Source organism: Mycetocola tolaasinivorans (assembly GCF_003667565.1).
Classification (GTDB): domain Bacteria; phylum Actinomycetota; class Actinomycetes; order Actinomycetales; family Microbacteriaceae; genus Mycetocola; species Mycetocola tolaasinivorans.
Window position 1 is genome coordinate 57,672 of record NZ_RCUX01000011.1, and the last position, 55,812, is coordinate 113,483.

Below are 55,812 nucleotides of genomic sequence, written 5' to 3' on the forward strand. Positions count from 1 at the left end.
GCGGAACTCCTCAATCGTGCCGAATTCCGGCAGGATACTGCGGTAGTCGGCCACATCGTAGCCGCCATCGCGCAGCGGGGAGGTGAAAAACGGCGGCAGCCAGAGCGCATCAATGCCGAGCCACTGAAGGTAGTCCAGCTTACTGATGAGGCCCTTCATATCGCCGGTGCCATCGGCGTTACTATCAACAAACGAGCGGACCATAACTTCATAAAACACGGCACGGCGATACCAGAGCGGTTCGCGTGCAAGGCCGGGAAGCTGGATGGGCGCAGTAAAGGTCACACTGTTCCAATCTGTGGGGCACGGTCACGACCCGAGGTACAGGTCGTACGGTCTTCCGATCGAGTCTAGGCGCACCGGGCCCAATTGTCGTGTGTGTCAGCCCCTAAACTGATGAGTGTGAGTGCACCAGTTTCGCCCTACCAGGCCAGCCTTGACCAGATTGAGACGCATGCCCGCGAGGTGACGCTGGAGGGCGCGCGCACCGCCTACTGGGAGTACGGCCCACGTGATGCCGCCGCCACCATCGTTTTTGTGCACGGTTTCCGCGGGGATCACCACGGCCTCGAACCGATCGTCGCCCAGTTCCCCGACGCCCGCATCTTCGCCCCGGATCTGCCCGGGTTTGGTGAATCCGCCGCGTTTGTCAGCGGCCGCCACGACATCGACGGCTATGTGCGCTGGCTGCGCGGCTTCATCGACTCGCTGGGGCTGCCCACGCCGCCGGTGATCCTCGGTCACTCATTCGGTTCGATCGTGGTGTCCGCCGCGGTGGCCGCCGGTCAGCCGGTGTCGACCCTGATCCTGGTCAACCCGATCGCGGCCCCCGCGCTCTCGGGCCCCCGCGGTATCCTCACCCGCCTCGCGGTCTTCTACTACTGGGCGGGCAAGACCCTGCCCGAAAAGCTCGGCTTCGCGCTGCTGCGCTCCCGGCTGATCACCCGCGTCACGAGCATCGCGATGGCCAAGACGAAGGAGCCGCAGCGTCGGGCCTGGATTCACGATCAGCACGACCGCTACTTCAGCGCGTTTGCCGACCGCGCGAGCGTGATGGACGCCTTCGACACCTCGGTGCGCTACGACGTCAGCCAGTACGCCGGCGATATTTATGCCCGTACGCTCATGATCGCCGCCGAACACGACGACATCACCTCGGTGCCCAGGCAGCGCGAGCTCGCCGAGAAGCTCTCCGATGCGCGCCTCGAGGTGATCCCCGAGGTGGGGCACCTGATCCACTACGAGACCCCGGAGCAGGCCGCCGCGATCATTCGCGACGAGCTGGGACTCGAGGGCCCGAAGGCCGAGACCTCGGCCTAGCCCAGGCGCTCGCCGAGTCCGGCCAGGGCCGGTGCCACGGACCCCTCGATCACGAGCGCGGCGCGTGAGGCACCACCGGTGACGCCGCGGTTGATCGTGATGATGGGGGAGCCGTCTCGGCGCGCCTGATCGAGCAGTCGAATGCCGGTGTTGACGGTGAGCGAGGAGCCGAGCACGAGCAGGGCGTCGGCGCGGTGCACGATCGAACGGGCCCGGGCAAAGCGTGCGGTGGGGACGGTTTCACCGAAAAAGACCACGTCGGGCTTCAGGACGCCACCGCATACGGTACAGACCGGCACCACGAAGCCGTCGAGCTCGGGCACCTCGGCATCGCCATCGGGGTTCAGGCGGTCCGAGTCTTCCGGGCCGAGCTGCGCGAGCCACGGGTTTTCCCGGGCGATCTGATCGGTAATCGCCTGCCGGGCAAAGCCCTGCTCGCAGTCGAGACACACCACGCGGTCGAGCCCGCCGTGAAGCTCCACGAGCTTGCGGGTACCGGCCTGGCGGTGCAGCCCGTCTACGTTCTGGGTCGCAATACCGAGCAGTATGCCCGAGCGCTCCCAGCCGGCCAGGAGATCGTGGGAGGCGTTGGGACGCGCGGCCCCCATCAGCCGGCCGCCGAGAAACGCGCCGGCCCAGTAGCGGCGGCGCGATTCGGCCGAGGCACGAAACTGTGGCCCGGTCATGGGCTTGCGCACCGGGGCACCGGGTCCGCGATAGTCGGGAATGCCCGAGTCGGTGGACACCCCTGCACCGGTGAGCACGGCGAAACGTCGGCCGCGCAGGAGGTCGGCGGCGCGATCGAGTTCTGCGGGATCCGGGGTGGGCATGTGCGCCTCCAGGTGCTGAGGGTGGAATGATGAGTGTGAGGGCATCGGCTGGATTTCCTCGGTGTTGAGACAAACGGTGGTGTTACATAACCACCGTAGTGAGTACAGGAGTTTTTGGGTGCGCGTTATTCCCCTGGGGCCGGATGGCCTCGACGAACTGACCGATTATGCACGGCTGACGGACGTCGCCCTGCGAAAGGTCAGCGAGCCCGCCGGTGGTCTCTACATCGCCGAATCCAGCAAGGTCATCGCCCGCGCCATCGCCGCCGGCCACGTGCCGCGCTCGGTTCTGCTGTCGGAGAAGTGGCTGCCCGATGTCGAGCCGCTGCTGGCCGACTTCCCGGATGTCCCGGTCTATGTGGGGGACTCCGACACCCTGGAGGCCCTGACTGGCTTCCAGATGCACCGCGGCGCGCTCGCCGCAATGCACCGCCCCGAACTCCCGGACATGGCGGACCTGATTCGCGGTGCGCGCCGCATCGTCATCCTCGAAGACATCGTGGACCACACAAACGTCGGCGCGATCTTCCGCGCCGTGGCCGGTCTCGGCGCCGAGGCCGTGCTGATCTCCCCGCGCTGCGCCGACCCGCTGTATCGCCGGAGCGTGCGGGTGAGCATGGGAACCGTGCTGCAGGTGCCGTGGACCCGGATGCCCGAGTGGGACGACGCGCGCGAGATTCTTTCCGCCGAGGGATTCCACGTGGCCGCCCTGGCCCTCGATGAGAACGCCGTGACCCTGGATGAGTTTTCCGCGAGCGTGCCCGAGCGGGTCGCGATCATGCTCGGCAGCGAGGGCGATGGGCTGAGCCGTAGCGCCCTGCACCACGCCGACAGCACCGTCATCATTCCAATGCTGCACGGGGTGGACTCGCTGAACGTGGCGGCGGCCAGCGCCGTTGCCCTATGGGAGCTGCGCGCGCGATAGTTCCGCTTTGTCCGTGTTTCGGGGAGCTTCGGATTGAGTGTGCGGCACCCGGGAACTCACTGGGCGATGTTACGGCCTGGCACAAACGCTGGCGGCCCGGAACGTAAACTAGCGGGGTGACTGATTTCCCCCTCCGTCGAGACCGCCGCGCGCGTGCTCGTCGCCGTTCGCTGCTGCGAGCGCCGCTAGCCATCACAATCGTAATTGCCGTTCTGGCCGTCTGCTACGGCGGCTACGCGCTGCTGCGCCCGCTGCCGGCCTCGGCCGCGACTCCAAGCCCTGCCCTCGCCACTCCGGCGCTCGCCTCGGCCCCGCTGGAGTGGCCGGCGGACGGCGTGGCCGCGATCGGTGAGGTGGGGCACTCGGGTGTTCTGGCGAGCCGGGGCTCGCAGGAGCGCACCTCGATCGCGAGCATGACCAAGACGGTCACCGCACTCGTAGTGCTCGATAAGAAACCCCTCGCCAAGGGCGAGAGCGGCCCGACCTACACGTTCACCGCCGAGGATCAGCAGATCTACGAGAACACCGTGGCCGAGGGCGGCTCGCGAGCTCCCGTCGTGGTGGGGGCCCAGGTCACCGAGCGCCAGCTGCTTGAGGGACTCATGCTCCCGAGCGGTAACAACTACGCGGTCACCCTCGCCAACTGGGCCTACGGGTCGATGGACGAGTTCCTCAAGGCGGCGCGCATCTGGCTTGACAAGCACGGCCTGACCGACACCGTCCTCGCCGATGCGAGCGGCATCAATCCGGGCAGCCAGGCCTCACCGCCGAACCTCGTGGAGATCGCCAAGCTCGTGCTCGCCCACCCCGTGCTGAGCACCGTTGTGGCCGAACCCACCGCCACCATCGCCTCGCTGGGCGATCGCGGCGTGCTCAAGAACACCAATGCACTGCTGGGCACCGGCGGCGTGATCGGCCTGAAGACCGGCACCACGATCGTGGCCGGCGCCTGCCTGATGTTTGCCGCCGAGCGCGAGATCGCGGGCACCAAGATTACCGTGGTGGGCGTGGTTATCGGCGCACCGTCACACGAGGCACTGTTTGCCTCGGTGAGTAAGCTCCTGGACAGCGCGTATGCCGGATTTACCGATACCGCCGTGATCAAGAAGGGTGACCCGGTCGGGTTCATCCAGACCGCCTCGGGTTCGCACGCGAACGTTGTTGCCGCGAAGGACTACTCCGCGGTGATCTGGAAGGACTCCGCCGTCACCCGCGACCTCAAGATCGACCCGCTCGAGTCGGGTCGGCAGGGCGATGCGGCCGGCACCCTGACCGTGACCGAAAACGGCACCACGACGGAGATTCCGCTGGTTCTGGCCGATGATCTGGCGGGAACCTCCGCCTGGTGGCGGCTGGTCAACCCTGTCTAGTCGCGAACCGGCCCCATTGCGAAAGCGCAGCCCGGCAGTGCCGGGCTGCGCTTTTTCATTTCTCCCTAGTCGCGAAAGAGCGGCGCGGCCTCGGGGCGCTTTGCGGTGACGTTGTCTCCAGAGCTTTCGTGCCGCAGACGCCGGATCACCCAGGGCACGAGGTGTTCGCGCGCCCAGGCGAGATCCTCGGAGCGAGCCTGTCGCCAGGAGGACTCGGGCACCGCCTCGGGACGGAGGGGCTTCAGATCGTTCGGGACGTTGAGGGCGTCCAGCACCATCCGCGCCACCGTGTGGTGGCCGAGCGGGTTGAGGTGCAGGCGATCCGGGGCCCACATGCCGGGATCCTGAATCTCGGAGAGCGCCCACTGATCGGCGACGATGCAGTCGTAGCGCTGCGCCACCGCGCGCAGGTTCTCGTTGTAGATCGCGACCTTGCCGCGCAGCGCGCGCATCACGGGAGAGAAGCCGGTGTCAACGCCGGTGAACAGCACGATGGTGGCACCGTCGCGGGAGAGCGTGCGGACGGCACCGTCGAGCCGCTCGGCAATTTCGTCCGGATCGGTGCCGGGGCGGATGACGTCGTTGCCTCCCGCGCAGAGCGTGATCAGGTCGGGATGCAGCGCGAGGGCCGGTTCGAGCTGATCGTTGATGATCTGCCCGATGAGCTTGCCGCGCACGGCGAGGTTTGCGTAGGCGAAGTCCTCGCAGTCCTGGGAGAGTACCTCGGCGACGCGATCGGCCCAGCCGCGGTTCCCACCGGGAAGGCTTGGCTCGGGGTCGCCGATGCCCTCGGTGAACGAGTCGCCGATCGAGACCATGCGACGCCACGGGTGCTGCGGTGCGGGAGTTTCGGTTTCAGGGGTGGACACGGGGCTCCTTCCGATTGCAAAACAGGTGCCCATCTAACCTACTCGCCTCGCCCGAGATTTTTCGAGGGCGGGCTGAATACCCGCCGCCCCTCGGCACTGTCGGAGGGTATCCGGTACAGTCTTGTTCAGTGAGCGAAGAGTTGATGATCCCGGAAAACAGTTCCGGCCCCCGCATCGGAACCTCCGCCGCCGAGCACCTGTCACCCTCCTTCCCGGAGCGTGCGGCGTGGGGTACGGTCAGCAAGCTGCGGGCCTGGCAGGCCGAGGCGATCGAGAAGTACTTTGAAACCGAGCCGCGCGATTTTCTCGCCGCGGCTACCCCGGGCGCGGGTAAAACCACCTTCGCCCTGCGGCTGGCTGCCGAGTTGCTCGCGCGGCGCACGGTCGAGCGTGTCACCGTGGTGGCCCCCACCGAGCACCTCAAGAAGCAGTGGGCGGATGCCGCCTCGCGCGCGGGCATCCGGCTCGATCCGAACTTCAGTAACGCCGAGCGTCGCTATGCCTCGCACTATCACGGTGCCGCGGTGACCTACGCGCAGGTGGCCACCCGGGCGTCACTGCACCGTGAGATCACCGAGTCTCGACGCACCCTGGTGATCCTCGACGAGGTACACCACGGCGGTGACGCCCTGAGCTGGGGTGACGCGATCCGCGAGGCGTTCGAGCCCGCCACGCGCCGCCTGTCGCTTACCGGAACCCCGTTCCGCTCGGATACCTCGCCCATTCCGTTTGTGCTCTACGCGCCGGACAATAAGGGCATTCGTACCTCGATCACCGACTACAACTACGGCTACGGCCGCGCGCTGCAGGACGGCGTCGTGCGCCCGGTGATGTTCATGGTGTACGCCGGGCACATGCGCTGGCGCACCAAGGCCGGCGATGAGATGGAGGCGCGTCTCGGGGAGGGCAATACCAAGGACATCACCTCCCAGGCCTGGCGTACCGCGCTGGATCCCAAGGGGGAGTGGGTGCCCCAGGTGCTCGACTCCGCCAATAAGCGCCTCACCGAGGTGCGGCACGCCATCCCGGATGCCGGCGGGCTGGTGATCGCAACCGATCACTACTCCGCCCGCGCCTACGCGGCTCTGCTGAAGGAGATCACCGGCGAGGAGGTCACGGTGGTGCTCTCCGATGATGCCGGGGCCTCGGATCGCATCGACGAGTTTTCGAAGGGCACGAGCCGCTGGATGGTGGCCGTGCGCATGGTATCCGAGGGCGTGGACGTGCCGCGACTCTCGGTGGGCGTCTACGCGACCTCCTCCTCGACCCCGCTGTTCTTCGCACAGGCCATCGGCCGCTTCGTGCGGGCACGCCGCCGCGGCGAGACCGCCTCGGTGTTCCTGCCCAACGTGCCGCCGCTGATGAACCTCGCGGCCGCACTGGAACTGGAGCGCGACCACGCCCTGGACCGCCCCTCAAACGAGGAGGGCGACTTCTATAACCCCGAAGACGCCATGGTTGCGGCCGCCAACAAGGAGGATCGCGCCTCCGAGGAGCTTGGGCAGGAACTCTTCACGTTTGAGCCGATGGGCTCCTCGGCCAACTTTGACCGGGTGGTCTTTGACGGCCAGGAGTTCGGCGGATACGCCGAGCCGGGCACCGATGAGGAACTCGACTTCATCGGGCTTCCCGGCATTCTTGAGCCCGAGCAGGTGCACGAACTGCTGACCCAGCGTCAGCAGCGTCAGCAGCGCCGTCAGGACGACCGCGAGGCCGCCGGCATCGCCCCGCCCGAAAGCACGCCGGAGCCGCTGTATCGCACGCTCAAGGAGCAGCGCACCCTGCTGAACTCCCTGGTGGGGCTCTACGCGAAGCAGAGTAGCCAGCCGCACGGGCTCGTGCACGCCGAGCTACGCCGCGTGTGTGGCGGGCCGGCGGTGCCGCAGGCCAGTGTGACTCAGCTACAGTCACGCATCCAGTATCTGCGTCGTCAGCTCGGCAGTCTGCGCTAGGCTCTGCGCGGCCGCGGCCGCGGCCGCGGCTGAGCGGCGCGCACCGCGCCGCTCAGCCGGACCCTTCGTCGTGTCACCCCTCGTCGTTAGCGCGCGACGATCATCGGGGTGCCGGAGTGCGGGTCGGTGATGACCGTGCAGGGCAGCCCGAAGACGCGTTCCACGTTGTCCGCGGTGACGACATCGGCGGGGGCACCGGTGGCAACGACCTCGCCGTCGCGCATCATCACGATGGTGTCGGCGAAGCGGGCTGCCTGATTGAGGTCGTGCAGGACGGCGACGATCGTGCGCCCCTCGGCATTCAGGCGGGCGAACAGCTTGAGCAGGTCGTACTGATGCGCGATGTCGAGGAACGTGGTGGGTTCGTCGAGCAGCATGGTGGGGCTCTCCTGCGCGAGCAGCATCGCGACCCATACGCGCTGGCGCTGACCGCCGGAGAGCTCGTCGACGAAGCGGTTGCGCAGCGTGTCGGTACCGGTGAGCTCCAGGGCGCTGTCCACAGCGGCGCGATCCTCGCGTGACCACTGTCGCAGCATGCTCTGGTGCGGGTGCCGGCCGCGCGCGACCAGATCGATCACGCGGATGCCATCGGGGGCGATCGATGTCTGCGGCAGCAGCCCGAGTTTGCGGGCGACCTCCTTCGGCGACTGCTGGGCTATCGCCTTGCCGTCGAGCAGGATCTGCCCGGCCGCCGGTTTCAGCAGGCGCGCCATGGCACGCAGCAGCGTCGACTTGCCGCAGGCGTTGGGGCCGACGATCACGGTGAACGAGCCCGGGGTGATCTCCACGTCCAGGCGTTCGGCGATCACCCGCTGGTCGTACGCGAGGCGCACGCCGTGTGCCGCGAGTCGTGCGGGCACTCGCCCGTCTGCCCCGGAATCCCGGGTGGTCGGGAGGGTCTGTGCGGTCATCGTCGTCTCCTAGCTTCGTGGATCAGCAACCACACCAGGTATCCGCCGCCGAGCACGACGGTGACCAGGCCTACGGGGAGCTGGGTGGGTGCGAACAGGCGCTGTGCGATGAGGTCACTCGTCGCGAGCAGTAGCGCGCCAAACGCGGCGGCACCGGATAGCGTCACACCGGCGCTTCGGGCCACGCGCCGGGCGATCTGGGGGGCGGCGAGCGCGATGAAGGCGATCGGGCCCGCCAGGGTGATCACGACGGCGCTGAATCCGACGCCGGCGACCAGGAGCAGTGCCCGCACGCGTCCGGTGCGGACGCCGAGCGCGGCGGCGGTGTCATCGCCCATCTCAAGCAGGTGCATGCGATCCGCCATCACCGCGCACAGGACGCCGAGCGGGACGAGGCACGCGACGGCGGGGACGATCCGGTCCCAGCCGGCACCGTTTAGCGTTCCCATGCCCCAGGACGCCGCCATCATCGAGACGCGCAGCTCCGAGTTCAGGATCAGCCACGACGTCACCGAGGCGAGCATCGAGCCCACCGCGATGCCAACGATGATCAGTCGGAACCCCTGGAAACCGCGCCGGAAGGCGAGCAGGTAGACGGCGAGGGCTGCGACCAGGCCACCGCCGAACGCGCCGAGCGCGATGGTGAGGTACCCGAACGTTCCCGACGTGATGACGATGAGAGCGCCGGTGTATGCGCCGGCGTCGAAGCCGATGATGTCGGGGCTGCCGAGTGGGTTGCGCGTCATTGACTGGAAGATCGCACCGGCGGCACCGAGCGCCGCCCCGAGCATGAGGGCGAGCAGTGCCCGCGGGAGACGCCACTCGACGACGACCAGCGTCTGCTTCGGCGTCCCCATACCGAACAGCGTCGCGATGACGTCTCCGGGTGAGATGACGAAGTCTCCGAGACTGAGCGCGAGGATTGAGACGAGCAGCGCCGCGGTGAGCGCGAGAATCACGGCGAGTGCGCCGCGCAGACTGATGCGTCGGGTGAGGGGGCCGCGTTCGATCTCGAGCATCCGCGGCGGGCGGGTATCGAGGGCGCTCACAGGCTACTCGCCTTCCGCGCACGCACCAGCACGATGAGAACGGGCGCGCCGATGAACGCCGTGACCAGCGCGACCGGCAGCTCGCCCGACGGCAGGATCAGGCGTCCGACGACGTCCGACACCAGCAGGAGCAGGGGTGCGGCGAGCACGGTGCCGGCCATGATCCACACCTGGTGCGGGCCGACGAGCCAGCGCACGGCGTGCGGCACCATGAGGCCGATGAAGCCGATCGGGCCGGCGGCGGCCGTTGCGGCACCGCACAGCAGCGCCACGGCGACGATCGACAGTACGCGCGTGAGTGCCACCCGGGTGCCGAGAGCCGTGGCGAGGTCGTCGCCCAGCGCGAGGGCGTTCATCGACGGTGCGAGCCAGAGGGCGATGATCAGCCCGATGGCGAGGAAGGGCAGCACGCCGAAGACGTCGCTGGTGAGCGACTGGAGGGAACCGACGGTCCAGGTGCGGATCGTGTCAAACACGTCGGAGCGCAGCAGCGCGATGCCGCCGGTGATCCCCGAGAGCACCGCGCCGAGCGCGACGCCGGCGAGGGTCATGCGCAGCGGGTCCGCGTCTCCGCGCCCCGCGGCACCGATGAGGAAGACGAGCAGTGTCGCCGCGATCGCGCCGGCGAACGCGAACCAGATGTACTGGAAGACGCCGCTCGCACCGAGGAACGCGACCGCGAAGACGACGCCGGCCGATGCGCCGGCGTTGACGCCGAGGATGCCGGGGTCCGCCAGCGGGTTGCGGCTGAACGCCTGTATCAGCGCGCCCGCGACACCGAGTGCTACGCCGACGGCGAGGGCGATCACGGTGCGCGGAATCCGCATCTCGCGGACGATCACGCCGGCCTCGGTGTCGGCACCGAGCAGCCCGTGCCACACATCGGCGAGCGGGAGTGGCTGGGAGCCGAGCACGATGCTCGCGATGATGGCGATGACGAGGCCGCCCGCGAGCAGCGCGAGACCGACGACGCGTCGCACGGGTGGCGCGGCCTCGGCGACGGGTGGAGTGGGGGTGGTGCTCATTGGATCACAGGCCGAGCTTCTCGAGTTCCGCCTCGTAGGCGTCGGTGATGGTCTCCGTATCGGTCCCCTCCTCGACGTCCCAGAGTGCGGATAGGCGCGTGCGATCCTCATCCGACAGCGCGTCGAAACGGTCGCGCCACTCCTCGGCACCCTCGGTCCAGTAGCCGATCACCTTGTAGGCGGATGCGGGCAGGCCGAGCGTGTGGCGCAGATGCTTGCGCACCCCGCGGGTGGCGCGCGTCTCGCCGGCCACCCAGACGTATCCGGGGCCGTCCGGAAGCTCGGCGGACGCCACGATCTCAGTGAGACGGGTCGGTCCGTGCCCGTTGCCGCCGTGCACCCAGTGCAGCTCGACGCCGGCGGGCAGCGTGAGGTGCTGCTCATCCTCCGCCGAGGCGACCTCGAGGACGATGCGCGTGCGCACGCCCGCCGGGGCGGTCTCGGCGAGGCGTGCGGCCGCGGGAAGCCCGGTCGCATCGGCCACGAGAAGCTGCCATCGGATGTCGGCGGGCGGCGCATACAGCCCGCGCGGGGTGTTGACGCCGACCACGTCGCCCGGCTGAGCATCCAGCGCCCATGCCGCGGCGACGCCGCCATCGTGAACGACGAAGTCGATCGTCAGCTCGCGGGCAGCCTCGTCCCAGCCGCGCACCGTGTAAGTGCGCATCTCGGCCGGGGTGACGCCCTCGGGATAGTCCCAGTAGCCGTCATCGGTGGGGAAGGGGAGCGCCGGCTCGTCGCGCTGCGAGGCGGGAAAAAATACGCGCAGGTATTCGTCGCCGATGCCGGAGGAGACGAAACCGTCCAGCCCCACGCCGCCGAACACCACGCGGACCATGCCGGTCGTCAGGCGTTGCACGCGCTGCACCACGATGCGGTGAATCAGGTTCACCGTTTTTTCGGGTGCCGTGTCCTCCGATGCGGTGGTTTCGGCGGCCGAGGTCTCAGCTGCGGCGCTCATCCGAGGAGAGCCTTCTCGACGACCTCGAGGAACGCGGTCTGGCCGCTGGGCGAGCCATAGGCCATCTCATAGTTGTATCCGTAGACGGTGTTGTTCGTGACGAAGGGCAGACGGTTCCAGATCGCGTTGCCCTTCAGCACCTCGTCGGTGGTGAGCAGGCCGGAGCCGTCCTCGTTCGTTCCGGCGAAGACGGCGTCGATGCCCTCGAGACCACCGAGCTGCTCGAGGCTGAACGCGGTCGAGTCTCCCACGGGCAGACCCTTCGCGTCGGCGTTGGCGAGCGGGGTGATGGTCAGGCCGAGGTCGCCGAACACGAGGCAGGGCACGCCATAGCAGCCCACGCTCACCTGCCCGTCGCGGAACGCCATGTCGGCGACGACCGGGTGGATGCCGCGCTCGTCCAGACGCTTGCGGATGTCGGCGACCTTCGCCTGGTAGTCCGCGGTCCACGCATCATGCTGGGCGGTACGGCCGAGGTCGGTGGCGAGCTGCTGGAACGGCTCGCGCCAGTCGATGCCGGCGAACGCATTGTACGTATACGTCGGGGCGATCTTCTGCAGCTTCGGGTCGAGGTCGGTGTTGCTGCCGATGCCGTTGAGGATGAAGTCGGGGTTGACCGCAAGCACACCTTCGAAGTTGTACTCCGGGAAGTTTACGAAGGTTTTCAGGCCCTTTAGCGGTTCCTGCGGGAAGTACGCGGGGAAGGTCTTGAAGTCCTCGCGCACCGGTTGGGTGTCTGCGAGGTGGAAGCCCAGCGTCATCAGGATGTCGAGGTCGGTCGTGTAAAACCCGAGCGCGGCCTTCGGGTCCTTTGGCATCTCGATCGTCACGCCGGTGGGCGTCTTCAGCGTGGTGGTCTCAGCGGCGGCGGCATCGCCCGAGGCCTGCGATGCGCAGGAGGTGAGCGCGAGGGCGGCGACGGCGGATGCGGCGAGGAGGGCGAGGGCACGGGGGCGCATAGCGGGGTCCTTCGAATAGAAAGCGAGGGGAGATTTCAGGCAAGGCTTGCCTAACTAATCTAGTATTGCTCGCCATCATATCGGCTGACTGCCACATGCTGTTGCGCAGGTGCCGAACTCTACGGGGTGGCCGCTCGGGTCGTGCGTGCCCGTGCGCTCGCGAACGCTCCGGGCGTATGGCCGACCTCGCGGCGGAATGCCTGCACGAATGAGCTCGCGGAGGCGTAGCCGACCTTGGCCGCGGCGGCTGAGACGGAGTGGTCCGCCGCCAGCAGTTCGATCGCGCGCCGCATTCGGGCGCGCATTCGCCAGGTCGTGAAGGTCAGCCCCGTTTCCGCGACGAATAGGCGCGACAGGTTGCGCGCACTCGCGCCGACGGCGAAACCCCAGTCGACGAGCTCCCGATCATCAGCCGGGTCCGCCAGGATGGCCTGGGCAATCCGGAGCGTGCGGTCATCAATCGGCAGTGGCAGGTCGACGGTGGACACCTCCACGGGCTCCAGTAGCATCGGCACCAGCAGCTCTGCGTGCGTGCGCACCTCCTGCGACAGGTAGGGCGGCAGTTGCAGGCGAGAGAGCAGGGTAGAGACGGCCTCGGGGATCGCCACGGCGGTGACGTCGTCGGCGGGTGAACCGATGTGGGGCTCCAGGTGCGTGCATCGGAACGACGTGTGCGCGGCCGCGACGACGCGGTGTTCCACGCCGCTGGGTATCCACAACCCCACGGCATTCGGCACGGCGAACCAGCCGCGCTCGGTTTCCACGGTCAGGGTTCCGCGCGTCGCCCACAGCAGCTCGTTGAGGTTGTCGTGACGGTGCGTGCCCCACTCGATCCCCTCGGCGACCGTGAAGTCATCCGTGTCGATCGCCCACACGGGGTCGGCATCGATCTGGCCGTTCAGCGACATGAGGGGCATGGGTGTGGTGCGGTGGTCATCGTGAACGTGAGTCTAGGGGGCGGATGCGAGGCGTGCAATTCGGGCGCCGGGCGCACGGAAGTCGGCTGGCCCATATTCCTGACCGGGACCGGGCGCGCTGCACGCTAGGCTCGGATTATGTCCGCATCCTCCCCGTCTCATTCGGAGCGGGCACACCGTTCGTGGTGGCGTCGTCTGCTCTCTCAGCCGCTCATCTGGGCGGCACTGTGCCTGGCGCTCACACTTCCCTGGACGCTGAATGAGCGCGGTATGGATGTGGTGCCGTTCATTCTGACGCTCGTTGGCGGGTGGCTCATCGGCGTCGCGTTTGTGAACTGGACCCTGAGAATGCAGCCGGTGAGCCGTGGTGTGATCGTCCACGTCGGTGTGGCGGTGGTGGCCACCACCGCGATGATCGTGGGTGTGGAGGGTGGCGGTGCGTTCATTCGCGGTCTGCCCGAGGCGCTCCGCGGCCCCGTGGTCATGGGTCAGCTTGCGCTAATTCCGGCGATCTGCTGGACGCTCCTGGGGCTGGTGAGTCGGGTGACGGTCCTCGCCCGGAGGCCGGCCCGAAACCTTCGCACGGTGCCCGAGTGGGTTGAGGATCGCACCGGCGTGACCGTCGCCTTTCACGCCGTTCCGATGCGCCTACGCACGCTGTATGGGTGGGGTATTGCGCTCGCAGCGCTCGTGGCCGTGGTGATCTCGATTCCCATTGTGAACGATGCCGTGCCGCGCTGGGCCAACCAGTCGCCGATGATCTTTCTCGCCGCCGCGGCCATCACCGCACTTCCGCCCTACCTCGTTTTCCGTGCCGTGTGTGCCCGTCGGACGCGTTCCGTTGTGGTGCGATTCACCCCGCGGGGGCTCACCCTCACGGAGGATGGCGTGAGCGTGCAGATTCCGCTGAGCCGCGTCACCCGGCTGGTGTGGTCAGCGTCGGGGGAGACCTGCCGCGTCGAGCTCGAGGCACCGGCGGCGGACCGCTCGCTACTGCTGAGCGTCGCCCGGCACGATCGCGGGGTCTCGGCCGAGCTCCCACCCCTGCGCGCTCGGACGGTTTCCTGGCTCGCCGAGGCCGGGCTGATCCTGGTGGGGCCCACGGGATCTCGCGCGAAGCGCTCGCCCGCATGGGTATTCGAACACGCGTTCGATCAGCCGAAATCCTGAGCCTGCGTTTCCCACGTCATCCCTCTGCTTCGAGTAGTAACTATACAGGATGTCCTGTACAGTAATGCGTGGTCGTGAAGACTCACGCGCCACACACCGTCGAAAGGCTCCGCATGATTCCCCTCAGTAACCCCGCGTCAGATCAGCGCAAGATCACCAATCCGGACGGACTCTACAACCCGGTCAGCAGCGCATACAGCTTCGCCGTCTCGGCCCCCGGAGCGCTCGTCTTTTTGGCCGGGCACTGGGCGGGTGATATCGACGGAAACCTGATCGAGGGCGACTTCGCCGCGCAGGTTGATCGAACCCTGGAGAACATGGCGATCACCCTGGCCGCTGAGGGCCTGGGGTTTGAGCACGTCCTCAAACTCACGGCCTTCGTTGTTGATCACGACGCGGAGACCCTGAACGCGGTGGTGGCGGCCGAATCGCGAATCTGGGGCGATCGGCCGCCGGCTCACAGCCTGATTCCGGTTCCCGCGCTCGCCGGCCCCGGGCTGCGATTTGAGCTCGAGGCGGTTGCCGCAAGGCCCGTGATCACCGAGCAGAATGGCTGAGGGGATCCCACCCATGCGCACACCTGAACGGCCAGACCCCGCGGGCGCGGCCGCCACCGTAGTGCGGGAGCACACGGCCTGGGCGTCTATTCTGCTCCTGATGCTCACCAGCTTCATGCTCGTGGTCGCTGAGTTCCTACCGCCCAGCCTTCTGCCCGCGATGTCCGCGGCCCTCGGGATTACCGAGGGTCAGGCCGGACAGGCCGTCACTGCAACGGCGCTAGCCGGCTTTGTCGCCGGCCCAACCGTGGGGATACTCTTCCCCCGACTTGATCGCCGAACCCTGCTCGTTCTGCTCGCGGTGGCCGCGGCACTCTCCAGCGCCCTGGTGGCGCTCTCGGCCAGCTATGTGATGCTCCTGGTCGCTCGGCTGCTGCTGGGCGCGGCCCTCGGCGCCTTTTGGGCAATGTCCATCGCGATCGCCGCCCGGCTCTCAGCCCCGCACCGGTTGGGGCGCGCCATCATGATCGTCAACACCGGCCCCACCGCGGCCACCGTCGCCGGTGTTCCGGTTGGAACCTATCTGGGCTCCGTCATGGACTGGCGGTTGATCTTTGCCGCGGTCGCCGTTCTCACGGTGCTGGTTGGTTTCGCCCTACGCGCGGTCCTGCCGCAGATCAGCCCCGCTCCCTCCGGCGGCGGATTCCGATCACTGGGGGAGACCCTGCGCATCCCGGGCATCCGACAGGGACTCACGGGACACATGCTGACCGTGCTGGGGCACTTCATCGCGTTCACCTACATTCTCCTTGTGATTGCCCGGGTTCCCGGGCTCGATGCGGCGGCCATCGCACTGCTCCTCGTCGTATTCGGGGTGGGCGGTGTTGTCGGAAACCTGGTGATTGGGCTGCTCGTTGATCGCCATCTGGCGGTGCTTCGCTTTGTTGTACCGGCGCTGATCGGAACCTCAATCGCGCTCCTCGCCGCACTCCCGGGCCAGCACTGGGTGGTCATTACGGCAATGACGACGTGGGGAATTGGGTTTGGTGCCTGGCTCACGACGCTGAGCACCTGGATGGGCCGCGTGGTTCCCGATCGCATGGAGTCCGGTGGCGGACTCGTCGTGGCCGGTTTCCAGCTGGCAATTGCCGTGGGGGCCGGGATCGGTGGGCTCCTCATCGACGGATTGGGAGTTGTTCCGGCCCTGACCATTGCCGCGGCATCGGCCCTGGCCGGCGGGGTGGTTTTTGGGACCGCCCGCACCACGCGCTGATCCGATTCCCAAACCCGGCATAAATGCGATAGACAGAGGGGCGGGATGAGTTGAGCCGAAAGAGAGACCCATGAGACCCAGCAATCGTGAAAAGATCCTTTCCGCCGCCTACGGCGTAGTGGAAAGGGAGGGCGTCTCTGCGGTGACCTTTGAGGCGGTGTCTGCCGCATCGGGGATATCCCGCGGCGGACTGCTCTATCACTTCCGCTCCAAGGAGGAGCTACTCCTCGCTCTTCACGAGTATCTCGCGCAGCGCTGGGAAGAGCGTCTGATCGAGGCGCTCGGCCGTGCTCCCGAAGAGGCCACCGCCGATGAGAAGATCGCCGCCTACGCGCGAGTGAGCGCAAGAAGTGCCAGCGGTCCCGAGCTGCTGTTGATCCTGGAGTCGTCAATTCATAGTGAGCTGCGACGGCCCTGGTCGGCCGTCCTTGCTGAGTGGACGCCCAATCTGGCAGGGGTCTCACCCGAGGACCCGGTGGCCCTCGACCGGCTGCTGGCGGTGCTCGCAGCAAACGGACTGTGGGCGAGCGAGGCCATCAGCGACGTGAGAATCCCCGCCGAGCTCCGCGGTGCCCTCGCGGAGCGCATCTCGGGCATGCTCGAGAGCCCCTCCGCCCCCTAGCCCAGCATCTGTCGTACTGCTCTCGTCTACACAGTGCTCTTGTCCACACAGCGGCGGCCACCTCGGATATCCGGGGTGGCCGCCGCTGTGTGCTGTACCGAGCCAGTCGCAAATCGTGCCGGTTTCGGCAGGGTGATCGCTAGGCTGCGGGGGCGATCGGTCCCGTTTCGGGGTGCGCCGAGTGCTCGGCTCGTCCGGCCTCGCGCTCCAGGCGGCGATCGGTGCGGGAGAGGAGCTGCGCGATCAGGGCGATGAGCGCGCTCGCCGCCATGACGAGGCCGTACAGGGTCGCGACGGTGGCGAGTCCAAGAACGGGTTCGAGCGCTCCGGCAATGAGAACCGGGACGCCGAAGGACAGGTAGCTGACCACGTAGATGGCCGAGAGGAGCCCGGCGCGATGCTGGGGCTCGGCGGTGGCGGTCAGCATGCGCAGCGGTGCCTGGAAGCCCGCACCAAATCCGATGCCACCCACGATGCTGGCGGTGATCAGGAGCGCGAAGCTCTCGACATCCACCGCGACCACCATGAGTACGGAACCGGCGATGAGCCCCACGAGCCCCGCCAGAAGCGCGTGCCGGGGATTTACCCCGCGTGTGACGACCCCGGTCGCAGCCCCGATCAGGGTAAACAGGCCGATCAGAAGCCCGGGGAGCAGGTGGTCGGTGAGATCAAAGCGCGCAATCAGAATGGACGGAAGCATGGCGAGGAACAGGCCACCGAGGCCCCAGCTCGCGGCAAACGCGCCGGCCAGTGCTCCGAACAGCGAGCGGGAGGCGGTGGGGATCGCGAGGGTGGGGCGCAGTGATGCGAGGCCGCCCGGGCGCCGCGTCACGGTTTCGGGAACCCAGATCAGCGCTACGGCGAGTGCAATGAGCAGAATCGTGAAGCTTGCATAGACGGTGAATGCCGGATTGGGGGCAAAGCGGGTAAGGAAACCGGAGACGATGGCCCCGAACGCGAGCCCCACCGGCGGGACCGAGCCGTTCAGTGTGGCGGCCAGGGCGGTGTTGCCGCGGGGTGCGTTATCGAGCATTGCCGCGCCGAGGGTGCCCATCATGAGGCCCACCGAGCCACCCTGCACGATGCGGGCGAGGATCAGTGTGCCCGGCCCGCTCGCGAACATGAAAAACCCCATCGCGATCAGCAGCCCCGCCAGCCCGATCGCGATGAGGGGCTTGCGACCGATGTAGTCCGAGAGCGCCCCCGCGGTGAGGAGCGTGACGAGCAACCCGCCCACGTACACCGCAAAAACCGTGGTGGTCAGGAGTGGCGTGAGGTGCCACTCCGCGCTGTAGAGCGGGTACAGCGGTGAGGGCGCTGAGCCCGTGGCGATTGCGGTGAGGAGGATGCCGGCGAGGATCCAGATGCCGCCGCGGCGGCCGGAAACCAAGGAAATCAAGGGGGTGCCTTCCTGGCGAGGGTAGTACGAGTTTTGTCGTACCTGAGAATAGTACTACCAAAGTCGTACTAAGGCGTGAACGCTGTAGACTGTGGGGCATGACAACGCAGTTGCTGCCGCAGGCCGGCCAGGAGGAGCGTCTGGAACAACCGGAGGCTCAGGACATTCGGCTCGACGTGGTGTTTGCCGCGCTGTCTGACCCGCTGCGGATCACCATCGTTAAACGACTCATGGGTGAGGGCGACGACGTCTTCCGTTCCTGCACCTGGGTGGGCATTGACCGCCCCAAATCCACGCTGACCCATCACTTCCGCGCGCTGCGCGAGGCCGGGATCATCGAGCAGCGTCGATTTGGTACCGAGCGCCGCAGCCGGGTGCGAGTGGCGGATCTGAGTGCACGGTTCCCCGGGCTCCTGGAACTCGTGGCGGCGGCACCGCTCGAATAGCCGCGCGAGCGTACGCCGCGTGCAGCAATGCGCAATCGGCCGACCCCGCACGGGGTCGGCCGTTTCTGGTTGTGTGATGCTAGCTGGCGGGGGAGGCCCAGGCAGCGAGTGCCGCGCGGATCGCCTCCGACCGGCCGAGGTTTTCTCGCTCGGCGCGGGCCATGAGCGCGGCCAGTTCACTCTCGCTCAGGCGCACGGTGACTGCCTGCGAGGGCTCGGACGCGCGTGCGGGGCGCCCGGTGGGTCGGATGGTGGCGCCCGGGAACCCCTCCTCGGCGTTCTTGACGAGCCCGGCGATAACAGTCTCGGTGATCTCGACGCCGTCGATCTGGCCGTAGGAGCCGTTTTCGGGTGTTGCGATGCCGTTGTTCATCTGAGTCTCCCTTGCATTTTGGTGACGGTGCTCTTGCGAGCGGGCATTGCGTGGATGATGAGGTACCTGGAGCCGCTCCCGAATGCGAGCGACGCGACCTCCCAGGGGAGACCCGAGCTGTCGAATGCCAGGCGGACGTATCGCGGGGGTACGCCATCGTAAATCGTCATTTCGTCGGTGCCAAACATCCACATGCGAGTGACTTCGTCGACGCTCAAACCCCGCTTGAGTGCCGACCGGTGAACCTGAACGTGCATCGTGTGCCGCCGACCTGTTTCGTATACAAAACTACCCTAGTTTCGTGTACAAAACCATAGTTCGGAATAATGCGGCCTGGGGAGTTGCCGAGAGTGCGGGGGAGAAGTTCTCTCGAGAGTGAGCCTGTGGAAAGCTCCGGAGGTTCCCGCATGCCGTTTTGGTGGCCCCGCACGCGGCGCCGAGTGGTGAAACGACGAAGGGCCCGGATCTTTCGACCCGGGCCCTTCGATACTGTGCGCGGAAGGGGACTTGAACCCCTACGCCCTAATACGGGCACTAGCACCTCAAGCTAGCGCGTCTGCCATTCCGCCACCCGCGCGGGTAACTTCCGATTTCTCGGCTTGATCGCTTTCGTGACCGGCACTTGTCTTTCCGGCCGTGGCCGTTCCAACAGATAGAACACTACCAGAGACGCCACGCTCGTTTTGCTCGGTGGGTGTCGGGCGTATGTGCGTGTGGCCCGCTTGGTTCGCCAATTTCAGCGGTGTCGCCCGTGTTTTCCGGTGTGTCGCCGTCGGTGTTCTTCGTTCCTCGGGCCGTTTTTTGCGCGTTCGGATGCTGTCGGCCGCGAGTGTCGCGCCTTCGGTTCGCCCTTGCGGGACCACTTCGGGCGCTCCGAAAATAAGAAAGGGCACGGACCTTTCGATCCGAGCCGGAAAACGAGGAGAGGCCCGGATCTTTCGATCCGAGCCTTTCAGTTGTGTCTCAACACAGTGTGCTGCTGTAAACGGTACAGCGGGAATTGAACCCCCACACGAGGAGAGGCCCGGATCTTTCGATCCGAGCCTCTCAGTACTGTCTCAACACAGTGTGCTGCTGTAAACGGTACAGCGGGAGTTGAACCCCCACACGAGGAGAGGCCCGGATCTTTCGATCCGAGCCTCTCAGTACTGTCTCAACACAGTGTGCTGCTGTAAACGGTACAGCGGGAGTTGAACCCAAAAACGAGGAGAGGCCCGAATCCGAAGATTCGAGCCTCTCAGTACTGTCTCAACACAGTGTGCGCGGAAGGGGACTTGAACCCCTACGCCCTAATACGGGCACTAGCACCTCAAGCTAGCGCGTCTGCCATTCCGCCACCCGCGCGGGTAACTTCCGATTTCTCGGCTTGATCGCTTTCGCGACCGGCGTTTGTTGTCTGGGTGGTGGCCCGTCCAACGTGTAAAACATTACCAGACGCAAAACTCGCGTTTTTACCAACCGACACAAATCCATCATTGGGTTTGGATGCACGGTAGCCTTGTGAGCATGACCGAGGCCCAGAATTACGCGGAATTTGCGCTCGATGAGACCGCAATCATCACCCGTGAACTTATCCAATTGAATACAACAAACTACGGCGACGGTGTGTCGGATGGGGAGACGGAGGCTGCGGAGTACGTCGAGGCGAAGCTGCGGGCGCTCGGGCTTGAGCCGCAGATGTTTGATGCCGCGCCGGGCCGCACGAGCGTGGTGGCGCGGGTTCCCGGTCGCAATCGCGATAAGGGTGCGCTCGTGGTGCACGGGCACCTCGATGTGGTGCCCGCTGATCCCGAGAACTGGTCGGTAGATCCGTTTGGTGGCGTGATCAAGGACGGCATGATCTGGGGCCGTGGTGCCGTGGATATGAAGAACATGGACGCCATGATTCTGACCTCGCTGGCCGATGTGATCGAGCGTGGTGGCCCCGAGCGTGATCTCGTGATTGCATTCTTTGCCGATGAGGAGAACGGCGGAATCTTCGGTTCGCACTACCTGGTGGACAACCACCCGCACCTGTTCGAGGGCGCGACCGAGGCTATTAGCGAGGTGGGTGGGTATTCCGTCACCGTGAATGATCGGCGTGCGTACCTGCTGCAGACCGGGGAGAAGGCGCTGGTGTGGGCGAAGCTCGTGGCTACCGGCACCGCCGCGCATGGTTCTCGAGTATTGCAGGACAACGCGGTCACCAAGCTCGCGCGTGCCGTGGCCGCGATCGGAACCATCGAGTGGCCGGTCCGGCTGACCGATACCACCGAGCAGCTCATCGCCTCCCTTGCGGGGCTCCTCGGTGTGGATCCGCAGCGCGTCGGGCCCGACGAGATCGCCCTCGCGACCGGCCCGGCCGGCGCGTTTATTCACGCTTCCCTGCGGACTACCAGTAATCCCACCATGCTGTCCGCCGGATACAAGCACAACGTGATTCCCGATCGCGCGGAGGCCCGAATCGACATTCGCTGCTTCCCCGGCGAGGAGGCCGCCGTGGTGGCGCAGCTCCAGGCCCTCATCGGTGACGAGGTGCGGATCGAAATCTCGCACCAGGACGTCGGCATCGAAAACCCCGTAACGGGCACCCTGGTGGACGCCGTCACGGCCGCCCTTGGAACCCACGATCCCGGTGCTCCGGTGCTCCCATATCTGCTGGCCGCGGGCACGGACAACAAGGCACTGTCTAAGCTGGGTATTGCCGGATATGGGTTCGCCCCGCTGAAGCTGCCGGCCGAACTTGATTTTCCGGCGATGTTCCACGGCGTGGACGAGTGTGTTCCCCTGGATGCTCTCGTGTTTGGCCGCGCGGTTCTCACCGATCTGCTTCTTGACTACTAACCACCACGAAAGAAAGTCACTCGCGTGGAATTTATTAACGCCATAATTTTGGGCCTGGTGCAGGGCCTGACCGAGTTCCTTCCGGTCTCCTCCAGCGCCCACGTTCGCATCGTGGGTGCGTTCCTCGGTACCGGAGAAGACCCGGGTGCACGGTTCACCGCGATCATCCAGATCGGTACCGAGCTGGCCGTGATCCTGTACTTCTGGAAGGACATCGTCCGGATCATCGGGGCCTGGTGCAAGGCCCTGGTGGGGAAGGTTCCGCGCAGCAATCCCGACGTCAAGATGGGCTGGCTGATCATCCTCGGCTCGATCCCGATCGTTGTTCTGGGTGTGCTGTTCAAGGACGACATCGAGACCACGTTCCGCTCGCTGTACTTCACCGCAACCACGCTGATCGTGTTTGGCCTCATTCTGGGTCTGGCTGACTGGCTCGGAAAGAAGCAGCTGCGCCTCAAGGACCTCACCTACGGGCACGGCATCATCTACGGATTCGCTCAGGCTCTCGCGCTGATTCCCGGCGTATCGCGCTCGGGTGGCACGATCACCGCGGGTCTGGCCCTCGGCTACACCCGGAAGGCCGCCGCTCGCTACGCGTTCCTGTTGGCCATCCCGGCCGTGATGGGTGCCGGTTTCTACCAGGTGTATCAGGCGTTCACCGATACCTCGGGTGCGCCCGAGCCCTTCGGTGTGGCCTCCACCATCGTCGCGACCATCGTGGCGTTCGTCGTGGGCCTCGTCGTGATCGTGTTCTTCATGAACTACATCTCGCGCCGCAGCTTCATGCCGTTTGTGATCTACCGCGTGCTGCTCGGCATCGCGCTGTTCATCCTGCTGGGTACCGGGGTGCTGTCCGCATATGGCAACTAGTCTCGGCACCATTCCCGGCTGGGCGACACCGCGTGTGCCGTCCCTCCCGGGGGCCGGCACCGCACCGCGCATTCACAACACCGCCACCGGCTCGCTCGAGCGCGCGGATGTGGACGCCACCGGAACCGCCGGCCTCTACGTGTGCGGCATCACGCCGTATGACGCGACCCATATAGGCCACGCCGCTACGTATCTTGCCTTTGATACGCTGCAGCGCGTGTGGCTCGACGCCGGATATGACGTGCACTACGTGCAGAACGTCACCGACGTGGATGACCCGCTGCTTGAGCGCGCCACCGCTACCGGTGTGGACTGGCGCGCGCTCGCCGCGGAACAGACCGAGCTCTTCCGCACCGATATGGCCGCGCTGAGCATTCTCCCGCCGCGGGAATACGTGCCCGTGACCGAGACCATCGCCGAGGTCGCGGACGCCGTGGCCGAGCTGCTGGAGAAGGGCTTGGCCTACCGGGTCGAAACCCCTGAGGCGAGTGGTGAGGACATCTACTTCGACGTGGTCGCGGCCGCCGCGGCCGGCCCGTGGACGCTCGGATCTGTGAGCGGATACTCGCGGGACCTCATGCTCACGCTCTCCGCCGAGCGCGGGGGCGACCCCGAGCGCGCGGGCAAGCGCGACCCGCTGGACCCCCTACTGTGGCGCTCCGAGCGCCCGAACGATCCATCCTGGCCCGCACCGATCGGCGCGGGACGCCCGGGATGGCACATCGAGTGCAGCGTCATTGCGGCCGATCTGCTGGGTGAAAACTACACCGTGCAGGCCGGCGGAGGCGACCTTCCGTTCCCACATCACGAGTTCAGTGCCGCGCACGCCTCTGCCCTGACCGGTGAGCCGCTCGCGCGGATCTACAGCCACGCGGGCCTCGTCGCCTTCGAGGGCGAGAAGATGTCGAAGTCGCTCGGCAACCTCGTGCTGGTCTCCAAGCTGCGCGCTGGCGGCACCGAGCCGCAGGCGATCCGGCTCGCCATCCTGGCACACCACTACCGCGAAGACTGGGAGTGGTTTGCGGCCGGACTGACCGCGGCCGAGGAGCGCCTGGCGCGCTGGCGCGCCGCGGGTTCTGCCCCCGTCGCCGGTGCCACACTCGCGCTGCTCGAGCGCGTTCGCGAAGCCCTGCAGAACGATCTCGACACGCCAGGAGCCCTGGCCCTCATCGATGCGAGCGTCGAGAGCGTTGATGATCGCGCGCTCTTCGCCGACCTGGTGTCGGCGCTGCTGGGCGTCGAGCTCTAGCCTCGGATACACAAAACGCCGTCACCCTCGGGTGACGGCGTTTTGTGTTTGTGCGGCCGGCTCGGCTACGCGGTGGGGGAGTCGGGGAACTCGGGGCCGCGATCGTTGGAGTCGGTGTCGGAGTCGGCGTCCGAGTCGGTGCCTGATCCGGCGTCGCCGGCCTCCGCTGCCGCAGACCCTTCAGCGATGGCGTCAGCCCCGTCAACGATGGCGTCAGGCCCGTCAACGATGGTGTCAGGCCCGTCAACGACGGCTTCGGGCGCACTGTCGAGGAAGCGTCGGAACTCGCGGGCAATCGCCTCGCCGGAGGCCTCGGGGTCCTCCACGGTGTCCCGCGCCTGCTCCAGCTGGCGAATATAGGCCACCATGTCGGGATCCTCGGCGGTGAGGGTCGAGACCGTCTGCTCCCACTCGGCGGATTCGGCCAGCAGGTTGCCGCGGGGGATGACCACACCCACGAGCTCCTCGATGCGATCAACGAGCGCGAGAATGGCCTTCGGCGACGGGGTGTTGTGCACGTAGTGCGGCACGGATGCCCACACCGAGAGGGTCGGGATGCCCACGGCCTCGGCGGCGATGCACAGCACGTTGAGGATGCCCACGGGGCCCTCATACTGGCTGCGTTCCACCTCGAGCTCGGCCCGAATATCGGCGTTATCGCTCGTGCACTCGATCTGGATCGGGCGGGTGTGCGGGGCGTCGGCGAGCACCGATCCCATCACGATGATCCGGCCGATGTCGTGCACCAGGGCGGTGTCGAGCACCTCGGACACAAACGCCTGCCAGCTGCGGCTCGGTTCGGTGCCGATCAGCAGGTAGACCTGCGCCTCGTTATCGGTGCTGACGTGCGCGCCGAGCGACTCCGGGATAAACGCGGGCTGAGTCTCCACGTCCTCGGCGTCGGTTGAGGCCGCACCCGGCGCGAAGAACGTCGTTTCCGGCCAGCGCAGCGCGCGGCGGCCGGAATCATCAACGAAAATGGTGGGCCGGGTGAATTGGAAGTCGTAGTACGGCTCCGGGTCGATGCTCTTCAGTGGCGTGGCCGCGAGGTGGTCACGCAGCACCTTTGCCGCCCCGGAGGCGGCCTCCCCGGCGTCATTCCAGCCCTCAAACGCGACGACTAAGACTCGTTCATTCACCCGATACTCTCCCGAACACTCGCACCCGAAATGGCATCCGATGGACGCGCGGGTGTGCTTACACCCTACTGCCCGAGCCGGACCGGGTAACATTGGACCCCGTGACCACTAAGCCCCCCGCCGCAGTCCTCTGGGATATGGACGGCACCCTCGTTGATACCGAACCGTACTGGATTGCCACCGAACGGGAGCTCGTGGGCTCCTTCGGCGGCGAATGGACCGAGGAAGACGCCCTCGGCATGGTGGGCTCCGGCCTCTGGGAGTGCGCCGCCGTGCTGAAGGCGAAGGGCGTGGACCTGGAGCTCGATGAGATCGTGCAGACCATGACCGGGCGCGTGATCGGCAAGATCGAGGAGCACGGTGTGCCCTTCCGGCCCGGTGCGCTCGAACTGCTGCGTGAGCTGCGCGAAAACGGCATCCCCACCGCGCTGGTGACGATGTCGATTCGCAGCATGGCCGAGAAGATCATCGACCTGATCGAGTTCCCCGCGTTTGACGCGCTCATCACCGGAGACTCCGTCACCCACGCCAAGCCGCACCCCGAGCCCTACCTGCTGGGTGCCGAGGCCCTGGGCGTGGATATTCGTGACTGCGTGGCCCTGGAGGACTCCCTCCCCGGTGTGACCTCCGCGGCCGCGGCGGGCACCACCGCCATCGTGGTGCCGCACGCCACCGTGGTCGCCGAAAACCCCGACTTTACCGTGTGGGACACCCTTGATGGGGTGCGCCTGGCGGATCTGAGCGCGCTAGCCTGGCGACGTTCCACCCTCAACAACACCCAGGAGATTTCTTCGTGAGCATTGTCCCCGGCACCGAGCGGGCCCTCAACTCCGGACCGTTCCGCCTTGGCGACCGCGTCCAGCTGACCGGCCCCAAGGGGCGTAAGAACACCTTCGCGCTCGAGGAGGGCGGCGAGTTCCACTCGCACCGTGGCGTCATCCAGCACAGCGCGATCGTTGGCCTGCCCGACGGCTCGGTCGTGGTGAACTCCGCCGAGGAGGAGTACCTCGCGCTGCGCCCGCTGCTGGTCGACTTCGTAATGTCGATGCCGCGCGGCGCCGCCATCATCTACCCCAAGGATGCCGCCGCGATCGTCGGCGAGGCCGACATCTTCCCCGGTGCCACCGTGGTCGAGGCCGGTGTGGGGTCGGGCGCGCTGTCGCTCTGGCTGCTGCGCGCGATCGGCCCGCAGGGCACCCTGAAGTCGTATGAGCGTCGCGAGGAGTTCGCCGACGTCGCCCGCGCCAACGTCACCACCTTCTTCGGCTACACCCCGGAGAACTGGTCGATCACCGCCGGTGACCTCGCCGAGACCCTGCCGCAGACCACCGAGCCCGGCACCGTGGACCGCATCGTCCTCGACATGCTCGCCCCCTGGGAGTGCATCGACGCCTGCCTGGACGCGCTGGTGCCCGGTGGCGTGCTGCTGTGCTACGTGGCCACCGTCACCCAGCTCTCCCGCGTGGCCGAGGCGATGCGTGCCACCGGCCGCGTCACCAACCCGAGCTCGAGCGAGAGCATGGTGCGTGGCTGGCACGTGGAGGGCCTGGCAGTGCGTCCGGATCACCGCATGATCGCGCACACCGGCTTCCTGATCACCGCCCGCAAGCTTGCCGACGGCACGATCATGCCCGAGCTCAAGCGTCGCGCCTCGAAGACCGAGTTCAGCGCCGAGGATGTTGAGGCCTGGACCCCGGGTTCGCTCGGCGTACGTGATGCCAGCGATAAGTCGCTGCGCAAGCGCGTGCGTGAGGCTCAGGCCGCGGCCGAGTCCTCGCTCAGCCGCACCCTGGGTGCCGACGCTGATGCCGACGCCCCCGAGGCAAACTAGCTCCCACGCGTTCGAAGTGGTGTGTCCGGTCGCCTAGACTGGACACACCATCGCGTCTGAAGTCTTGACCGTTTTTCTTTCACAACCCAAAGTGAGGTAACGTGCGCAACACCCCCGCACTCATCGTGGCCGCCGCGCTGCTGGCCACCGGCCTGACCGCGTGCTCGACCACCGGGCCCTCGGCAGCCGACTGTGTTCCGGCTCTTCCGGATGGCAAGGCCGCCGCGCTCGTACAGACCAGTGGCAAGGCCGGTTCGGTCGCCAAGGTTGAGATCGCCGCCCCGCTGTACGTGGGTAAGAGCGAGCGACACGTTGCGCGTGAGGGATCGGGTGTCCCGATCACCGGCAACCAGGTTGTGACCATGAACTTCTCGCTGTACAACGGCCAGAATGGCGAGCTGCTGCAGTCGAGCGAGCAGACCGGCGCTCAGCCGTACCTGGTCGACACCCTGCCCGAGCAGTTCCGTCCCGCGCTGACCTGTGCGCAGGCCGGCTCTCGGATCGTCTCGGTCATCGGTACCGATGACGCAAAGGAAAACACCCCCGGTGTGGTCTTCGTGGCCGACATCACCGATGTGCTGCCCGACCGGGCTACCGGTCGCGACCTGCCGGTGATTCAGCCGGGCCTGCCGAGTGTCGTCAGCGCACCGGATGGCACCCCCGGCCTGACCATCCCCAAGAGCGCGGCCCCGACCGACCTGAAGGTGGCCACCCTGATCAAGGGTGAGGGCAAGAAGCTCGAAGACCCGAACGAGGCCTTCGCGATGCACTCGACCGCGGCCAGCTGGAAGGATCGCACGATCATTCACTCCAGCTGGACCGACAAGACCCCGACGGTCGCGCAGCTCGGAAAGCTCGGCCCCGGCCTCGCCGAGGCACTGAAGGGCCAGACCATCGGCTCCCGCGTGCTCGTGGTTGTTCCGCCTTCCAAGCAGGATGCTGCGGAGCAGGGCAACGGAAGTGCGATCGTCTATGTGGTCGACATTCTCGGTACCGTCGGAATCTAGTCCTGTGAACTAGTTCTCGATTTTCTTGAGGGTGCGCCGCGTCAGTTTCCTGACGCGGCGCACCCTCTTTTTGGGTGTGTGCGACATCCGCGCGCCGCGCCCGTCTCGGAGCCACCACCGGCGTCCACAACACGCTAAACTGAATACGTGTTCGAATCTCAACGCGCCACCACGCCCCGCGTTCCCGTCGAGGAACGTCTCTTTAGCCTGGTTTTGGCCCTGCTCGCGAGTGAACAGGGGCTGACCAAGAGCGAAATTCTCTCCACCGTGCAGGGATATCGCCAAAAGTTTGTGCGCGGGGGAGACAACACCTCGCTCGAACGTCAGTTCGAACGCGATAAGGATGATGTGCGCGAGCTCGGCATCCCGCTCGAAACCGTTGAGCCTCCGGGCGAGACGGGGAACAACCAGCTTCTGCGCTACCGCATCCCCAAGGGCGAGTACGATCTGCCCGCCGAGGTGGTGTTCTCGCCCGCCGAGATTGCCGTGCTCTCGCTCGCGGGTGCCGTCTGGCGAGAGGGCTCGATGTCCGATGAGTCTCAGCGCGCGCTGCACAAGCTGCGCTCGCTCGGCGTCGAATCCTCCGACCCACTGATCGGCTACGCCCCGCGCCTGCGCACCCGAGAGAGCGCGTTTGGCCCGCTGAACTCCGCGATGGATCGCCGCCTCGAGGTGTCGTTCGACTACCTCAAGCCAGGGGCGGAGCACGCGCGTCGCCGTCGGGTGGCGCCTCTCGCCCTGGTGCAGCACGAGGGTCGCTGGCACGTTCACGGCATCGATCGCGATGCCGAGGCACCGCGCACCTTCCTGCTCTCGCGCATCCTGGGTGCCGTGGTCACGACCCGTCGCTCGTTTACCGAAGACAACGCGGGGTGCGCCGAGCGCGCCCTCGCCGATCTCCGCGCACTCTATGAGGGCCAGTGCGCACTGCTCGAGGTACGGGCAAACACCGAGGCCGAGCGTCGTCTCGTGACGCGGGCGCTCGAACGCGCGGAGGTTCCGCTGCGGGTGCACTACACCGACGTCAACGTCTTTGCCGATGAGCTCGCGGGCTACGGCCCCGAGGTGCGCGTGATTGAGCCCGCGGCGCTGCGTGACGCCGTGATCGAGCGGCTGCGCCGCACCCTGGCCAACCATGGCCCGCAGGAACGTGCCGCCCGAGAGGAAACCCGATGACCAAGTCCACGACCCGCACCGGTGCCGGACTGCAGGGCCGCGATCGCCTTGCGTTCCTGCTCGTGCTCGTGCCCTACCTGATCGAGCACGAGCAGGTCAGCGTCGCCGATGCCGCCGAGCACTTCGGGGTGAACGAGTCGCTGATTCGCGAATCCGTGACCCTGATCGCCGTCTCCGGCGTGCCCGGCGAGACGAGCGCATACCAGCACGAAGACCTCTTCGACATCGACTGGGATCTCTTCGAGCAGCGCGACCAGATCGTGCTCACCCGCCTCGTGGTGATCGACGACTCCCCGCGCTTTTCGGCGCGTGAGGCCGCGGCACTGATCGCCGGTTTGCAGTACCTTTCGGCGCTGCCCGGCTCCTCCGATGACGAGGTGATCGGTTCGCTGATGTCGAAGCTCGCGATCGGTGCCTCGGGTCGCCCGACCGAGGTAGCGGTGGCCGCGAGCCCCGCCACGGCCGCCCTGGTTCCGGTGCGTGATGCCCTCGCGCAGCGCCGCGAGCTGAGCTTTGACTATCTCTCGGCCGATGGCCGTACCGAGCATCGCACGGTGGATCCGCTGCGGGTCGAGTCTCTCGATCGCGACTGGTATCTGCGCGGCTGGTGCCACCTGCGCCAGGCCGTGCGCACCTTCCGTCTCGACCGCATGAGTCGCGTCGAAATCGGCGAGAATCAGGCGCAGCACGGTGCGGACGACCTGAGCGTCCCGTCGGACTTCTTCCAGCCCTCCGCCTCCGACCTCACCGTCACGGTCGACATCGACACCGCCGCGCTGCCCATGATCGCCGAGTTTTTCACCGCCGATTCTCAGGTTCGCGAGGAGGGTGGTCGCTCGCTCGTCAATCTGCGGCTTGGTCACGTACACGGCTTCAAGCGCGTCGTGGCAAGCCTGGGTGGCCTCGCGGAGGTCACGGATCCGGGTACCGCCCGCGAGGAGGTCGCGGCCTGGGCCTCCGAGGCGCTGGCCGGATACGGGCTATAACGACCGAACTGCGATTCTTCTGGATTCGCGATAGACTCACAGGGTACGAACGTGTACACCAACCAGAGGATTTCTTATGCCTAACGCACTATCCGGATGGCACCTGCCGGTGTTGCTGTTCATCATTCTCCTGATCTGGGGCGCACCGAAGCTCCCGGGCCTGGCGCGCAGCCTCGGGCAGTCGATGAACATCTTTAAGAGCGAAATCCGCAGCGGCAAGAAGACCGAGGGTGACTCCACCCCGGCTGAGGCCCCTGCGGACGACGCCCAGACCAAGAACTAACCCCGCCGTGGCGGGCAGCGCCAAACCGGGAAGAAACCGGGAGGGACGGATGTCCCTCGGCGCACACCTAGTCGAGTTCCGAAAGCGCCTGTTTATCAGCGCTATCGGGATCGTCCTCGCGATGGTTGTCGGGTTTATTTTTTCCCGGCAGGCAATCAAGGAGATTTCTCGACCGATCAAGGAGCTCAGCGTCAACGGGACGGCGCTGCTGAACTTCGATACGGTCACCTCGCCGTTTGACCTCCAGATGAAGGTGGCACTCACCATCGGCGTCGTTCTGTCGTCGCCGGTGTGGCTCTCGCAGATCTGGGCGTTTTTCATGCCCGCGCTGACGCGGAAGGAAAAGCTCTACGCCGCCGGATTCGTCGGGGCCGCGATTCCGCTGTTCCTCGCGGGCTGCACCGCCGGCTGGCTGGTCTTCCCCCACATCGTCGAGGTGATGGCCTGGTTCACCCCCGAGGGTGCGGCCAACATTTACCAGGCTAATTACTACTACGACTTCGTGCTGAGACTCATTCTCGCGGTCGGGATTGCGTTTGTCGTCCCAGTCCTGCTCGTGCTGCTCAACTTCGTGGGTATCCTCAGCGCGCGGGCGATCATTGGCGGCTGGCGCTGGGCGATCCTGATGATCGCGGTATTCTGTGCCGCGGCGACGCCCTCGGCCGATGTGATCTCGATGTTTTTGCTCGCCATCCCCATGACCGCGCTGTATTTCGCGGCCTGGGGGGTAGCCTGGGCTCATGACCGACGTGCGGCCAAGCGCCTCGCGGAGGATGTACCTCACCCGGAAGGCGCGAAATGACCGCTACGCCCCCGACTCTTCCGCCGCTGCCTCGCAGATCGAGCGTGAGGAACGACTGACCGACGAGGTGTTTGCGGCCGGTGTGTCGGCGGAGGCCGAACCGGTGGTGGCGCCGGAGCGGCCGGATGTGGCGGGGCCGCTGGTCTCGGCCTTTATCCGGAGCAAGAAGTTTGCGCTCGATCCCTTCCAGCGGGCGTCGGCGATCAGCATTGAGGCCGGAAACAGCGTGCTGGTCGCGGCACCCACCGGTGCGGGTAAGACCGTGGTGGCGGAGTTTGCGATCTTCGCGGCGATGCAGGATCTGCGCGATAAGGTGTTTTACACCGCGCCGATGAAGGCGCTGAGTAATCAGAAGTATGCCGAGCTGGTGGCCGAGTACGGCGCGGACCAGGTGGGTCTGCTCACCGGTGATGCCAACATCAATTCGACCGCACGCATCGTGGTGATGACCACCGAGGTGCTGCGCAACATGCTCTACGCCGGATCGTCGCTGCTGAACGATCTGGCGTTTGTGGTGATGGATGAGGTGCACTACCTGGCCGATCGCTTCCGTGGGGCGGTGTGGGAGGAGGTCATCATCCACCTGCCGCGCACGGTGCGTCTGATTGCGCTGTCGGCAACGGTGTCGAACGCCGAGGAGTTTGGTGACTGGCTGCAGGCCGTGCGGGGCAACACCGAGGTGATCGTGTCCGAGGCGCGTCCGGTGCCTCTGGATCAGCACGTGCTGGTGCGCGGCAAGCTTGTGGACATGTTTGAGACGGAGTTCCGCGGGGATACTCGCACGGTGAACCCGGAGTTTATTCGGATGGCGCACGGCTCGTTCTCGGGTGGTTCGCGCGGCCGCGGCCGCCGTGATCGGGACCGCGATCGGCATCAGCGTCGTTCGCTGCCGGGTAACGGTCAGTTGGATCGCGCGGGACTGGTTGAGCTGCTGGGGGAGAACGAGCTTCTGCCGGCCATCTTCTTTGTGTTTAGCCGTAACGGCTGCGATCAGGCGGTACGGCAGGTGCTGCGTACCGGTGTGCGGTTGACCACCGGTGACGAGCGTCGGGAGATCCGGGCGATCGTGAACGATCGCACGCGCACGCTGCGTGATGAGGATCTCGCTGTACTCGATTTTTGGCGCTGGCGTGACGGCCTGGAGCGTGGCGTGGCCGCGCACCACGCGGGTCTGTTGCCGGCGTTCAAGGAGGTTGTGGAGGAGCTCTTCCGTCGCAAGCTCGTGAAGGTTGTGTTTGCCACCGAGACGCTGGCGCTGGGCATCAACATGCCGGCGCGCACGGTGGTGCTGGAGAAGCTGGAGAAGTTCAACGGTGAGGCGCGCGTGCCGATCACACCGGGGGAGTACACCCAGCTGACCGGTCGTGCGGGGCGTCGCGGTATCGATGTGGAGGGCCACGCGGTCATTCACTGGCGAGATGAGCTGAATGCCGAGGCCGTGGCCTCGCTGGCGTCGAAGCGTACGTATCCGCTGCGTTCGAGCTTCCGCCCGACGTACAACATGGCGGTCAACCTGATCGATCAGTTTGGTCGGGCGCGCACGCGCACCATTCTGGAGTCGTCGTTTGCGCAGTTCCAGGCGGATCGTGCGGTGATCGGGCTGGCCCGTCAGGTGCAGGATCAGCGGGCCTCGCTCGCGGGTTACGCCGAGTCGATGGCCTGCCACCTGGGTGATTTTGCCGAGTATTCGCGGATTCGTCGTGAGCTCACCGATATTGAGCGGAAGTCGAACGAGCACGGTTCGAAGGCCCTGCAGCGTCGCCGGCAGGAGCGGTTGAGCGAGTTGCGCACGCAGATGCGGGATCACCCGTGTCATCGCTGCCCGGATCGGGAGCAGCATGCTCGCTGGGCCGAGCGCTGGTGGAAGCTGAAGCGTTCCACCGATTCGCTGACCCGTCAGATTAGCGAGCGTACCGGTGCCGTGGCGCGGGTCTTTGACCGGGTGACGGATGTCCTCAAGGACCGCGAGTACCTGGTGAAGGATGAGAATGGCGCGCTTGCGTTGAGCGAGAGCGGCCGCATCCTGAAGCGCATCTATGGCGAACGTGATCTGCTGGTGGCGGAGGCGCTGCGCCGGGGTCTCTGGCGCGAGTTGGATGCGCCGCAGTTGGCCGCGATGGCCTGTGCGCTCGTGTATGAGCCGCGGCGTGACGAGGGCAACCTCGATGAGCGCGATCTCCCGGGTGGCGCGTTCCGTGATGCGCTGCGCGAGACCGAGGAACTGTGGTCGAAGCTGGATGATACCGAGCGTGCGCATCAACTGCCGGGCAGCGAACCACTCTCGACCGGGCTGTCTCGGGCGATGTTTGAGTGGGTGCGCGGGCGTGACCTGGATCAGGTGCTGCGCGAGGCGGATATGGCCGCGGGCGATTTTGTGCGCTGGTCGAAGCAAACCATTGACCTGTTGGATCAGCTCGCTAACGTGGGCGATCCGGAGGTGCGGACGGTTGCGCGGCGCGCCCTGAATGGCGTCCGGCGCGGCATCGTGGCATACAGCTCGGTCTGATAGATCTTGAGGGGCCCGTAGTGAGCGGGCAGAAGGATGCGTGAATGACTCAGCCGATGACGTCGGGGCTGCGTGCTGCCGATATACCGAACGAGGGCCGCTGGCGGCGTTTCCTGCGCCCGGCCCCGCTGCCCGGTGAACCCTCGCGGTTCAGCGCCGAGACCCCGTGGGTGCGCTGGCCGCTGGCCCTGCTGCTCGCGGTCGGGACGGGCCCGGTGCTCGCCTCGGCGTTCCCGGCGCTCGGCTGGTGGCCGCTGACGTTTGTGGGCGTGGTGATGATCCTGCTCGCGGTGATTGGGCGCGGGTTCTGGGCGGCGACGGGTCTGGGCCTACTCGCCGGTATCGGATTCTATCTGTCCCTGGTGTCCTGGACTGCGCTGTATCTGGGGCCGGTTCCGTGGGCTGCGCTGTCGACGCTCGAGGGCATTTTCTTTGGCCTGGGTGCGGGTGTGATCGCGGTGGTGGCGCGGCGGATTCCGCGCGCTTTTCCGCCGCGCCTGGCCGCGGTGGTGACGCCGGTGGCGATTGCCGCGGTGTGGATCACGCGTGAGGAGATCGCCGGGAACTGGCCGTATGGCGGGTTTGCGTGGGGTCGCCTGGTGCTCGCGCACGCGGAGAGCCCGTTTGCGTCGCTGGTGAGCTGGGTCGGGTTTACGGGGGCGTCGTTTGTGTTGGCGCTACTTCCCGCGGCCGGGCTGTATCTGGTGCGTTCCGGTGTGCTGCGTTTCCCGTGGCGTCTGGCGGTGCCGGCGCTCGTGGTGTGTGCGGTGATGGCGGTTCCGCTGGCTCAGACGGAGCAGATTGGCACGAGCCGGATTGCGGCGGTGCAGGGCAATGGTCCGGCGGGATACTTTGATAAGCGTCAGCCGGGTGAGGTGTTGCAGAGCCAGTTGACGGCGACGCTGCCGCTGCTGGATAAGCAGGTTGACATGGTGGTGTGGCCGGAAAACGGTACGGATTTTGATCCGGTGGTTGACGCTCGCGCCTCGCAGGCGTTGAATGCGGTGACGCAGGCTCTCAATGCGCCACTGATCACGGGAACGATTAGTGAGCGTGATGGGCAGTTCTTCAATACGTCGCTGCTGTGGGAGTCCGAGGGCGGCCCACAGAACCACTATGACAAGGTGCGTCCGGTGCCGTTTGGTGAGTATGTGCCGGATCGTGCGTTCTGGGAGCCGCTGGCCCCGGATCTGATCGGCCTGATTGGGCGGGACTACACCCCGGGCACGCGTAGCAACCTGTTTGATGTGCGCGGCACGATTGCGGCGATCTCGATCTGTTTTGACATCGTGGATGACAACCTGCTGCGTGATGCGGCGCAGCACGGTTCGCAGGTCATTTTGGCGCAGACGAATAACGCGGACTTTGGCCGCACGGCCGAGAACGAGCAGCAGCTCGCGATTGCCCGGCTGCGCGCCATGGAGACGGGCCGTGCGCTGGTGAACATTTCCACCGTGGGCACGAGCCAGACGGTGGACGCCGACGGTGCGACGCTCGCGGAGATCGCCCCGTATAAGCCCGGCTACATGCTGACCGACGTGCCGCTGTATCGGGGGACCACCCCCGGCACGGACATCGGTCAGGCGGTGCAGATTCTGCTCGGCTGGAGTGGCATCATGGTGCTCGTGGGTGCCCTGTTCTTCGGCCGCCGGCCCCGCCCCGCACGTGCGGCCTCCGCGGTGCCAGAGGCGACACGCGACGCGGACAACGATTAGGCCGAGCCCGGGCGCATCAGATACAGTATTGATGTGCCCGGGAACGGGTTCACAACTCAAAAGGGCGATTGGCGCAGTTGGTAGCGCGCTTCCTTCACACGGAAGAGGTCATCGGTTCGAGTCCGGTATCGCCCACAGATAAAAGCCTGGTCAAGTCAAGTTTTCTCAACTTGCTTGACCAGGCTTCTTTCGTTTGGTTAGCAAATGGTAAGCAGACTTGCATTATGCGGTGCTTCACGAGGCTACTTCGCAAGCTCCATCATCCCCATTTCGGGGGAGTAGCCCGGAGGACCGCACCGGCGCGGTTAGCACTGCCGATACACTGTGGGCATGACAACACCGCCCGAGCGCCGCGAGGTCAAAACGATGTCGATCATCATCCAAGACTGGAACGGCAAACGTAAGTACGAGAAGATGCTGGCCGCCGGCTGGACCGTCGACCACATCGTGCCCCGCGCCTTAAGTCGCGCGTCCACTTACGTTTTCAGCCGGCCAAAGAAGGGCAAGCGGTAATGCCGAAGGTTATTTTGCAGGTGCGCCCGTCCGAGGTCACAACTATCGAGGTCGAGGCAGCCACGTATGAGGCTGCGCTCGAGCAGGCCCAGGCGCGGGTGCCCGAGGGGTTCGCGGTGTTGTCGATCCGCAAGGAGAAGTAATCAGGACCCAAACACCAACAGTGGGGCGACTCTCGAAAGAGTCGACCCGCTTTTCACTAGCCTCACCACGCAGGCACGAGGTCACCCCTATAAAAGGGGTGACCTCCATCAGTTACGCCTCTTTTAATGGCGACCCTGCTACTTTAAAATAGGTCCATGACTACCTGCCGCACACTCCCCCTCCTCCTGGCCACGGCCGCGCTCGCCGCAGCCCTCACGGGATGCTCCGCTGCGGGAGAGACGGTGCAGCCGGCAGGATTCGCTGCGGCACCGGCCGAGAGCTTGGCATCAACCTCTCCGACACCTACCCCAAGCGCGTCGGCTTCCCCCGCCGAGCTGGCTTACGACGCGCCGATCCCTGCCGCGTCCACCATTTTCGAACTCTGGGTAGCATCACTAGATAGCCCGACACCCAGTTTCGCCGGCGCACAAAAAGCCCGCGACGAAGTAGTGGCAGTGCTCGAGGCATGCCTGCCCAACAATGACTTCGCGCCGAAACAGATGCCGCTCGCCCTTGCCGCCCTCGAAAAGGCCAAAACCACAGAGCTCGATGCCACGTCGACGCCATGGGATTGGTCAGACGCCTGGGGTGAAGCCATGACCTTCGGGCGCACATTCTGCGCCGACCTCGTGGGCTGATCCCGAAACGCAAAAAGCGGGGCGGCTCCCGAAGGAACCGCCCCGCTTTATTTTATTTCTCTTGAAAGCGCCGACTCAATATTACGTCTCAGCTTCGGGCCCAGCGGCCGCTCCACATAGCGCACGATTACATACGCAAAAGCCACCACCGCCGCTATCGCCACCACAAGAGCACCCCATTTGCCGAGTGCTGGCTCAACTAGCCCCACCACCAGAAGTCCCCAATAGACATGAGTCAGATACAACGGATACGTCAACGAACCCGCCAACGTTGCGTATTTGCCACCAACCTGTCGAAGTGGAGTGAGCACGCATACGGCCACCAAAGCGATCAACCCGATTACCACAAAGTAAGAAACCAGGGGATCTTGCCGCACACCTACGCTTTCGCTTGTCCATCGCATCCAAGTCCCAGACGTGAGATGGGCGGCCATTACAGCGTTGAACGCGACAAGTGCCCACCTGAGTAGCGAATGACCAAATGCATAGATCAGGTACAGGCCCATTCCTGCGGCAAACAGCGGCGCAAACAACGGCTGGAAAAAGTCAGCCGCTCTCGTGTCAACGTTGCGAATGAGAATCGCAACCAGCGGCCAAAACGCGACCAAAGCCGTTACTCGACCCACCGTGATGCCGCGGAGAAGAACAATGCCAATCAGTACGTAGAAACATATTTCCACCCACATGGTCCAATAGACGCCATCAACTAGCTGAACTCCAAACGGCTGTTGAAGCATCGTCAAGTTCATTAGGACTTTGGGAAGATTCACTTCGCCGCCGATAATTATCGGGTAAAGGACTCCTGTGAGTAGCACGGCAAAGATGTACGCGGGGAATATGCGCCCCACCCGAGACCCCACGAATTGCGGGATCGTGCGTCCCCATGCAGACATGAGTATCACGAACCCGCTCACTACGAAGAAGAGCTGAACGCCCATTGCGCCGTAGACAGTGAATTGCGCGAGCCTTGAGAATCCTTGCGGCGCTGGGATTGACCATCCCAAACCATATGGGGAGGCTGTGAAGTGGAAAATAACTACCGCTAGTGCCGCGACGAATCTCAGCCCGTCTAGGGCCGGCAGCCTGCGGGATGGAAGAGGGATGCTTGAACTCACCAGCTCATTCAAGCACACCCAATCCTAATGAGCAGCTAGGCTACAATCCGCCAGCTACTTCCAGTCCAAACCAATGCGGCCTCTTGTGAAGACCCGAGCGTTTTCGCTGTTCCACTAATCGTTCCAACCGCGGGGATTGTCACCGTGGAAGACCCAACGTTGAGAATTACGAGCCTCTGCCCCAGCCGGTTAGGTTCTCGTGGCGGAGAAACAGTGAATGGAGCAGCCAGGTTGTAAATTACCGTGACGACTGGATCGTTGGATATCTCCAACGCAGACCCAGGGTTAGTTGCTGTCGTGTATACCGACACCGCACTATTTCGACGCTGGCCCTCTCGTGCGATGTATCCAAGACGAGTTGGATTGTTCGCCGTGTCACCTCCCAGGCTTCCCGAATAGTTTGATGTCGGCGCATAGTCGAAAATGACATCTGACAAGGTGATTGAGCCAAACCCATTACGCTTGACCACACTCATCCGAGAGGCTACTTCAGCGTTGTTTCTAACAAACAGCCGATCTGCAATCACAGTTGTTGGCTTTGCATCTACGGCGTCTGCACCTCGACCCCAAACTGGGGCGTACGTGCCGGCTGTCATACGGCGGAAATCGAAAATGGAGTCCCGTAGTGTGAGGTTTCCGCCAGCGACTTGGAACAGCGCCCCATCCGTAGGCGCTTCCCCCACAACATCGATTGAGAAGTTCTCACAAACCGCCGTCGCGCCCGGAACGTAGAGAACACCCGTGCTGGAACCCAGAGAGGCCTGCCCACGAACATTCCTGAAGTAGCTCGGCCGAGTCTCTATGAACGCACCCATCGGGTGGCCCTCCTGCCGAATCGAAAATCGGATCGGCACACTGTAGATTCCCGCCCAGGTGAGCCCGTCCACTTCGTGGCCGTAGCTTTCTCCGCCATTTGCGAACTCGTCCATAACTGTGACAGCGGCCCAAGCGTCCACAACGCGGCAGTCGATGGCCTTGTGGTTGTACCCTCGGAAGTTGATTCCGGTGTAGCAGCCCTCAGCGGTGCAGCTAATGAACTGCACTCCATCACTAACCAGGTGCGTGTCCCATGCCGTCGAATCCGTACCACGCGCGGTCGAGTTGGATACGCGCGTGTTGCGGGTCATCCCGTAATTCAGCATCGAACTGTTCGGGGGCGTGCCAACTGTGCCCGTGGTGAAAGCGTGGCGACAATTCGACGCCGTCAGGTTGGTCACGACACCTGCCTCACATACCGTGTCGGAGATTCCATATCCATACTGAAGCAGGGTTGGGCTGTTCTCCGCTGACTCCACGACAACATTCGAAGCGTCGTATGCATAGCAGTTGGTGAAGCTTAGGGCTGGCCCAGGAGAGTTTCGAATCGTAATGTTACGCACTACAGGAGTGATACAGCTTGTGAAACCCACTGGGTTTGCCTGTTTGTCCCCCAGGGTGTTGTACCCGTACGAGCCACCTTCGAGGGTAAAACTTCGAGAGATCAGTGCGGCGATCCGGATATTCTGCGTGTACACGCCTCGGGGGGCTCCGGCAACCTTCAAAACGTTTCCGTCTACAGAAATGATCTTCAGAAACTCCCCAGCGCGATCGGCGCGCTCGCCAACGCCGATTCGACCGCCAGGCATGATGTCGTCCGAAGCCAGCTTTGCGATTCCTCCGGGGTCAAAGGTGCCAGCCGAAGCTACTCGCCAATACGAGTATGGCCTATCATTCTGAACTTCAGTGCGAATGAAACTTGCAGCCTGGACCGGCCCAAGACCGCCGTGGAAGCTGAAAACCCCAGCATTCCCAAACTGGGTAAAGAACGCACCAGTAGCATCGATCTGGATGGACTTGCTGTCAATTCGCAATGCCCGAGTCAGCTTGTACTTACCGGCTGGGATGCGAACAGCCTCTCCATCTCCGGCAGCGTCGATAAGCGCTACCAGCGCTTCGGTATCGTCCGCGACGCCGTCTCCGACTGCGCCAATATCTGCGGCGACCCGGGGTCGATAAAGACGGTCCGTCGCAGCACGAGTTTTACTCGACAGCGTTTCCACATACCCGGCCACTGCCGTGTCGTTCTCAACGCCGTTCACGCCATCGAGGCCGCGATCACCCTTCGCCCCGCGGTCGCCCTTCTTTCCCTCGGGCCCCTTGATGCGCCCAATTTCGACTAGTCTCATTCGACCCTCCTGTACACGATGCCCTGATCGTTGTCCTGGAACCACAGCCACCCGAGCGGCAGATCCTCAGGAACCTCTTCTTGCCAAACAGCCTGAGCCGGAGCCCAGTTCACTTCCCCGCCCATATCTGAGATCGGGCCACCACCAGACCGAGCAAAGAACCGCCCAAGGTCCACCCGCGAGTAGCTCCCAGCAGAATCTAGCCAGGTGACTGCGATTCGATACCAGGGCGAGCCCCGGAGAGCTTCAGAACTCACGATGTCTACGCTGAAAAAACCGTCCGCGTCAGGTGTGGTCCGGACCTCTCTCGTCGCGAAGAGACGGTCCTCAGAGATGCCACCCGTGAACTTCTCCAAGGTGATAATTACCTCGACCGAGCGAGACTGAAGAGAACGCCAGGCGGGGTCCGTCAGGCGTCCCGTATAGATCGCCATCAGCTACCGCCCTGTGCGCGCTTTCCCGGCGTGCGCTCGTGCGAGTAAACACTAGTCAGGAGCGACACCACACCTGCGAGAGTAGATGCCGACACGACCCCTGCCCAGTCCACGTCGATGATGCCGATCGCACCGGTACCGATGACCGCAACAGCGGTCTGGGCGAACGTCTTGATCGCGCGCTCGCCGGCGTAAATCCAAAAGTCCTTAGTCAGGTAATCCATTACTCCCCCTTCGTGAACCGGCCCTGCGCGTCGCGCGGCTGGGTTCGTTCTTCCAAAACTGCGAGGCGTGTGTGATCTTTTCCGAGTTTTTCGCTCAGCGTCTTCACCTCGGCTTTGAGCTCGGCAACGTCACTCACGATGCCGCCCGTGACAGCCTCCCCACGGTCCACCACATCACGCAGTGATCCGCCATGGTTCGGAAGCACTTCATGCTTCACGGCTGCCAGGGTGGCCGTAGTGGTTGCTGCGTGTGCTCTGGTGTCTGCCATGAACTGCGGGAGCTCAGACAGAGCGCTCACGAAAACCCCAAAAGCCTTCACTGACGGCCATACCTTTCGTAAACCGGTGAGGGCCGCCGCTACTGCGACGGCCCACAATGCGATCTCACCGAGGGTGAGCGCCTGCAACCATTCGGGTACCCAATCCGGCATTAGCTACGGGCGGCAGCCAGGTAGTCGCGGCCCCGGTTTTCGGCCTCACGCACCGCGGTATCGAACTGGTCGCGAGTGAGAGGCTTCGGGTGTTCTCCGAAAAGCTCGATGTTCAGCCCGATCGAGAAATCCCGTCCAGCGGTGTCTCCGTACACTCGTGCGCCGAGCTCGGTGATGAGTGCGACGCGGCCGTTCTTACCTTCTTCGCGAATGATCTTCGCCATGGTTTCCCCCTGAAAGTTCGGTTTTGGGGCGGCAGGCTTTGCCGATTCCGGCGTGACCGGCTGCTCCCCGATTACTGTGTGCCCGAGGAAAGCCCCCGGGCCGATGGCCCAACCCTCAAATACGAGGTGACGCCAGGCCTCGCGGAACTCCGCTGGCGTGACTGCGCCCGTGCCGCCGCGCTTGGGAAGATCGATTGTGGCGATCTTCCGGTCGGCGGTCACGATCGCGACGTGTCCGGCATCGCCCCAAATGCGCTTACCGTCGCGCAGCCAGGTTCCCCAGACGCCAGACCAGTACAGGACCGCGCCCGGCGGTGCATCTTCCAGCCGGCCCCGGGTCAGTGCGCCTTCTTCCTGAGCGCCCTTACGCGCGTCGGTAGCCCACGGGTACGCGTCATGCTTCTGATCCGATCGCGGCGACCCGAAAGCCTGCCACGTGACTTGCAGACACCAGCCAGGCGTTACCTTGCCCGTATCGCGCAGCCTTCGCGCGGCCGCGAGACCATCAAGGGTCTTCGGTTCAAATCTTGCGTTCATGTCTCTCCTAAGTCATTCGCCGGACATAACCGTTTGAGGTCACTCCGATAGCGGTCGCGGCGTTAGCCCCCGTGCCCGCGGCCGGTAGACTCGGCATTCGCACCCCAGACGCGTCAAGCTCGACTCGGTGGGAACCGAAGGTGATCAGAACCGCGGTCGACGTGAGTGAGATAAAGCCGTTGTTGTTGAAAAGCACCAGCGTGGTTCCGTCCGAGATCAGCTTCGAGGTGTTCGAGAAAACCACCGCACCAGCATTCGTCCCGGGATCCAGCGCGAGTCGGGTGCCGACGTTGATTTTCCCGCCCAAGACCACGTCAAGGTCGGCTTCCACCGTGGTCTTCGCTCGTAGCCGGGTCTCGGCGGTCACGTCGAGTTTCTTCTCGATTGACACGTCGTCACGAAAACGCGCGGCCGCGGTCACGTCCAGTGTTTTCGTCACCGAAACGTCGCCGGCGAACTTCATCGGGCCGGACCAATCGAAGGTCCCATCGCCTCGGAAAAGTCCCGAGACGTACTGCGAACCGCGAACGATGAGACCTTCGTCGGAAAGGATCTCGAGCGCCCCATCAGAAACCGAGCTGTACCCGATCGGCGCGGCTGCGTTCAGCCGGCGCACCTGGTGCGGCATGGTCGACCCGCCATGTTTTAGATTGTCAATTCGGGCCAATGTCTTGCACCTCCACCGATGCGATATTGGTCATGTCACACGAGTAGCTGATGACATACCGTAGATGGGTCGAGGGCCCGAAGATCGGGTCGCTCGAGAAAGTCAGCGCCGCGGCCAACCCCAGTGAGATATCCCCGATCGCCGGCAAGCCTCGGTCGCCCGACCCTTCCACCTTGAAAGACCACTGCTGAGTGATCTGACCGAAAGCGGCCGCATCAGAGCGGGCCTGCGCATTCAGCTGCGCAAGGTTGCTGATTTCCTTGTACGGGTGCGCCCCGTCCAAGAAAACCGTGCCTCCGGGCATGATCGGTGCGCCGGCCTTACCGACCGGCATCTTCTTCTCCGACCCCTTACCGATCGTGTGCACGCCAGAAAAGGACTTCTGACCATTCCACGCGGCATCGAAATCGGTGACCGCCGACCGGGACGCATCCACATGCCAATCAACGCGGCCTCGAGACAGCCGCGGCGAGCCCACCCGTACGACCCATTCCAGGGTGCCGGCGGTGGACCATCGCGGGTCGAAGTCCAGATCGGGGCCGCCCTCAGCATTTTGAAGCTCGGACAGCATCTGCTCGATGGTCCAAAATTCGTAATTCCAAAAGGTGCGGGACACCCCGCCTGTCGCGTCCGCGGGTAGCACGAGCGGTAGGTTCCAGCGTTCTGGGTCGCCGCCCTGCGCTTGGCGGCGGAGGATCTCACGCACCGCCGCCGGCCACGTCTTACGATCGACCTTCAAAGTGCCGTCGGGATACTCCGGCACCGACCCGGTACCGATCACGGCAAAAGGAAGCCGGCGGGCGAAGACCGTGCGCACGCACTCGGTCTTGATCGTGATTTCACCCTTGGTCTTCGAATATCGGGAGTCGATCACGTATCCCGCATACTGCGGAACGCCGTCCCACTCAGCCACGAAGATCATCGCCCAGACCGCGGTGAGGCGAAGCCAGTCGTGCCCGTCTCTCACGTTGAAAGTCGCGCCTCCCGTGGAAACCGCATTCAGGATCCTGGTGAAACTCGCGGCCTTCGGCTCGACCCGTGCGATCGGACGCATCGACGAATGCTCAACGATTTTGTACGTCCACACGATCACACCTCCGTGTCCACGACAGTGGTCACCAAAGACCCGCCAGCGCTGATTTGATGCGACACTCGAGCGCCACCAGGGATGCTCCACAGGTCAGCGCGTCCGGTGCCGCCGTACACGATGGCCCCATTGATTCGCAGGATTCCCGTCGACATGTCGATGGTGTGCACCTGACTCGAAGTCAGAGCAGCCGTCACCACGAACCTCCGGCCGCCCGGGCCAGTGATGGTGTACCCGCCAGGGGTAGACCCGCGAACCGTGAACTGAGGCCATGCAGGCGCATTCCCCCGATGGAAAGCCGGTGTTACCCCATCGAAAGACCGGGTCTCGCCGTACTTCCTCGGATCCGGGCACTCGATCTGGATCAGGAAATCCCCGGATGACTCGTCCTGGCTGTTCTGTGAGGCGCGAGCAGATACCAGCCGGCAGTCGGCCCACAAGGTTTTGCCCTCGTATTCGACGATGATCCGTCCAAGCTCGCCGTCGTTCAGCACGGACATGAGCTCGGTGCGCAGCTGCTCGAAATCCTCCGGGTCCCGAGCGAGGATCGCGCCAGAGATCGACACGACCCGCGCCTCCATGAACCCCGGAGCATCGAATGATCCATGACCCAGCGGACGGGTGGAACGCTCAGACCGGAACGCCCCTCCGTCCCACCAGCCCTTGAACCCGTCATTGGGGGCGATCACGAGTCCGCGATCGTCCCCAAACACCAGACCGCCAAACCGAAAGGTGACGGCCGGGAGCTGGCCGGGAAGCCCGATTGAAACGCTATTCACCGCGCCCCCTCCACTCGTTCTCGGCCGCGAACGCCTTCGCGAAACCGGTCGCGCTCATGCCCTCTGGCGCGTACACAGTGATCTGGTCGCCTTCGCGTCGCGGGGCCTCCTGTCGGCCGCCCAGCGAGTCGTAAAAGCGATCGTTCAGAGGCAGCACGACCTCGTCGTGTCGGCCTTCGCCGATGTTCGCCAGAATGCCGCCGGGCTGCGCGGGCACGATCGCGCCGGCTGCCAGCTTTGGAATCTTCGGAATCTCGAGGCTGATTGCGCCGCCCGTGATCCCGGACAGCAGCCCGGAGACGTTGTTGATGCCGCCGATCATGCCGTTGATGATCTCGATTACGTTGTTCAATACGCCCTTCGCGATCCCGACGATTCCGTCCCAGATGCTGGTGAAGATTTGGACAATCCCGTCCCAGGCTTTCTCCCAGTCGCCCGTGAAGACGCCGGTGAGGAAATCGATCAGACCTTGCCAATAGCCTTGGAGCATTTCGATGATCGGCATGAGTAGATTGCTGATCGTCCCGACGAGCGCCTCGATCAGCGGAATCAGAATCGCGAAGGCGACCTGCAGCCCACCCGAGATGATGTTCGCCAAGACCGACAGGAGCACTGTCAGTGGCGGCAAGATGACCCCGATCAGCTCAAGCAGCGGAGAAAGGAGCGACATGATCGGCGGCAACAGCTCGAGGAAAACGTCGACTAGCGGCAGAATCACCGGAAGAAGCGTAGTTATGAGTCCGATCAGAGGGACCAGGACCGCGTCGAGCAGCGGCAGCAGCCCCTCGATCAGTCGAACGACGGCTGGCAGGAGTTCCTGGATCGCAGGCATCAGCGCTTCCAGGATTGCTCCGGCCGCCGGCAGCAGGGCCTGGATCAGATTCCAGACCACCGCCGCCACCTGCAAGATCACCGGGATTAGCAGCGGTAGCACGTCAGCCGCGAACTGAGCGAACATCGAGATCAGCGGCAGGATCAGCGGCGCGAGCTCCAAAAGAGCCTGCGCGAGAACCGCACCGGCCATCTGCGCGAGCTGAGACAGCACCTCGACCAGTTGTGAGATGACTGGCTGCAGCTTCGCCCCAGCATCCTCGAATGCGAGCCTGAAAAGCCCGCCGATCTCGCCGAGAGCATCGCGCAGCGGCTGCGATACGGCAATGAGCCCGCCAATCGCGCCGACGATGACCCCGATAGGGCTCGCCAGCGCGGCCAGCGGACCGGCCAGCGCGCCAACAACCGGGATTTGCGCGATCAGCCCGGCAAGGCCACCGGCTGCAAGGGCAGCAAAGGCTCCGACGAGAGGGCCAAGAACCCCGCTCATCCCAGAGAAGTTCGTCTTGGTTTTCCCGCCGGATTCCGCGAAGGCGTTAAGCTTCCCGGCCAGCGCCTCGACCTTTGGGGTCAGTAGCTTTCCGAGTGATTCGCCCAGCTGGGCGGCCTTGGCTTCGATCGGCCCCATCGCGGCTGTGATTGCCTGCAGCAGCGGTGCGATGAGGGGGAAGGCCCCACCCATTACGCCGGCTCCGATGCGCCCCAGGGCCGACCCGAAGTTATCCATCGATCCTTCGAGCGTGGTACCCATTTCCTTGGCGACGGTGCCTGCGGCGGCTGTCATCGCTTCTTCGAAGTCGGCGAACCCGATCTTGCTGGCCGTGGCCATCTTGAAGACCTGCTCCGTGGTAGTACCGAATTTGTTCGCGAGCTCCTGATAGATCGGCAAGCCTCGATCTGCGACCTGCGAGAGCACGTCGTTCTGGGCCTTACCCAGCGATGCGACCTTGCCGTAGATGGAACCCATCTCGTCCAAGCCCACGCCCGCAGCCGACGCCGAGTTGGCGACCGATTTCAGAACACCCTCGAGCTGCTTGCCAGGCTTGATCTGCGCGGCCACGAGCTGCGCCGCGGTGGTCGCCGCGTCGCCAAGCCCGAAAGCGGTGCCTTTCACCGAGGCGAGGGCATTTTTCATGATCTCCTTGACGGAGTCACCCTCGTTACCGAGGCCCTTGAGTTTCGCGGTCGCGTTCTCGATTGCTCCGAGACGCCCGAGGCCCTTAGCGATCGCGGTTCCGGCCAACCCCGCGGCCACGGCACCGATAGCGGTTGCGCCGGTCTTCACGACGCCACCCATCGCGCCGGTCAGCTTTGCCCCGAGCGACTTACCCACCTTCTCGGTGGACTTCTGCACTTCCGGCCCGCCAACCGCCTGCTCGATGTCCTTCTGGACCCCGGGCATCTTGGTTGTCAGCGCGACGTAGGCATTCGCAATTTCAATTCCCGCCATGCTTCCCCCCGGAATGCGGAAACCCCGCCTGGCATTCAGGCGGGGTTCCTTGGTTAGTTTTTACGGTTGGCTTGCCGGCGCTTGTGCGCGGCCGCCTGACGGTCGGCCTGCTCGCGCTCTGCCCGCTTCTCATGCGCGTACGGCGGCGCGGGGATCTCCTCGGGCTTCGGGCCCTTGCGCCCGCCCTCGCTCCACGCGATCATGGTCAGCGTGTGCGACACCAACCGTCCCGCTTGGCTCGCCTCAGAAAGCGCCATCGGACCGCCCACGGACCGCCAGAACGCCGACCCCGGCGGGAGCCACACAAGCAGGTCTGCAAGCTCGCCCACGCTCACGCCGCGGCCCGCCAGGCACTCCGACAGGCTCACCCCGTATTCAGCCCTCAGCGAGGCGGCTACAGCGCCGCGATGGTGTTGCAGCGCCTCGCTGAGGATTAGGAGTTTGGGGAGAGAGCGTCAAGCAGATCTCGGATGAACTGCGTACCGCTCTCGAGGCCCACGCGTCCGTTCTCGCCTCGAAGGCCGTTCATGACCTTTGAAAAGTCGTCACCCACGAGGCGGCGCAGCACGCCGGGGATTCGCTGTGCGTCATTGTTCTCGATGCGCGCCAGATCATCCAACAGCTCGAAGTCGTCCAGCGCGTCCTTCGCGACGGTAACCTCGATGCCCTGCACGGTGACCTTGTAGTGACCGTCCACGACCTCGAGCTTCTTCTTGCGATCCTGCGGCTTCTTGATATCAGCCATTCCCTACTCCTTCGGCTCTGAAAACTGTGTCGGCTCTGAAAAATGAGGCAGGTGGGGCGGAGCCGAAAACACCCCACCCGCCAGTCGTTACGAACCGGCCGGAGTTTCCAGGTCGGTCGAAAACACGGTGTACTCGCCGATGATCTCGCCGAGCATCCCGAACCCGGAGATGTCCGCGTTGGAGTACACCCGGTCACCGTCTGGAACGATTTCCAGACGGGGGATGATGGTGCGTTCCTTCACGGTCTCGTCGTCGGTATCGAACTTGTCGATCACGCACACGCGCGGGCTGACCTTCTGGCCGGGCCCGCGCACCTCCTTGCGCACGCCGGAAGTCGAGGCGGCGGAGACCACGTCATACCGAAGTTCACGGGTCTGGGCCTTGTCCTCGAGCGCGACGAACTTCACCTGAGTTCCAGGCGACTCGATGCGCGAGCGCACGACACCGTTCTTCTGGTGCCCTCGAATCTCGCTCTTGGACCCGGTCAGGGTCTCCGTGATGCCGTCCGAGTGCAGCCAACCCACGTCCTCAAACACCGCCCCAACGGGCGCGCTGATGGTGGTGGGCACGGTCGTGCCGATGGGCGCGAGATACACAGCATCCGCGCCGCCAAAAATACGAGCCAGGTCAGCGTTCACCGTCATGGCTCACCCCCTTTTCTGCCCGGTTTTGGGCATAGAAAAAGCCCCACCCGAGGGTGAGGCATGAATGGTTAGATGATGCGTTTCCCTCGCACCCGAAGCGAGACCTGCCCGGAGTATCGGGCGCGGCCTGTATCGGGGTCAGGGTCGAAGTACGGGCCAGTGACCTCAGTCAGGCCACGCACGAGAGGCATGGCCGAATAGTCGTTGAGAAAGACGCTGCGCAGCTTCTGCGCAGCCGCGGACGCATCCGCCTTGGACTTTCCCCATGCGGTCCAGGAGATCGACACGGTTTCGACAGCACGGTTGTCAGCCGCGCCCCCTACCCGCATGATCTGAATGAACCGTGGCGGGATGACCTTCGGCACGAACGCCGCTGCATCACCCTCGACACGGGTCTTGAGGAAATCGGTAACCATCACCTCGGAATCAGGAAACTCAACGCGCCCCATGAACGGCCCTCGTCAGCTTCTTGTCCTTGGCCTCTGCAACGGCTCCCTCGATGTTCGCCGGCCGCACGTAGGCTCGCGCGGTGTACCGGTGTGGCACCACGTTCACCTCGAAATCAGGACCGGCGTTCTGCTGGATGCGCTTGGCCGCGCGAACCACGGCCGAAGTAGCCTCGCGCGAGGTCATCAACTGGTTGATGCCTCTGAGGTTGAGCTTCACTTTCGCGTTAGCCATCAACCCTCCTCACACTGATAACGGCACCCTTCGGCCCCTGGTTGGGGTGAGGCCAGTTCCTGGTCTCTCCCTCGACCTCATAGACCTTCCCCCGGGCGGTTATCCGGTCTCGATGACCGGGCTCTTTACCCATCGGAAAGTAGATCGTTGGCTCCACGATTACCCGGTCATGGCCAGGCATCCGAGGTTCCGACGACGAGCCTTCATCGAGCGCGTAAATCCCCAACCTCTGCGGGGGAAGATACTCGCCAATGGGTTCGCCGTGCGGATCCGTGCCGGCCTGCTTGAACTGCTCCCAGAGCACGTACTCCGAAACGCGGCGGCTCACGCAGGCCCCACATAGAACGGTGAGGACTTCGGGATCAGATCAATCGAGAACGCCCCGCCGCGCACGCCCTGCAGGCTTGCAAGCTCGCTTGCAGTGGGTTCCAAACTCCCGGGGACATCCCCGCCATATGTTTCCGACTCCGTAAAAGGGCCGGTGGTGGTGTTGCGTTGACGGGTGCCGGTGGGATTTCGGAAAACCCGGGTGACCATCGACACCACAACGTCTTTCGCTGTTTCCAGCAAGTCGGTGAGTGGTGGCGTGAGCTCGGCTTCCCGATCGATGCGTTCTTGCAGGTCCGGCACCCGGAACCGGATAGCGCGCTCGGCACGGCTGATCCAGATTTGAATCAGCGCGTCGTCGTCCGGTGCACCCTCACCGATCCAGGAGCCTGTTACGTCGTCAGGCTGTGCCCAAGACATGTTTCCCCTTCCGCTGAGGCGGGGCCGGGAGACCGGCCCCGCCTGCGTTTAGTCGCTCTTGCGCGGGCGTCCCGGCTTGCGCTTGGCCGGCTCCGGCTGGCCGGGCTCTTCGGGAGCGGGATCGCCCTCGACTGCAGGGTCGGCCTCGGCGGAGCCGCCTTCCTCCGAGGGGCCGTCGTCCGGCTCCGGCTGGCCGGGCTCCTTCCAGCCCTTGGCGAGCAGCCGCTTGAGGAAGTCGCCCTCGGCCTCGACCTCAGTGCCCGCCGGGGACACGAGCGCGACCATTAGGCACCCGCCGCGTCGTTGTACTTCACGAAGGATGCCACGTCGGCGACATCCCAGCCGTACTCGGCCTCGGCGCGGATCGCGACCAGGTTGTTTTCGAACAGCGAGACCAGCTGGCCGTCGATGGTCACGGCGGCCTGGGTGGAAACGTCGTAGGTGATACCACCGACGACTCCCCACACGGCCTTGGTCCAGTCGCCACCGAACCCGACAACCGGGTCCAGGCCGACGCCATCGCCGAGGAACGCCTGGCGGCCCAGTACCCGGCCACCGCGAGCGATCGCGGAGGTCTCGGTCAGGGGCGAGTCGATGAACAGCGGACGGCCGTTAGCATCCACGGCGTCGTTGAACAGCGGCTCGGCCACCGAGTCAAAGGCGAAGCCGGTCAGCTTCTTCTTGTCCGCAACGAGCAGCGACAGACCGGCGTTCAGGTCTGCGTGCAGGCCGCCCTTGGTTGCGGCCGCGGTGCCGAGAGTGACCGCCTTGGTGGTTGCCGCGAGGTAGTTCCCTGCCCCGAACGGGCTGTCGGTGCCGTGGAGCGCGGCCGCGTCGAATGCGATCGCGAACGCCTCGGCAAGGTCGGCGTACAGGTCGGTGATGTAACCGCCCGGGTTGGCTCGCACGGTCTCGGCGGAGACCACGGTGATCGCGGCGAGCTTGTGCGGCTTGATGGTGCGCAGTGCCTTACCGCCGCTGGTGGTGGGCTTCTTAGCGCCCTCAGCCACCCAGCCCGCCTTGGGCTTGGAGGTGGTGTAGGGGATCGCGACGCCGTTCGCTCCGACAGGGATCTGTCGGGCGAGCTGCTGCGCGACCGAGCCGCGACGAACCTCGGCGAAGATATCGCCGGCCTGGTCGGGCTGAATGAACCCGGCGAAATCGCCGGTGGTGGTGGGCTTGGTCTGAGCCATGGTTGTTACTCCTTTTCCGGCATCAATTGATGCCCAGTGCCTGTTTGATAGCTGCCTCGATGCCATCGCCATTCAGCGCCAAGGCCGGGGCCTTGCCCTCGTCGGCGACGATCATCTTGGGTTCGGGAACTTCACCGCGGAAAGCGATCAGCGCATCCGCGGAGGCTTCGAGCTCCTCCCGAGTGGTACCGGCAAGCAGCGCCGCGGGAACATGAATTCCCTTCGACGGGTCCGACTTCTCGGCGGCCACGGTGGCGCGCAGATCCTTGGACTCGAGTTCGAGCACCCGGGCCTGAGCGGCCGCGAGTGCTTCCTGCTGCTTCTGCTCGGCGCTCTTCTGAGCTTCCTCGAGCGCACCCAGACGCTGTGCAGCATCTTCGTTAGCTTCGGCTCGAGCCTTGTTCTCCTTGGCGAACTTCTCCCACTTTCGGGCTTCTGCCTTCCAGTCGGTTTCCGTTTCCGCCGTGACTTCTGCCCCCTGCGGAGCTACCTCTTCGGCCATGCGGCCCTCCCTTGATAAATGCCCATGCGGGCACCCCACGGTGTGGGGAAACTGGTTACTTGACGTCGTGGTCTTTGCGCCACTGCGCCAACGTCGCTTTGACATCCACCGCGCCATCGCGGCGGACCTCACGCGAATCCTGATATGCCTGGTCGAATTGTTCGGCCTCGGCTGCGGCGATGCTGGCGAGCTCGGTGCCGACGAATACCGGCATGACAATGCAGCGGCAGTCATCGTGATACTTGTGATCGAGTTCGGCAGATCCACGGGCTTTGATCCCGCCACCGACCCCGCCGGCGAGGCGGCGGCCGGATGCGTCAATCCCGGTGCGGGTTGATCCTCGGCCGACGACGCCCCCGGCCGATCCTTCGGTCCGGTACACCGCGCCGCGGGAGGCCAGCATCCCGCAGAAAGCGCAGCACCCGGGGCGCGCCATCCGCTGGAATCCCACACGCACCGGGTCCCGCCGCGTGTTGCCCTCGATGACGCCGCGCGCCGAATCGAAGATCATCCGCTGGACGGCACCGCCCAGCCGGGAGAGAACACCATCGGTGTCCCCGTCTATGAGCGGGGCGACTGCCCACCGCGCCACCGCGTTCGATTGCGAACGCTGGACGCCCACCGTCTGCCCCTGCACATGGAATGTGCCACGCGCAGACACCGCCTGCCGCAGATCCTCGTACCAGGTCGCGGCAAGGTCCCCTGAGCTGGTCAGGTAAGGACCGGCGAGGTCCGGGATCACCTCGGTGAGAAGATCCCGAACCTCGGCGACCGGAAGATCACGGACCTGGTACAGGAACCCGCGAAGGTCGCGTCGGGCGCGGTTCGACAGATGCCAGAGGTCTTGCCGATGCTGCTCCAGCTTCACCCAGTCTGGAACCGCCATACGGATGACCTCCTAGTCGTCGCTCTGCTTGATCGTGATCGGCGAGCCGGGGATAAACTTCAACCCCGGGAGCCCTACACGGTTTGCGGCTTCGTCGGCCTCGACCCCCGCACGGCGAAGGACGCCGAGCGCGTCCGCCTTAGCCTTGAGGATGTTGGCCTGGTTCAGCTCGTCTTCACCTGCAGATGCCCCGGCCTCGGTGGGAGCGTTCGGCCCTGCGGTGCGCAGGGCCTCGGTGAGCTGCGCGGAAGCGAGACGGCGCTGCTCAGCCTCGAGGAGCGTGATCTGCTCCGAGGTGAGGCCCGCATACTGCCGACCGACCCGTGACGCAGCAAACGCAGGATCCACCGAGGACAGCTTCACGTAAGCATCCGCTCGCGCGGTCGGTGACACGATCGCTGGGTCTGTGAATTGGGCCGAAAGGCGCATCATCTCCGACGGCACCTCGGTGAGCCCATCACGCAGCATCACACTGAACTGCATGGCCTGGACCGCGCCGAAGCCCCACATTTTGTTTCCGTCTCGAGTTTTCGTGATTAGCGATTCCTTCGCCGCGAAAATGGCGTCAGCCGACGACGGGTTGGACGAATCAGCGAACTGCACTTCCAGGTCCTGGTCATCGGCAAAGAGGCTCTGCCACATCCGCAGCTGCTCGGTGTGAGGCTGCGGCGAGGCACCGGTAAAGCGGTGCAGCTGCGGCGACTTCGGATCCGCCGGGTCTACATCGAGGGCCTTGATCCGGCCCATGATCGCGTTCCAACGGTCGCCGCCGGCGAACTGAGACACGTCTGCGCCGAACAGCCAGTATTCCGGCGCGGAATAGAACTCGCTCGAAACTTCGGCGCGAACGATCGACCGCAGGGCGGCGTCGCTGAAATACATCGACGCGCCCGTGATCCGAGAGGTGCCCAGAGGCCGGCCCAGGTTGAAGCCGTGCACGAGCGGCGCAACCGATGTGCGCCCGATCTTATTCGGACGCCCCTCGACCTTGTACCCGCGCTGCTGCCTCGTGAACGTCAGCACCTTTTCAGGGGTCCACATGATGCCCCGAGTGATCTGCCCCTGGTCGTTGGTGTCGATCACGGACAGGAAGCCGGCGAGGGCCCGGCGTCGCGGATCCCAAATCGCGGCGGAGGTTTCAGCGGTCCGGGCAAGCATCATAATCTCAGGCTCGCCAGACTGGGTGTCGCCCTCGCTCACGGTGAGGAACGAGGTGCCGTGGATCGCACTCGAAACCTTCGCCGCCCCGAACTCGACTGCGAACCGGTTCTCGAACTGGATTTGATCGAGCCCGAACGCGTCCTCGCCGCCGCTGGGTGAAACGAACCCGTCGAACTCGGACCGGTCAGTGACGGCACGGACGCCCTTGGCCGTCCACCCGAGCAGCGCCCCTATGTTCCGCATCTGCGGCGGCAGCGAGATTCCGAAATCCCTGAGCGCCGCTTCCCCGTCGAACCGGACCGTGCGCTCGAGGTTCCGCGCCTTACGCGAGTTCCAAACCTGGACCAACCGGCCGAGGAGGTTCGCGTCCGCATGATCCAGTGCAACGTTCAACGACCCGATCAAAGGATCACCGCCTTTCGTGCGGCCGCCCCGGGAGGCTTCCGCTTCGTCGTCTTCGCGCCCCACAGGGCAAGCGAGATAGCTTCCATGGGCGTTTCATCCCCGTTTTCCACCGTCGCGGTCCAGCCGCCACGTTTGTCTTTGTTCGTGATCGCTACCGACGCATCAAGGGCCGCTTGGCCTTCATGGTTGCGATGCGAGATGTCCCCCTGCTTTGCGAGCTCGTCAAGCATCGAGCAGGACTGCAGATATTGGGGGGTAGTCACGATATGCACTCGGAACGGCGGCACCTTGCGATCCTGCAGGAGCTGCTTGAGGACCGCCGCGCCGGCCTGGCCGCCGATAGTGATGGCCTTTGACCGCTTCCACCGCGGCATCCCGTTCACGTCCTCACAGAACCAGTCCGCGAGCGCCGTGAGCCCCTGTTCGGAATCATCGTTGGTTACATCGATCAGCTCGAGATGTGTCGGCCCGTCATGCTCGAACGCGCCAGCAAGCGCCACCCGGTCGCCATCCGCGGAAAACGCCACCCCATAGGACGGAACCCCATCCGTGGGGTACCCATCAACAGCGAGCTTTTTCCAGCGCGCGGCGGAGATATGCCGAGAACCGCCACCGACCCGGTCCCAAATACCCAGCGCTTCCCGGTTGAACGAATCATCATCGGTCAAGTTCGCGCGCATACGCTTCATCGACGCCACCGGCGTCCGCGTCGGAAACGACGGGTTCGCCTTGGCCCACTGCTTATGATCGTCCGGGTTCGCGCCCTCGTCTGCAGAGAACTCGATGTACACCGAATCCTCCGAGCGCCCAACAACCTGGCCGTCAGGTTTCTCCGCGATCGCTTTCGCGCGCCGGTTCGTAAACTCGACACCAGGGTCATTAGGCCGCGGCGGCGTCCCCATGAAAAACAGCAGCGCGCCAGCCTCATGCTTGGACGCGTTCGCCGCGGGCACCATATCCTCGAGCGCCTTCTCCGTGAGGATCTGAGCCTCGTCGAACACTTCGATATCAACCGAGTCGAAACCGCGACCAAACCCCTGCTCGCGGGCACCGAACATGATGACCGAGCCGTTGACGAACTGGATCTCCTGCTCGCCGTTGGTGGACCGGATCGCCTTGATATGCGGCCATATCTTCTTCTTGCGAACCATGCCCTTCATCGTCGTGAAGGTCATGGTCGAAGTCCGTGTGCGGTGCGCAGTCCAAAGAACCGTCATGTTGGGGAAAAGCACACAGAGGGCAATCACGATCATGCCGACAAAGAACGTCTTACCGACCTGCCGAGGAATCGACAACGTAATGCCGCCGACCGTCGCCGCATAGACACCGTCTGCCGTCTTGCCGAGAGCGATCGACCCGGCACCCTTTTGCCAAGGATCAAACTCCACATCGAACTCAGCGCACTTCGCCTCCACTCGAGGCCACACCGTCGAAACGATGCCTTCGGGGAAAACCACATGCCGGGCAATATCAGACAGCTTCGGCGCTGAACTTCCCGTCTGCGACTTCCTCACCATTGCCAGCCTCCGCCTCGCGAGCATCAATGGCCTCGATCTCGCGAACCGTCTCCATCAACCGCTTTGTCAGCGCCGCCAAATCACGCGCCGGCGTCTTCTCGTCCTCAACCGCCTGAGCGATCCGATCCCTCGTCGCTTCCAAGAGCTCACGAGTGGTCCCCTCACGCGCCGCAACGGACACTGAGCGTGCGACCATGCCAGCACCTCCTTGGTGGAAAAAACTTCGGGGAGAGATATCTCGCTATGCCGCGGGTGCGAGCGTGGTGTGGGGGGAGGGGTGTGCCCCCTGGTGTGCCCTGTTTGGGGCTGTGTGCTTACCAGATTGGTGATGCGGTGACTTCTGGTGGTGTTTTTCGTTTGCGGGGCTTGTCGCGGTTGCCTCGGGATTGGTTGCAGCGGCGGCAGATGGTGCGTCCGTTTGCTGGGTCATTGGTGCCGCCTTTCGTGATGGGGATGATGTGGTCGGGTTCGGCGCTGTTGGGGAGTCGGGTTGTGATGTAGTCGAGGGGGGTTCCGCATTCGGGGCAGTTGGTGATTCCGGCTTTGCGGTCTCGTGATAGGACCTTGCTTCGGAAGCGGAGGTGTGGGGTGAGGCCCGTCCGGGATGCTGCCATGGCCCCTCCCGGGTTTGTTGCCCCCCTGGGGGTTTGTTGAGGGGGTGGGGTTTATTCTGGGCTCGCCCTATCCGAGGATTGCGCGCCAGATAGCGACGATGCCCCACACGATCAGTGAGCCAGCTGCTGCCGCGATGAGGCCCGCGAGGACATATGCGACGCCGCGTCCGATCGAGTTCAAGCGTGCGTCACGCCGCACTGCGTCGTTTGCGGCTGCCTCTC

The 55,812-nt window shown here is 64.8% G+C and carries 60 protein-coding genes and 3 tRNA genes (2 of these 63 running past the window's edge); 25 read left to right on the forward strand and 38 right to left on the reverse strand.

Going from position 1 to position 55,812, the window contains the following annotated elements; genetic code table 11:
* Positions 1-285: the start of a maltose alpha-D-glucosyltransferase gene (gene treS, locus D9V32_RS13220; protein WP_121649387.1), read on the reverse strand. The gene continues 1,425 nt to the left of window position 1, outside the view; only the first 285 of its 1,710 coding nucleotides appear in the window; it begins with the start codon at positions 283-285; its stop codon lies off the left edge, out of view.
* Positions 286-396: 111 nt separating this feature from the next.
* Here treS and D9V32_RS13225 point away from each other — a divergent pair, with 111 nt between their 5' ends.
* Positions 397-1,320 (forward strand): alpha/beta fold hydrolase, encoded by a 924-nt coding sequence (locus D9V32_RS13225; RefSeq protein ID WP_121649388.1) that lies wholly within the window; start codon positions 397-399, stop codon positions 1,318-1,320.
* Here the strand turns inward: D9V32_RS13225 and D9V32_RS13230 are convergent.
* The gene (locus D9V32_RS13230; RefSeq protein WP_121649389.1) at positions 1,317-2,150 is read right to left on the reverse strand and encodes a Sir2 family NAD-dependent protein deacetylase; all 834 of its coding nucleotides are present in this window, start codon (positions 2,148-2,150) and stop codon (positions 1,317-1,319) included. The genes D9V32_RS13225 and D9V32_RS13230 overlap by 4 nt on opposite strands.
* Before the next feature lie 118 nt (positions 2,151-2,268).
* On the opposite strand from D9V32_RS13230, the gene D9V32_RS13235 reads away from it, so the two are divergent.
* The gene (locus tag D9V32_RS13235; protein ID WP_121649390.1) at positions 2,269-3,075 is read left to right on the forward strand and encodes a TrmH family RNA methyltransferase; all 807 of its coding nucleotides are present in this window, start codon (positions 2,269-2,271) and stop codon (positions 3,073-3,075) included.
* Between the two features lie 116 nt (positions 3,076-3,191).
* Entirely contained in the window at positions 3,192-4,445 is a 1,254-nt protein-coding gene (locus D9V32_RS13240) for a D-alanyl-D-alanine carboxypeptidase family protein (protein WP_121649391.1), read from the forward strand.
* Between the two features lie 65 nt (positions 4,446-4,510).
* Here the strand turns inward: D9V32_RS13240 and D9V32_RS13245 are convergent, their stop codons facing one another.
* A complete protein-coding gene (locus tag D9V32_RS13245; protein ID WP_245982337.1) occupies positions 4,511-5,263 on the reverse strand; it encodes an SGNH/GDSL hydrolase family protein in 753 nt (250 codons plus the stop codon).
* A 194-nt stretch (positions 5,264-5,457) separates the two neighbouring features.
* Between D9V32_RS13245 and D9V32_RS13250 the strand changes: the two genes are divergently transcribed.
* Complete coding sequence (locus tag D9V32_RS13250; protein WP_121649393.1) at positions 5,458-7,266, forward strand: DEAD/DEAH box helicase; 1,809 nt, start codon at positions 5,458-5,460, stop codon at positions 7,264-7,266.
* 86 nt (positions 7,267-7,352) lie between these two features.
* Here the strand turns inward: D9V32_RS13250 and D9V32_RS13255 are convergent, their stop codons facing one another.
* The 6 genes from D9V32_RS13255 to D9V32_RS13280 form a co-directional block, all read right to left on the reverse strand.
* Complete coding sequence (locus tag D9V32_RS13255; protein ID WP_121649394.1) at positions 7,353-8,177, reverse strand: ABC transporter ATP-binding protein; 825 nt, start codon at positions 8,175-8,177, stop codon at positions 7,353-7,355.
* Positions 8,174-9,226 carry a FecCD family ABC transporter permease gene (locus D9V32_RS13260; protein ID WP_121649395.1) on the reverse strand — a complete coding sequence of 351 codons (1,053 nt, stop codon included), beginning with the start codon at positions 9,224-9,226 and terminating at the stop codon, positions 8,174-8,176. Before D9V32_RS13260 ends, D9V32_RS13255 begins: the two co-directional genes overlap by 4 nt.
* Complete coding sequence (locus D9V32_RS13265; RefSeq protein WP_121649396.1) at positions 9,223-10,251, reverse strand: iron chelate uptake ABC transporter family permease subunit; 1,029 nt, start codon at positions 10,249-10,251, stop codon at positions 9,223-9,225. The genes D9V32_RS13260 and D9V32_RS13265 overlap by 4 nt, the downstream gene beginning before the upstream one ends.
* A 4-nt stretch (positions 10,252-10,255) precedes the next feature.
* Entirely contained in the window at positions 10,256-11,212 is a 957-nt protein-coding gene (locus D9V32_RS13270; protein ID WP_121649397.1) for a siderophore-interacting protein, read from the reverse strand.
* Positions 11,209-12,171, reverse strand: a complete 963-nt coding sequence (locus D9V32_RS13275) for an ABC transporter substrate-binding protein (protein ID WP_121649398.1) — start codon at positions 12,169-12,171, stop codon at positions 11,209-11,211. The genes D9V32_RS13270 and D9V32_RS13275 overlap by 4 nt, the downstream gene beginning before the upstream one ends.
* Before the next feature lie 119 nt (positions 12,172-12,290).
* Positions 12,291-13,079 (reverse strand): AraC family transcriptional regulator, encoded by a 789-nt coding sequence (locus D9V32_RS13280; RefSeq protein WP_183086319.1) that lies wholly within the window; start codon positions 13,077-13,079, stop codon positions 12,291-12,293.
* 147 nt (positions 13,080-13,226) lie between these two features.
* On the opposite strand from D9V32_RS13280, the gene D9V32_RS13285 reads away from it, so the two are divergent.
* From D9V32_RS13285 to D9V32_RS13300, 4 genes are all read left to right on the forward strand, one after another.
* Positions 13,227-14,258, forward strand: a complete 1,032-nt coding sequence (locus tag D9V32_RS13285; RefSeq protein ID WP_147440485.1) for a hypothetical protein — start codon at positions 13,227-13,229, stop codon at positions 14,256-14,258.
* Between the two features lie 113 nt (positions 14,259-14,371).
* Positions 14,372-14,815: a RidA family protein gene (locus D9V32_RS13290; RefSeq protein ID WP_121649401.1), complete on the forward strand. Its 444-nt coding sequence runs from the start codon at positions 14,372-14,374 to the stop codon at positions 14,813-14,815.
* A gap of 13 nt (positions 14,816-14,828) precedes the next feature.
* Entirely contained in the window at positions 14,829-16,028 is a 1,200-nt protein-coding gene (locus tag D9V32_RS13295) for an MFS transporter (protein ID WP_220700713.1), read from the forward strand.
* Positions 16,029-16,098: 70 nt separating this feature from the next.
* Positions 16,099-16,650, forward strand: a complete 552-nt coding sequence (locus D9V32_RS13300) for a TetR/AcrR family transcriptional regulator (protein WP_121649403.1) — start codon at positions 16,099-16,101, stop codon at positions 16,648-16,650.
* Between the two features lie 139 nt (positions 16,651-16,789).
* On the opposite strand, the gene D9V32_RS13305 is transcribed toward D9V32_RS13300, so the two are convergent.
* Complete coding sequence (locus D9V32_RS13305; protein WP_121649404.1) at positions 16,790-18,049, reverse strand: MFS transporter; 1,260 nt, start codon at positions 18,047-18,049, stop codon at positions 16,790-16,792.
* Between the two features lie 98 nt (positions 18,050-18,147).
* On the opposite strand from D9V32_RS13305, the gene D9V32_RS13310 reads away from it, so the two are divergent.
* A complete protein-coding gene (locus D9V32_RS13310; RefSeq protein ID WP_121649405.1) occupies positions 18,148-18,495 on the forward strand; it encodes an ArsR/SmtB family transcription factor in 348 nt (115 codons plus the stop codon).
* A 79-nt stretch (positions 18,496-18,574) separates the two neighbouring features.
* On the opposite strand, the gene D9V32_RS13315 is transcribed toward D9V32_RS13310, so the two are convergent.
* From D9V32_RS13315 to D9V32_RS13330, 3 genes are all read right to left on the reverse strand, one after another.
* A complete protein-coding gene (locus D9V32_RS13315; RefSeq protein WP_121649406.1) occupies positions 18,575-18,868 on the reverse strand; it encodes a ribbon-helix-helix protein, CopG family in 294 nt (97 codons plus the stop codon).
* 492 nt (positions 18,869-19,360) lie between these two features.
* Positions 19,361-19,445: transfer RNA gene (locus D9V32_RS13325), tRNA-Leu, on the reverse strand.
* A gap of 682 nt (positions 19,446-20,127) precedes the next feature.
* Positions 20,128-20,212 (reverse strand) — tRNA-Leu (locus D9V32_RS13330).
* A gap of 162 nt (positions 20,213-20,374) precedes the next feature.
* On the opposite strand from D9V32_RS13330, the gene D9V32_RS13335 reads away from it, so the two are divergent.
* Genes D9V32_RS13335 through mshC form a run of 3 tightly spaced genes read left to right on the forward strand, consistent with a single transcriptional unit; the run spans position 20,375 to position 23,810 of the window.
* Positions 20,375-21,691 carry a M20/M25/M40 family metallo-hydrolase gene (locus D9V32_RS13335; RefSeq protein WP_121649408.1) on the forward strand — a complete coding sequence of 439 codons (1,317 nt, stop codon included), beginning with the start codon at positions 20,375-20,377 and terminating at the stop codon, positions 21,689-21,691.
* Positions 21,692-21,715: 24 nt separating this feature from the next.
* The gene (locus D9V32_RS13340; RefSeq protein WP_121649409.1) at positions 21,716-22,561 is read left to right on the forward strand and encodes an undecaprenyl-diphosphate phosphatase; all 846 of its coding nucleotides are present in this window, start codon (positions 21,716-21,718) and stop codon (positions 22,559-22,561) included.
* A gap of 10 nt (positions 22,562-22,571) precedes the next feature.
* The gene (gene mshC, locus D9V32_RS13345) at positions 22,572-23,810 is read left to right on the forward strand and encodes a cysteine--1-D-myo-inosityl 2-amino-2-deoxy-alpha-D-glucopyranoside ligase (RefSeq protein ID WP_425462011.1); all 1,239 of its coding nucleotides are present in this window, start codon (positions 22,572-22,574) and stop codon (positions 23,808-23,810) included.
* 65 nt (positions 23,811-23,875) lie between these two features.
* Here mshC and D9V32_RS13350 read toward each other — a convergent pair whose 3' ends face one another.
* Entirely contained in the window at positions 23,876-24,949 is a 1,074-nt protein-coding gene (locus tag D9V32_RS13350; protein ID WP_245982333.1) for a PAC2 family protein, read from the reverse strand.
* Positions 24,950-25,050: 101 nt separating this feature from the next.
* Here D9V32_RS13350 and D9V32_RS13355 point away from each other — a divergent pair, with 101 nt between their 5' ends.
* From D9V32_RS13355 to D9V32_RS16095, 13 genes are all read left to right on the forward strand, one after another.
* Positions 25,051-25,746 (forward strand): HAD family hydrolase, encoded by a 696-nt coding sequence (locus D9V32_RS13355; RefSeq protein WP_121649460.1) that lies wholly within the window; start codon positions 25,051-25,053, stop codon positions 25,744-25,746.
* On the forward strand, positions 25,743-26,780 hold the full coding sequence (locus D9V32_RS13360) for a tRNA (adenine-N1)-methyltransferase (protein WP_425462010.1): 1,038 nt from the start codon (positions 25,743-25,745) through the stop codon (positions 26,778-26,780). The genes D9V32_RS13355 and D9V32_RS13360 overlap by 4 nt, the downstream gene beginning before the upstream one ends.
* 101 nt (positions 26,781-26,881) lie before the next feature.
* A complete protein-coding gene (locus D9V32_RS13365; RefSeq protein WP_121649412.1) occupies positions 26,882-27,787 on the forward strand; it encodes an FKBP-type peptidyl-prolyl cis-trans isomerase in 906 nt (301 codons plus the stop codon).
* Between the two features lie 147 nt (positions 27,788-27,934).
* Positions 27,935-28,963 (forward strand): helix-turn-helix transcriptional regulator, encoded by a 1,029-nt coding sequence (locus D9V32_RS13370; protein WP_121649413.1) that lies wholly within the window; start codon positions 27,935-27,937, stop codon positions 28,961-28,963.
* Positions 28,960-29,949, forward strand: coding sequence for a helix-turn-helix transcriptional regulator (locus D9V32_RS13375; protein ID WP_121649414.1), 990 nt, complete (start codon positions 28,960-28,962; stop codon positions 29,947-29,949). Before D9V32_RS13370 ends, D9V32_RS13375 begins: the two co-directional genes overlap by 4 nt.
* A gap of 76 nt (positions 29,950-30,025) precedes the next feature.
* On the forward strand, positions 30,026-30,232 hold the full coding sequence (locus D9V32_RS13380) for a twin-arginine translocase TatA/TatE family subunit (RefSeq protein WP_121649415.1): 207 nt from the start codon (positions 30,026-30,028) through the stop codon (positions 30,230-30,232).
* Positions 30,233-30,281: 49 nt separating this feature from the next.
* A complete protein-coding gene (gene tatC / locus D9V32_RS13385; RefSeq protein ID WP_121649416.1) occupies positions 30,282-31,034 on the forward strand; it encodes a twin-arginine translocase subunit TatC in 753 nt (250 codons plus the stop codon).
* On the forward strand, positions 30,973-33,540 hold the full coding sequence (locus D9V32_RS13390) for a DEAD/DEAH box helicase (RefSeq protein WP_245982334.1): 2,568 nt from the start codon (positions 30,973-30,975) through the stop codon (positions 33,538-33,540). The genes tatC and D9V32_RS13390 overlap by 62 nt, the downstream gene beginning before the upstream one ends.
* A gap of 44 nt (positions 33,541-33,584) precedes the next feature.
* A complete protein-coding gene (gene lnt / locus D9V32_RS13395; RefSeq protein WP_121649418.1) occupies positions 33,585-35,255 on the forward strand; it encodes an apolipoprotein N-acyltransferase in 1,671 nt (556 codons plus the stop codon).
* Positions 35,256-35,317: 62 nt separating this feature from the next.
* Positions 35,318-35,390 (forward strand) — tRNA-Val (locus tag D9V32_RS13400).
* A gap of 195 nt (positions 35,391-35,585) precedes the next feature.
* A complete protein-coding gene (locus D9V32_RS13405; RefSeq protein ID WP_121649419.1) occupies positions 35,586-35,768 on the forward strand; it encodes a hypothetical protein in 183 nt (60 codons plus the stop codon).
* Positions 35,768-35,911 (forward strand): hypothetical protein, encoded by a 144-nt coding sequence (locus D9V32_RS16275; protein WP_183086320.1) that lies wholly within the window; start codon positions 35,768-35,770, stop codon positions 35,909-35,911. Before D9V32_RS13405 ends, D9V32_RS16275 begins: the two co-directional genes overlap by 1 nt.
* A 156-nt stretch (positions 35,912-36,067) precedes the next feature.
* Positions 36,068-36,550 (forward strand): hypothetical protein, encoded by a 483-nt coding sequence (locus tag D9V32_RS16095; protein ID WP_147440486.1) that lies wholly within the window; start codon positions 36,068-36,070, stop codon positions 36,548-36,550.
* Positions 36,551-36,597: 47 nt separating this feature from the next.
* On the opposite strand, the gene D9V32_RS13415 is transcribed toward D9V32_RS16095, so the two are convergent.
* From D9V32_RS13415 to D9V32_RS13540, 24 genes are all read right to left on the reverse strand, one after another.
* Positions 36,598-37,665 carry an acyltransferase family protein gene (locus D9V32_RS13415; protein ID WP_183086321.1) on the reverse strand — a complete coding sequence of 356 codons (1,068 nt, stop codon included), beginning with the start codon at positions 37,663-37,665 and terminating at the stop codon, positions 36,598-36,600.
* Between the two features lie 35 nt (positions 37,666-37,700).
* Positions 37,701-39,830, reverse strand: a complete 2,130-nt coding sequence (locus D9V32_RS16100) for a glycosyl hydrolase family 28-related protein (RefSeq protein ID WP_147440487.1) — start codon at positions 39,828-39,830, stop codon at positions 37,701-37,703.
* Positions 39,831-40,263: 433 nt separating this feature from the next.
* Positions 40,264-40,488 carry a holin gene (locus D9V32_RS13430; RefSeq protein ID WP_121649424.1) on the reverse strand — a complete coding sequence of 75 codons (225 nt, stop codon included), beginning with the start codon at positions 40,486-40,488 and terminating at the stop codon, positions 40,264-40,266.
* Positions 40,488-40,919: a hypothetical protein gene (locus D9V32_RS13435; protein WP_121649425.1), complete on the reverse strand. Its 432-nt coding sequence runs from the start codon at positions 40,917-40,919 to the stop codon at positions 40,488-40,490. The genes D9V32_RS13430 and D9V32_RS13435 overlap by 1 nt, the downstream gene beginning before the upstream one ends.
* On the reverse strand, positions 40,919-41,680 hold the full coding sequence (locus D9V32_RS13440) for a hypothetical protein (protein WP_121649426.1): 762 nt from the start codon (positions 41,678-41,680) through the stop codon (positions 40,919-40,921). The genes D9V32_RS13435 and D9V32_RS13440 overlap by 1 nt, the downstream gene beginning before the upstream one ends.
* Before the next feature lie 7 nt (positions 41,681-41,687).
* Positions 41,688-42,347, reverse strand: a complete 660-nt coding sequence (locus tag D9V32_RS13445) for a hypothetical protein (RefSeq protein ID WP_147440488.1) — start codon at positions 42,345-42,347, stop codon at positions 41,688-41,690.
* The gene (locus D9V32_RS13450) at positions 42,334-43,434 is read right to left on the reverse strand and encodes a hypothetical protein (protein WP_183086322.1); all 1,101 of its coding nucleotides are present in this window, start codon (positions 43,432-43,434) and stop codon (positions 42,334-42,336) included. The genes D9V32_RS13445 and D9V32_RS13450 overlap by 14 nt, the downstream gene beginning before the upstream one ends.
* Positions 43,435-43,436: 2 nt before the next feature.
* The gene (locus D9V32_RS13455) at positions 43,437-44,213 is read right to left on the reverse strand and encodes a phage tail domain-containing protein (RefSeq protein WP_121649429.1); all 777 of its coding nucleotides are present in this window, start codon (positions 44,211-44,213) and stop codon (positions 43,437-43,439) included.
* The gene (locus D9V32_RS13460; protein ID WP_121649430.1) at positions 44,206-46,494 is read right to left on the reverse strand and encodes a tape measure protein; all 2,289 of its coding nucleotides are present in this window, start codon (positions 46,492-46,494) and stop codon (positions 44,206-44,208) included. The genes D9V32_RS13455 and D9V32_RS13460 overlap by 8 nt, the downstream gene beginning before the upstream one ends.
* Positions 46,495-46,547: 53 nt before the next feature.
* Positions 46,548-46,751: a hypothetical protein gene (locus D9V32_RS16105; protein ID WP_147440490.1), complete on the reverse strand. Its 204-nt coding sequence runs from the start codon at positions 46,749-46,751 to the stop codon at positions 46,548-46,550.
* A 176-nt stretch (positions 46,752-46,927) separates the two neighbouring features.
* Entirely contained in the window at positions 46,928-47,239 is a 312-nt protein-coding gene (locus tag D9V32_RS13470; protein WP_121649432.1) for a hypothetical protein, read from the reverse strand.
* 87 nt (positions 47,240-47,326) lie between these two features.
* Positions 47,327-47,884, reverse strand: coding sequence for a phage tail tube protein (locus tag D9V32_RS13475; RefSeq protein WP_121649433.1), 558 nt, complete (start codon positions 47,882-47,884; stop codon positions 47,327-47,329).
* Between the two features lie 68 nt (positions 47,885-47,952).
* A complete protein-coding gene (locus tag D9V32_RS13480; RefSeq protein WP_121649434.1) occupies positions 47,953-48,333 on the reverse strand; it encodes a hypothetical protein in 381 nt (126 codons plus the stop codon).
* Complete coding sequence (locus D9V32_RS13485) at positions 48,320-48,565, reverse strand: hypothetical protein (protein ID WP_121649435.1); 246 nt, start codon at positions 48,563-48,565, stop codon at positions 48,320-48,322. Before D9V32_RS13485 ends, D9V32_RS13480 begins: the two co-directional genes overlap by 14 nt.
* Before the next feature lie 324 nt (positions 48,566-48,889).
* Positions 48,890-49,312: a hypothetical protein gene (locus D9V32_RS13495; RefSeq protein WP_121649437.1), complete on the reverse strand. Its 423-nt coding sequence runs from the start codon at positions 49,310-49,312 to the stop codon at positions 48,890-48,892.
* 48 nt (positions 49,313-49,360) lie between these two features.
* A complete protein-coding gene (locus D9V32_RS13500) occupies positions 49,361-49,597 on the reverse strand; it encodes a hypothetical protein (RefSeq protein WP_121649438.1) in 237 nt (78 codons plus the stop codon).
* Complete coding sequence (locus D9V32_RS13505) at positions 49,597-50,505, reverse strand: phage major capsid protein (RefSeq protein ID WP_121649439.1); 909 nt, start codon at positions 50,503-50,505, stop codon at positions 49,597-49,599. The genes D9V32_RS13500 and D9V32_RS13505 overlap by 1 nt, the downstream gene beginning before the upstream one ends.
* Before the next feature lie 22 nt (positions 50,506-50,527).
* Entirely contained in the window at positions 50,528-51,007 is a 480-nt protein-coding gene (locus D9V32_RS13510; protein WP_121649440.1) for a hypothetical protein, read from the reverse strand.
* Between the two features lie 55 nt (positions 51,008-51,062).
* Complete coding sequence (locus tag D9V32_RS13515; RefSeq protein WP_121649441.1) at positions 51,063-51,893, reverse strand: VG15 protein; 831 nt, start codon at positions 51,891-51,893, stop codon at positions 51,063-51,065.
* Positions 51,894-51,905: 12 nt separating this feature from the next.
* Positions 51,906-53,447 carry a phage portal protein gene (locus D9V32_RS13520; RefSeq protein WP_147440491.1) on the reverse strand — a complete coding sequence of 514 codons (1,542 nt, stop codon included), beginning with the start codon at positions 53,445-53,447 and terminating at the stop codon, positions 51,906-51,908.
* 8 nt (positions 53,448-53,455) lie between these two features.
* Complete coding sequence (locus D9V32_RS13525) at positions 53,456-54,976, reverse strand: terminase (protein ID WP_183086323.1); 1,521 nt, start codon at positions 54,974-54,976, stop codon at positions 53,456-53,458.
* Positions 54,930-55,172: a hypothetical protein gene (locus D9V32_RS13530; RefSeq protein ID WP_121649444.1), complete on the reverse strand. Its 243-nt coding sequence runs from the start codon at positions 55,170-55,172 to the stop codon at positions 54,930-54,932. The genes D9V32_RS13525 and D9V32_RS13530 overlap by 47 nt, the downstream gene beginning before the upstream one ends.
* A 118-nt stretch (positions 55,173-55,290) precedes the next feature.
* Positions 55,291-55,590: an HNH endonuclease gene (locus D9V32_RS16685; RefSeq protein WP_121649445.1), complete on the reverse strand. Its 300-nt coding sequence runs from the start codon at positions 55,588-55,590 to the stop codon at positions 55,291-55,293.
* Positions 55,591-55,657: 67 nt separating this feature from the next.
* Positions 55,658-55,812 carry the 3' portion of a hypothetical protein gene (locus D9V32_RS13540; RefSeq protein WP_121649446.1) on the reverse strand. Its footprint extends 55 nt past the window's final position, so the window shows 155 of its 210 coding nt (coding positions 56-210); its start codon lies off the right edge, out of view; it ends in the stop codon at positions 55,658-55,660.

Excerpts from the sequence above, each read along its gene's own strand:
- D9V32_RS13475 (WP_121649433.1), bottom strand. The coding sequence starts at position 47,884 with ATGACGGTGAACGCTGACCTGGCTCGTATTTTTGGCGGCGCGGATGCT.
- D9V32_RS13265 (WP_121649396.1), bottom strand. The coding sequence starts at position 10,251 with ATGAGCACCACCCCCACTCCACCCGTCGCCGAGGCCGCGCCACCCGTG.
- D9V32_RS16105 (WP_147440490.1), bottom strand. The coding sequence starts at position 46,751 with ATGGCGCTTTCTGAGGCGAGCCAAGCGGGACGGTTGGTGTCGCACACG.
- D9V32_RS13525 (WP_183086323.1), bottom strand. The coding sequence starts at position 54,976 with ATGGTGAGGAAGTCGCAGACGGGAAGTTCAGCGCCGAAGCTGTCTGAT.
- D9V32_RS13275 (WP_121649398.1), bottom strand. The coding sequence starts at position 12,171 with ATGCGCCCCCGTGCCCTCGCCCTCCTCGCCGCATCCGCCGTCGCCGCC.
- D9V32_RS13495 (WP_121649437.1), bottom strand. The coding sequence starts at position 49,312 with ATGTCTTGGGCACAGCCTGACGACGTAACAGGCTCCTGGATCGGTGAG.
- D9V32_RS16275 (WP_183086320.1), top strand. The coding sequence starts at position 35,768 with ATGCCGAAGGTTATTTTGCAGGTGCGCCCGTCCGAGGTCACAACTATC.
- D9V32_RS16100 (WP_147440487.1), bottom strand. The coding sequence starts at position 39,830 with ATGAGACTAGTCGAAATTGGGCGCATCAAGGGGCCCGAGGGAAAGAAG.
- D9V32_RS13460 (WP_121649430.1), bottom strand. The coding sequence starts at position 46,494 with ATGGCGGGAATTGAAATTGCGAATGCCTACGTCGCGCTGACAACCAAG.
- D9V32_RS13430 (WP_121649424.1), bottom strand. The coding sequence starts at position 40,488 with ATGGATTACCTGACTAAGGACTTTTGGATTTACGCCGGCGAGCGCGCG.
- D9V32_RS13470 (WP_121649432.1), bottom strand. The coding sequence starts at position 47,239 with ATGGCTGATATCAAGAAGCCGCAGGATCGCAAGAAGAAGCTCGAGGTC.
- D9V32_RS13280 (WP_183086319.1), bottom strand. The coding sequence starts at position 13,079 with ATGTCGCTGAACGGCCAGATCGATGCCGACCCCGTGTGGGCGATCGAC.
- D9V32_RS13435 (WP_121649425.1), bottom strand. The coding sequence starts at position 40,919 with ATGCCGGATTGGGTACCCGAATGGTTGCAGGCGCTCACCCTCGGTGAG.
- D9V32_RS13225 (WP_121649388.1), top strand. The coding sequence starts at position 397 with ATGAGTGTGAGTGCACCAGTTTCGCCCTACCAGGCCAGCCTTGACCAG.
- lnt (WP_121649418.1), top strand. The coding sequence starts at position 33,585 with ATGACTCAGCCGATGACGTCGGGGCTGCGTGCTGCCGATATACCGAAC.
- D9V32_RS13510 (WP_121649440.1), bottom strand. The coding sequence starts at position 51,007 with ATGGCCGAAGAGGTAGCTCCGCAGGGGGCAGAAGTCACGGCGGAAACG.
- D9V32_RS13270 (WP_121649397.1), bottom strand. The coding sequence starts at position 11,212 with ATGAGCGCCGCAGCTGAGACCTCGGCCGCCGAAACCACCGCATCGGAG.
- D9V32_RS13500 (WP_121649438.1), bottom strand. The coding sequence starts at position 49,597 with ATGGTCGCGCTCGTGTCCCCGGCGGGCACTGAGGTCGAGGCCGAGGGC.
- D9V32_RS13530 (WP_121649444.1), bottom strand. The coding sequence starts at position 55,172 with ATGGTCGCACGCTCAGTGTCCGTTGCGGCGCGTGAGGGGACCACTCGT.
- D9V32_RS13255 (WP_121649394.1), bottom strand. The coding sequence starts at position 8,177 with ATGACCGCACAGACCCTCCCGACCACCCGGGATTCCGGGGCAGACGGG.
- D9V32_RS13290 (WP_121649401.1), top strand. The coding sequence starts at position 14,372 with ATGATTCCCCTCAGTAACCCCGCGTCAGATCAGCGCAAGATCACCAAT.
- D9V32_RS13405 (WP_121649419.1), top strand. The coding sequence starts at position 35,586 with ATGACAACACCGCCCGAGCGCCGCGAGGTCAAAACGATGTCGATCATC.
- D9V32_RS13505 (WP_121649439.1), bottom strand. The coding sequence starts at position 50,505 with ATGGCTCAGACCAAGCCCACCACCACCGGCGATTTCGCCGGGTTCATT.
- D9V32_RS13250 (WP_121649393.1), top strand. The coding sequence starts at position 5,458 with ATGATCCCGGAAAACAGTTCCGGCCCCCGCATCGGAACCTCCGCCGCC.
- D9V32_RS13335 (WP_121649408.1), top strand. The coding sequence starts at position 20,375 with ATGACCGAGGCCCAGAATTACGCGGAATTTGCGCTCGATGAGACCGCA.
- D9V32_RS13380 (WP_121649415.1), top strand. The coding sequence starts at position 30,026 with ATGCCTAACGCACTATCCGGATGGCACCTGCCGGTGTTGCTGTTCATC.
- D9V32_RS13300 (WP_121649403.1), top strand. The coding sequence starts at position 16,099 with ATGAGACCCAGCAATCGTGAAAAGATCCTTTCCGCCGCCTACGGCGTA.
- D9V32_RS13375 (WP_121649414.1), top strand. The coding sequence starts at position 28,960 with ATGACCAAGTCCACGACCCGCACCGGTGCCGGACTGCAGGGCCGCGAT.
- D9V32_RS13480 (WP_121649434.1), bottom strand. The coding sequence starts at position 48,333 with ATGGGGCGCGTTGAGTTTCCTGATTCCGAGGTGATGGTTACCGATTTC.
- D9V32_RS13310 (WP_121649405.1), top strand. The coding sequence starts at position 18,148 with ATGACAACGCAGTTGCTGCCGCAGGCCGGCCAGGAGGAGCGTCTGGAA.
- D9V32_RS13285 (WP_147440485.1), top strand. The coding sequence starts at position 13,227 with ATGTCCGCATCCTCCCCGTCTCATTCGGAGCGGGCACACCGTTCGTGG.
- D9V32_RS13315 (WP_121649406.1), bottom strand. The coding sequence starts at position 18,868 with ATGAACAACGGCATCGCAACACCCGAAAACGGCTCCTACGGCCAGATC.
- D9V32_RS13245 (WP_245982337.1), bottom strand. The coding sequence starts at position 5,263 with ATGGTCTCGATCGGCGACTCGTTCACCGAGGGCATCGGCGACCCCGAG.
- D9V32_RS13390 (WP_245982334.1), top strand. The coding sequence starts at position 30,973 with ATGACCGACGTGCGGCCAAGCGCCTCGCGGAGGATGTACCTCACCCGG.
- D9V32_RS16685 (WP_121649445.1), bottom strand. The coding sequence starts at position 55,590 with ATGGCAGCATCCCGGACGGGCCTCACCCCACACCTCCGCTTCCGAAGC.
- D9V32_RS13515 (WP_121649441.1), bottom strand. The coding sequence starts at position 51,893 with ATGGCGGTTCCAGACTGGGTGAAGCTGGAGCAGCATCGGCAAGACCTC.
- D9V32_RS13485 (WP_121649435.1), bottom strand. The coding sequence starts at position 48,565 with ATGGCTAACGCGAAAGTGAAGCTCAACCTCAGAGGCATCAACCAGTTG.
- D9V32_RS16095 (WP_147440486.1), top strand. The coding sequence starts at position 36,068 with ATGACTACCTGCCGCACACTCCCCCTCCTCCTGGCCACGGCCGCGCTC.
- D9V32_RS13440 (WP_121649426.1), bottom strand. The coding sequence starts at position 41,680 with ATGAACGCAAGATTTGAACCGAAGACCCTTGATGGTCTCGCGGCCGCG.
- D9V32_RS13295 (WP_220700713.1), top strand. The coding sequence starts at position 14,829 with ATGCGCACACCTGAACGGCCAGACCCCGCGGGCGCGGCCGCCACCGTA.
- D9V32_RS13230 (WP_121649389.1), bottom strand. The coding sequence starts at position 2,150 with ATGCCCACCCCGGATCCCGCAGAACTCGATCGCGCCGCCGACCTCCTG.
- tatC (WP_121649416.1), top strand. The coding sequence starts at position 30,282 with ATGTCCCTCGGCGCACACCTAGTCGAGTTCCGAAAGCGCCTGTTTATC.